Annotated in this window: 60 protein-coding genes and 1 tRNA gene (2 of these 61 only partly in view); 50 read left to right on the top strand and 11 right to left on the bottom strand. The window is 55.9% G+C overall.

Annotated elements, in window-relative coordinates; all coding sequences use genetic code 11:
• From purB to JUF21_RS01680, 16 genes are all read left to right on the top strand, one after another.
• On the top strand, nt 1-676 hold the 3' portion of the coding sequence (gene purB / locus JUF21_RS01755) for an adenylosuccinate lyase (RefSeq protein ID WP_203623370.1). Its footprint begins 626 nt before the window's first position; the window shows 676 of its 1,302 coding nt (coding positions 627-1,302); the start codon falls outside the window, past its left edge; it ends in the stop codon at nt 674-676.
• A 121-nt stretch (nt 677-797) separates the two neighbouring features.
• On the top strand, nt 798-2,105 hold the full coding sequence (locus JUF21_RS01750) for a PolC-type DNA polymerase III (protein ID WP_203662756.1): 1,308 nt from the start codon (nt 798-800) through the stop codon (nt 2,103-2,105).
• 164 nt (nt 2,106-2,269) lie between these two features.
• Complete coding sequence (gene pcrA, locus JUF21_RS01745; protein WP_374706424.1) at nt 2,270-4,528, top strand: DNA helicase PcrA; 2,259 nt, start codon at nt 2,270-2,272, stop codon at nt 4,526-4,528.
• Nucleotides 4,529-4,543: 15 nt separating this feature from the next.
• A complete protein-coding gene (gene ligA / locus JUF21_RS01740; RefSeq protein WP_203623372.1) occupies nt 4,544-6,559 on the top strand; it encodes an NAD-dependent DNA ligase LigA in 2,016 nt (671 codons plus the stop codon).
• A gap of 16 nt (nt 6,560-6,575) precedes the next feature.
• Nucleotides 6,576-7,730 carry a CamS family sex pheromone protein gene (locus JUF21_RS01735; protein WP_203623423.1) on the top strand — a complete coding sequence of 385 codons (1,155 nt, stop codon included), beginning with the start codon at nt 6,576-6,578 and terminating at the stop codon, nt 7,728-7,730.
• A gap of 124 nt (nt 7,731-7,854) precedes the next feature.
• The gene (gene gatC, locus JUF21_RS01730; RefSeq protein WP_203623373.1) at nt 7,855-8,151 is read left to right on the top strand and encodes an Asp-tRNA(Asn)/Glu-tRNA(Gln) amidotransferase subunit GatC; all 297 of its coding nucleotides are present in this window, start codon (nt 7,855-7,857) and stop codon (nt 8,149-8,151) included.
• 3 nt (nt 8,152-8,154) lie between these two features.
• Nucleotides 8,155-9,615 (top strand): Asp-tRNA(Asn)/Glu-tRNA(Gln) amidotransferase subunit GatA, encoded by a 1,461-nt coding sequence (gene gatA / locus JUF21_RS01725; RefSeq protein WP_203662754.1) that lies wholly within the window; start codon nt 8,155-8,157, stop codon nt 9,613-9,615.
• On the top strand, nt 9,612-11,042 hold the full coding sequence (gene gatB, locus JUF21_RS01720; protein WP_203662752.1) for an Asp-tRNA(Asn)/Glu-tRNA(Gln) amidotransferase subunit GatB: 1,431 nt from the start codon (nt 9,612-9,614) through the stop codon (nt 11,040-11,042). The genes gatA and gatB overlap by 4 nt, the downstream gene beginning before the upstream one ends.
• 16 nt (nt 11,043-11,058) lie before the next feature.
• Nucleotides 11,059-12,087, top strand: coding sequence for a diacylglycerol kinase family lipid kinase (locus JUF21_RS01715; RefSeq protein ID WP_125757145.1), 1,029 nt, complete (start codon nt 11,059-11,061; stop codon nt 12,085-12,087).
• A gap of 122 nt (nt 12,088-12,209) precedes the next feature.
• Nucleotides 12,210-13,568, top strand: coding sequence for a 23S rRNA (uracil(1939)-C(5))-methyltransferase RlmD (gene rlmD, locus JUF21_RS01710; RefSeq protein ID WP_203662750.1), 1,359 nt, complete (start codon nt 12,210-12,212; stop codon nt 13,566-13,568).
• 130 nt (nt 13,569-13,698) lie between these two features.
• Nucleotides 13,699-14,463, top strand: a complete 765-nt coding sequence (locus JUF21_RS01705) for a phosphosulfolactate synthase (RefSeq protein WP_203662748.1) — start codon at nt 13,699-13,701, stop codon at nt 14,461-14,463.
• Entirely contained in the window at nt 14,463-15,116 is a 654-nt protein-coding gene (locus JUF21_RS01700; RefSeq protein WP_203662746.1) for a histidine phosphatase family protein, read from the top strand. The genes JUF21_RS01705 and JUF21_RS01700 overlap by 1 nt, the downstream gene beginning before the upstream one ends.
• Nucleotides 15,117-15,217: 101 nt before the next feature.
• Nucleotides 15,218-16,039, top strand: a complete 822-nt coding sequence (locus tag JUF21_RS01695) for a Cof-type HAD-IIB family hydrolase (protein ID WP_203662744.1) — start codon at nt 15,218-15,220, stop codon at nt 16,037-16,039.
• Nucleotides 16,036-16,524, top strand: a complete 489-nt coding sequence (locus JUF21_RS01690; RefSeq protein ID WP_203662742.1) for a GNAT family N-acetyltransferase — start codon at nt 16,036-16,038, stop codon at nt 16,522-16,524. The genes JUF21_RS01695 and JUF21_RS01690 overlap by 4 nt, the downstream gene beginning before the upstream one ends.
• A gap of 19 nt (nt 16,525-16,543) precedes the next feature.
• Complete coding sequence (locus JUF21_RS01685; protein WP_203662740.1) at nt 16,544-17,140, top strand: TetR/AcrR family transcriptional regulator C-terminal domain-containing protein; 597 nt, start codon at nt 16,544-16,546, stop codon at nt 17,138-17,140.
• A 90-nt stretch (nt 17,141-17,230) separates the two neighbouring features.
• Nucleotides 17,231-17,875 carry a nitroreductase family protein gene (locus JUF21_RS01680; RefSeq protein WP_203662738.1) on the top strand — a complete coding sequence of 215 codons (645 nt, stop codon included), beginning with the start codon at nt 17,231-17,233 and terminating at the stop codon, nt 17,873-17,875.
• Between the two features lie 82 nt (nt 17,876-17,957).
• Here the strand turns inward: JUF21_RS01680 and JUF21_RS01675 are convergent, their stop codons facing one another.
• Nucleotides 17,958-18,524, bottom strand: a complete 567-nt coding sequence (locus JUF21_RS01675; protein ID WP_203662736.1) for a hypothetical protein — start codon at nt 18,522-18,524, stop codon at nt 17,958-17,960.
• 87 nt (nt 18,525-18,611) lie between these two features.
• Between JUF21_RS01675 and JUF21_RS01670 the strand changes: the two genes are divergently transcribed.
• The gene (locus tag JUF21_RS01670; protein ID WP_203662734.1) at nt 18,612-19,565 is read left to right on the top strand and encodes an aldo/keto reductase family oxidoreductase; all 954 of its coding nucleotides are present in this window, start codon (nt 18,612-18,614) and stop codon (nt 19,563-19,565) included.
• A 157-nt stretch (nt 19,566-19,722) separates the two neighbouring features.
• Here JUF21_RS01670 and JUF21_RS01665 read toward each other — a convergent pair whose 3' ends face one another.
• The 3 genes from JUF21_RS01665 to JUF21_RS01655 form a co-directional block, all read right to left on the bottom strand.
• Complete coding sequence (locus JUF21_RS01665; protein ID WP_203662766.1) at nt 19,723-20,451, bottom strand: glycosyltransferase; 729 nt, start codon at nt 20,449-20,451, stop codon at nt 19,723-19,725.
• 209 nt (nt 20,452-20,660) lie between these two features.
• Complete coding sequence (locus JUF21_RS01660) at nt 20,661-21,584, bottom strand: SPFH domain-containing protein (RefSeq protein ID WP_056989310.1); 924 nt, start codon at nt 21,582-21,584, stop codon at nt 20,661-20,663.
• A gap of 44 nt (nt 21,585-21,628) precedes the next feature.
• Nucleotides 21,629-21,820 (bottom strand): hypothetical protein, encoded by a 192-nt coding sequence (locus JUF21_RS01655; RefSeq protein WP_125757331.1) that lies wholly within the window; start codon nt 21,818-21,820, stop codon nt 21,629-21,631.
• 185 nt (nt 21,821-22,005) lie between these two features.
• Between JUF21_RS01655 and JUF21_RS01650 the strand changes: the two genes are divergently transcribed.
• Nucleotides 22,006-22,740, top strand: a complete 735-nt coding sequence (locus JUF21_RS01650) for a GH25 family lysozyme (protein ID WP_203662732.1) — start codon at nt 22,006-22,008, stop codon at nt 22,738-22,740.
• A gap of 80 nt (nt 22,741-22,820) precedes the next feature.
• Nucleotides 22,821-23,177, top strand: a complete 357-nt coding sequence (locus JUF21_RS01645) for a YxeA family protein (RefSeq protein WP_203662730.1) — start codon at nt 22,821-22,823, stop codon at nt 23,175-23,177.
• A gap of 63 nt (nt 23,178-23,240) precedes the next feature.
• Here JUF21_RS01645 and JUF21_RS01640 read toward each other — a convergent pair whose 3' ends face one another.
• Entirely contained in the window at nt 23,241-23,618 is a 378-nt protein-coding gene (locus JUF21_RS01640) for a DUF4828 domain-containing protein (RefSeq protein WP_225419396.1), read from the bottom strand.
• A 126-nt stretch (nt 23,619-23,744) separates the two neighbouring features.
• Here JUF21_RS01640 and JUF21_RS01635 point away from each other — a divergent pair, with 126 nt between their 5' ends.
• The 3 genes from JUF21_RS01635 to JUF21_RS01625 all read left to right on the top strand — a co-directional run bounded on the left by JUF21_RS01635 (nt 23,745) and on the right by JUF21_RS01625 (nt 26,536).
• Nucleotides 23,745-24,725 carry a Gfo/Idh/MocA family protein gene (locus JUF21_RS01635; protein WP_203662728.1) on the top strand — a complete coding sequence of 327 codons (981 nt, stop codon included), beginning with the start codon at nt 23,745-23,747 and terminating at the stop codon, nt 24,723-24,725.
• A gap of 8 nt (nt 24,726-24,733) precedes the next feature.
• Entirely contained in the window at nt 24,734-26,029 is a 1,296-nt protein-coding gene (locus JUF21_RS01630) for a DEAD/DEAH box helicase (RefSeq protein ID WP_203662726.1), read from the top strand.
• Between the two features lie 81 nt (nt 26,030-26,110).
• On the top strand, nt 26,111-26,536 hold the full coding sequence (locus tag JUF21_RS01625) for a DUF3284 domain-containing protein (RefSeq protein WP_125757321.1): 426 nt from the start codon (nt 26,111-26,113) through the stop codon (nt 26,534-26,536).
• Nucleotides 26,537-26,622: 86 nt separating this feature from the next.
• Here JUF21_RS01625 and JUF21_RS01620 read toward each other — a convergent pair.
• Nucleotides 26,623-26,696: transfer RNA gene (locus tag JUF21_RS01620), tRNA-Arg, on the bottom strand.
• A gap of 122 nt (nt 26,697-26,818) precedes the next feature.
• Between JUF21_RS01620 and JUF21_RS01615 the strand changes: the two genes are divergently transcribed.
• The 12 genes from JUF21_RS01615 to JUF21_RS01560 all read left to right on the top strand — a co-directional run bounded on the left by JUF21_RS01615 (nt 26,819) and on the right by JUF21_RS01560 (nt 35,730).
• Nucleotides 26,819-27,043, top strand: coding sequence for a hypothetical protein (locus tag JUF21_RS01615; protein ID WP_203662724.1), 225 nt, complete (start codon nt 26,819-26,821; stop codon nt 27,041-27,043).
• Nucleotides 27,044-27,070: 27 nt separating this feature from the next.
• Entirely contained in the window at nt 27,071-27,517 is a 447-nt protein-coding gene (locus JUF21_RS01610; protein ID WP_203662722.1) for a hypothetical protein, read from the top strand.
• A 249-nt stretch (nt 27,518-27,766) separates the two neighbouring features.
• A complete protein-coding gene (locus tag JUF21_RS01605) occupies nt 27,767-28,033 on the top strand; it encodes a GlsB/YeaQ/YmgE family stress response membrane protein (protein WP_125757317.1) in 267 nt (88 codons plus the stop codon).
• A gap of 26 nt (nt 28,034-28,059) precedes the next feature.
• A complete protein-coding gene (amaP, locus tag JUF21_RS01600) occupies nt 28,060-28,599 on the top strand; it encodes an alkaline shock response membrane anchor protein AmaP (protein ID WP_125757315.1) in 540 nt (179 codons plus the stop codon).
• Between the two features lie 16 nt (nt 28,600-28,615).
• On the top strand, nt 28,616-28,816 hold the full coding sequence (locus JUF21_RS01595; protein ID WP_203623390.1) for a hypothetical protein: 201 nt from the start codon (nt 28,616-28,618) through the stop codon (nt 28,814-28,816).
• Nucleotides 28,817-28,822: 6 nt separating this feature from the next.
• Nucleotides 28,823-29,218 carry an Asp23/Gls24 family envelope stress response protein gene (locus JUF21_RS01590; RefSeq protein WP_203662720.1) on the top strand — a complete coding sequence of 132 codons (396 nt, stop codon included), beginning with the start codon at nt 28,823-28,825 and terminating at the stop codon, nt 29,216-29,218.
• A gap of 58 nt (nt 29,219-29,276) precedes the next feature.
• Entirely contained in the window at nt 29,277-29,843 is a 567-nt protein-coding gene (locus JUF21_RS01585; protein WP_239061418.1) for an Asp23/Gls24 family envelope stress response protein, read from the top strand.
• A 202-nt stretch (nt 29,844-30,045) separates the two neighbouring features.
• Nucleotides 30,046-32,379: an ATP-binding cassette domain-containing protein gene (locus JUF21_RS01580; protein ID WP_203662712.1), complete on the top strand. Its 2,334-nt coding sequence runs from the start codon at nt 30,046-30,048 to the stop codon at nt 32,377-32,379.
• Between the two features lie 188 nt (nt 32,380-32,567).
• Nucleotides 32,568-33,008, top strand: coding sequence for a PTS sugar transporter subunit IIA (locus tag JUF21_RS01575; protein ID WP_125757309.1), 441 nt, complete (start codon nt 32,568-32,570; stop codon nt 33,006-33,008).
• A gap of 48 nt (nt 33,009-33,056) precedes the next feature.
• Nucleotides 33,057-33,992, top strand: a complete 936-nt coding sequence (locus JUF21_RS01570) for a LacI family DNA-binding transcriptional regulator (protein WP_203662705.1) — start codon at nt 33,057-33,059, stop codon at nt 33,990-33,992.
• 112 nt (nt 33,993-34,104) lie between these two features.
• Complete coding sequence (locus tag JUF21_RS01565; protein WP_125757305.1) at nt 34,105-34,371, top strand: ACT domain-containing protein; 267 nt, start codon at nt 34,105-34,107, stop codon at nt 34,369-34,371.
• Nucleotides 34,372-34,386: 15 nt separating this feature from the next.
• Complete coding sequence (locus tag JUF21_RS01560; RefSeq protein ID WP_203662762.1) at nt 34,387-35,730, top strand: PFL family protein; 1,344 nt, start codon at nt 34,387-34,389, stop codon at nt 35,728-35,730.
• 56 nt (nt 35,731-35,786) lie between these two features.
• Here the strand turns inward: JUF21_RS01560 and JUF21_RS01555 are convergent, their stop codons facing one another.
• Nucleotides 35,787-37,019, bottom strand: coding sequence for an aminopeptidase (locus JUF21_RS01555; RefSeq protein WP_203662703.1), 1,233 nt, complete (start codon nt 37,017-37,019; stop codon nt 35,787-35,789).
• 345 nt (nt 37,020-37,364) lie between these two features.
• On the opposite strand from JUF21_RS01555, the gene JUF21_RS01550 reads away from it, so the two are divergent.
• The 5 genes from JUF21_RS01550 (at nt 37,365) to JUF21_RS01530 (ending at nt 42,055) form a co-directional block, all read left to right on the top strand.
• Nucleotides 37,365-37,970 carry a TetR/AcrR family transcriptional regulator gene (locus JUF21_RS01550; RefSeq protein WP_125757299.1) on the top strand — a complete coding sequence of 202 codons (606 nt, stop codon included), beginning with the start codon at nt 37,365-37,367 and terminating at the stop codon, nt 37,968-37,970.
• 101 nt (nt 37,971-38,071) lie between these two features.
• Nucleotides 38,072-39,430, top strand: a complete 1,359-nt coding sequence (locus tag JUF21_RS01545) for a DUF2252 domain-containing protein (protein ID WP_203662701.1) — start codon at nt 38,072-38,074, stop codon at nt 39,428-39,430.
• Between the two features lie 112 nt (nt 39,431-39,542).
• Nucleotides 39,543-39,914: a hypothetical protein gene (locus tag JUF21_RS01540; protein WP_203662699.1), complete on the top strand. Its 372-nt coding sequence runs from the start codon at nt 39,543-39,545 to the stop codon at nt 39,912-39,914.
• A gap of 116 nt (nt 39,915-40,030) precedes the next feature.
• Complete coding sequence (locus JUF21_RS01535) at nt 40,031-40,843, top strand: hypothetical protein (protein ID WP_203662697.1); 813 nt, start codon at nt 40,031-40,033, stop codon at nt 40,841-40,843.
• Nucleotides 40,844-41,044: 201 nt separating this feature from the next.
• Nucleotides 41,045-42,055 carry a YihY/virulence factor BrkB family protein gene (locus tag JUF21_RS01530; protein ID WP_374706425.1) on the top strand — a complete coding sequence of 337 codons (1,011 nt, stop codon included), beginning with the start codon at nt 41,045-41,047 and terminating at the stop codon, nt 42,053-42,055.
• A 74-nt stretch (nt 42,056-42,129) separates the two neighbouring features.
• On the opposite strand, the gene JUF21_RS01525 is transcribed toward JUF21_RS01530, so the two are convergent.
• Both JUF21_RS01525 and JUF21_RS01520 read right to left on the bottom strand, forming a co-directional pair.
• The gene (locus JUF21_RS01525) at nt 42,130-42,603 is read right to left on the bottom strand and encodes a glutathione peroxidase (protein ID WP_203662693.1); all 474 of its coding nucleotides are present in this window, start codon (nt 42,601-42,603) and stop codon (nt 42,130-42,132) included.
• Between the two features lie 103 nt (nt 42,604-42,706).
• A complete protein-coding gene (locus tag JUF21_RS01520; protein WP_203662691.1) occupies nt 42,707-43,171 on the bottom strand; it encodes a flavodoxin in 465 nt (154 codons plus the stop codon).
• A 189-nt stretch (nt 43,172-43,360) separates the two neighbouring features.
• Between JUF21_RS01520 and JUF21_RS01515 the strand changes: the two genes are divergently transcribed.
• Complete coding sequence (locus tag JUF21_RS01515; protein WP_203662689.1) at nt 43,361-43,804, top strand: GtrA family protein; 444 nt, start codon at nt 43,361-43,363, stop codon at nt 43,802-43,804.
• Between the two features lie 116 nt (nt 43,805-43,920).
• Here the strand turns inward: JUF21_RS01515 and JUF21_RS01510 are convergent, their stop codons facing one another.
• Complete coding sequence (locus tag JUF21_RS01510; protein WP_203662687.1) at nt 43,921-46,149, bottom strand: GW dipeptide domain-containing protein; 2,229 nt, start codon at nt 46,147-46,149, stop codon at nt 43,921-43,923.
• Between the two features lie 57 nt (nt 46,150-46,206).
• Nucleotides 46,207-46,614: a hypothetical protein gene (locus tag JUF21_RS01505; protein WP_203662678.1), complete on the bottom strand. Its 408-nt coding sequence runs from the start codon at nt 46,612-46,614 to the stop codon at nt 46,207-46,209.
• Between the two features lie 495 nt (nt 46,615-47,109).
• On the opposite strand from JUF21_RS01505, the gene JUF21_RS01500 reads away from it, so the two are divergent.
• From JUF21_RS01500 to JUF21_RS01455, 10 genes are all read left to right on the top strand, one after another.
• On the top strand, nt 47,110-48,045 hold the full coding sequence (locus JUF21_RS01500) for an NAD-dependent epimerase/dehydratase family protein (protein WP_203662676.1): 936 nt from the start codon (nt 47,110-47,112) through the stop codon (nt 48,043-48,045).
• A gap of 19 nt (nt 48,046-48,064) precedes the next feature.
• Nucleotides 48,065-48,859: a type I methionyl aminopeptidase gene (gene map / locus JUF21_RS01495; RefSeq protein WP_203662674.1), complete on the top strand. Its 795-nt coding sequence runs from the start codon at nt 48,065-48,067 to the stop codon at nt 48,857-48,859.
• A 65-nt stretch (nt 48,860-48,924) separates the two neighbouring features.
• Nucleotides 48,925-49,857 carry a glycosyltransferase family 2 protein gene (locus JUF21_RS01490; RefSeq protein ID WP_203662672.1) on the top strand — a complete coding sequence of 311 codons (933 nt, stop codon included), beginning with the start codon at nt 48,925-48,927 and terminating at the stop codon, nt 49,855-49,857.
• Nucleotides 49,858-50,034: 177 nt separating this feature from the next.
• The gene (locus JUF21_RS01485) at nt 50,035-51,117 is read left to right on the top strand and encodes a phosphomevalonate kinase (protein ID WP_203662670.1); all 1,083 of its coding nucleotides are present in this window, start codon (nt 50,035-50,037) and stop codon (nt 51,115-51,117) included.
• A 111-nt stretch (nt 51,118-51,228) separates the two neighbouring features.
• Nucleotides 51,229-52,629, top strand: coding sequence for a sugar transferase (locus JUF21_RS01480; RefSeq protein WP_203662668.1), 1,401 nt, complete (start codon nt 51,229-51,231; stop codon nt 52,627-52,629).
• 39 nt (nt 52,630-52,668) lie between these two features.
• Complete coding sequence (locus JUF21_RS01475) at nt 52,669-53,331, top strand: YveK family protein (protein ID WP_203662660.1); 663 nt, start codon at nt 52,669-52,671, stop codon at nt 53,329-53,331.
• Between the two features lie 25 nt (nt 53,332-53,356).
• The gene (locus JUF21_RS01470; protein ID WP_203662658.1) at nt 53,357-53,995 is read left to right on the top strand and encodes a hypothetical protein; all 639 of its coding nucleotides are present in this window, start codon (nt 53,357-53,359) and stop codon (nt 53,993-53,995) included.
• Between the two features lie 29 nt (nt 53,996-54,024).
• Nucleotides 54,025-54,915, top strand: a complete 891-nt coding sequence (locus tag JUF21_RS01465; RefSeq protein ID WP_203662656.1) for a phosphorylcholine transferase LicD — start codon at nt 54,025-54,027, stop codon at nt 54,913-54,915.
• An 18-nt stretch (nt 54,916-54,933) separates the two neighbouring features.
• On the top strand, nt 54,934-55,878 hold the full coding sequence (locus tag JUF21_RS01460; RefSeq protein WP_203662654.1) for a glycosyltransferase: 945 nt from the start codon (nt 54,934-54,936) through the stop codon (nt 55,876-55,878).
• Between the two features lie 16 nt (nt 55,879-55,894).
• Nucleotides 55,895-56,641 carry the 5' portion of a glycosyltransferase family 2 protein gene (locus JUF21_RS01455; RefSeq protein WP_203662652.1) on the top strand. 225 nt of this gene lie beyond the right edge of the window, so only the first 747 of its 972 coding nucleotides appear in the window; its start codon is at nt 55,895-55,897; the stop codon falls past the right edge of the window.

The following is a 56,641-nucleotide window of genomic DNA, read 5'->3' as shown; positions in this document are numbered from 1 at the left end:
TTCGACGCAGGTGCTGCCGCGTGATCTGCACGCCCACTACATTCAGACCCTGGGCCTGATTGCAACATCGATCGAGCGGTTTGCCCTGGAGATTCGCCACCTGCAGCGCACCGAGGTGCACGAGGTCGAGGAACACTTCAATCCCGGCCAAAAGGGGAGCTCGGCCATGCCGCACAAGCGCAACCCGATCAGCTCCGAAAATGTCACCGGGCTGGCCCGCATCATTCGCGGCTACGCGACTCCCGCACTGGAAGACGTCCCGCTGTGGCACGAGCGCGACATTTCGCACAGCTCGGCAGAGCGTATCATGCTGCCCGACGCCACAGGCTTATTGGATTACATCCTGCACCGCTTCACTGGAATCGTCCAAAATCTCGATGTGTTCCCGGAGACGATGAAGGCAAACATGCAAAAGACGCATGGCCTGATCTTCAGCCAGCGCGTCATGCTCAAGCTGATTGAAACGGGCATGAGCCGGGAAGCGGCATACGATCTGGTGCAGCCCAAGACCGCGCAGGCCTGGGATGAGCACCGCGACTTCCGTCAGCTGCTTGAGGCCGACCCGAAAGTCACCGATCGGTTGGATCAGGCGGCGCTGGACGATGCCTTTGACTATCACTACCATCTGCGCCATGTGGATGAGATTTTTGATCGGATCGGCCTGGGCGAGGCCTAAAAGCCGCGCCTATGGTTCGGCAACCGGGCCGTCAGCCTTGTGCTGGCGGTTTTTGCGTGCCGTGAGCGGTTGCAAAGCAGCGCGATTTTCGGTAGGCTGAAGCCGAATGGAGTGGGACAACATGGACGTCGAGGAAGTTAAACAATTAGTGCAAAAACCGCTGGACGAGGACCTGTGGCCCAAGCAGCTGACTGCCGCTGTCCGGCTGTTGGCTGCGTTTGCCGGCGGCGACCCTGAGCAGATCACCAGCGCACTAGGTGAAGATGGTGATCTGACGATGCACCTGCAGGGGCTGTGGCCGCGGGCGATTGCTCAGGGCATACCGCTGCCGCTGGTGGCCCAAGTGATCCAGCCCCAGGGACCCAAGCCTGGCCAGGCGGCAGACCGCCTGCTGCGCGGGGTTTTGAACAGCTACGTTTTAACGCTACGGGATTTGACGCAGTTGCCCAAGGAGCTGTACCCGGGCTGGCGCGAGATCCGGCAGATTCAAAATCAACTGCTGATGCTGCAGGCCATCTTGCACCAGTGGCGGCTGGAGGAAGACGGCGCGCCGGTGCGTGTCACCCTTTACGGCCCAGTGGCCGGCGGGACCCTTAAGGCAGCCGGCCTCGCTGGTGTCAAAGTCACTCAGGCCAAGTTGGCCAAGCCATGGCTTCACGGCTTTTTGGGCAGCTTGCCGATGCCGGCGATCGTGGCGGGTCGCCGCAGCCAGGGCGGCCGCGCCGGAAGCGGCCAGCAGCAGGAAGTCCTGGCCCGGGCGAAAAATCTGCGGCGCCGGCAGTTTCCGCGCACCCCCTCGGCGGCGCTGAACCGCGGCGAGCGCGAGGTCCTCTACGGAAAAACGGCGGTGAGCGACTTTACGGCGTTTGACCTGGAATTTTCCAGTGGCAACGCGCGTGAAGGCATGTTCATCACGGAAATTGGCGCGGTCAAGGTCAAGGCCAACCACATTGTCGACACCTTCAACGTGTTCGTCCAGGTGCCGGCGCGGCGCCACCTGAATACCTATTCGCAGCGCGTCACCGGCATTCATGAGGAGACCTTGAAGCAGTACGGCTTGCCGGCCAACGAGGCGATTCGCCAGTTCATTGATTTCATCGGCGAGGACAGCCTGCTGGGTTTTTCGGTGCACGGCGGCGATTTGCCGGTGCTGCGCCGCCAGTTCAACCTGTACCCGCAGCCGTATCGGTTGATCGACGTCGCGCTTTTGGCTAAGCAGGCCGGCCCGATGCCGGGCAACCCGGAAGTCAGTCTGACGACCTACCGCCACTACCTGGGGCTGAGTTTGCTCGCGCATGGGGCGCTGTATGACGCGGTGACCACGTATGCGCTGTATGCGTACCTTCAAGAGGACGCGCGCGATCCCGAGGCATTAGTCAAGGAGTTCGACCGGGTGTTTGAAGCGACCAGTTTGAAGCAGAAAAAGTGAGGCGCTAGGCGCCGAGCCTAAATTTTAACCGGGCCGGGGTCTCACTGCGCCTGCGCCCATAAAAGCCCAGCGTGAAGCCGTTTTCGCGCGGTGCGGCCGCTGTTTTGGCAGCGGCTTTTTTGGTACAATGGGAAAAGCAAAGATAAAGCAGGAAGGACGATATCATGGCGAATGCACTTCTGCAAGGCATGAACGATAAACAATCCGAGGCGGTGCTGGCCACTGAGGGCCCACTACTGATCATGGCCGGGGCGGGCTCCGGCAAGACGCGCGTGTTGACGCACCGCGTCGCCTACCTGATCGAGGAGAAGGGCATTAACCCTTGGCGCATCCTGGCCATCACCTTTACCAACAAGGCCGCCCGCGAAATGAAGGAGCGAATCGGCCGGATGCTCGACCCGGAGCTGGCCCGCGACGTTTGGGTCTCGACCTTCCACGCACTGTGCGTGCGCATCCTGCGCCGCGACATCGAAAAACTGGGCATGAACCGCGCGTTCACCATTGCCGACCCGGCCGAGCAAAAGACGCTGGTCAAGCACATCCTGGCCGACTTAAACATCGACCCGAAGCGCTACGACCCCAAGGCCCTGCTATCGGCGATCTCCAACGCCAAAAACGACCTGAAAACACCCGAGCAGTACGCCAAGACCGCTGGAACGCCATTTGAGCAAACCACGGCGATGGTGTACGCCGAGTACCAAAAGCGCATGCGGTCGGACCAGGCGCTGGACTTTGACGACCTGATCATGCAGACCATCATCTTGTTTCAGAAAGATCCGGAAACGCTGAAGTTCTACCAAAATAAGTTCCAGTACATTCACGTCGACGAATATCAGGACACCAACGAGGCCCAGTACCAGCTGGTCCACATGCTGGCGGATGGCTACCGTAACCTGTGCGTGGTCGGGGATGCCGACCAGAGCATTTACGGCTGGCGCGGCGCGAACATGCAAAACATCCTGGACTTTAAAAAGGACTACCCGGATGCGCAGGTCGTGCTGCTCGAGCAGAACTACCGCTCGACCAAAACCATCTTGCAGGCGGCAAACGCCGTGATCAAGAACAACAAAAAGCGTCAGGTGAAGACCTTGTGGACCGAAAATCAAACCGGCGACAAGATCACCTACTACCGGGCCCAAAGCGAACTCGACGAGGCCTATTTTGTCATCAAGACCATCGAGCAGGACATCCGCTCCGGCAAGCGCAAGTACGGCGACTTCGCGGTGCTGTACCGCACAAACGCGCAATCACGGGCAATTGAAGAGGCCTTCGTCAAAAGCAACATCCCGTACAAAATGGTCGGCGGCCACAAGTTCTACGACCGCAAGGAAATTCGCGACGCCTTGGCCTATTTTCGGCTGGTGATCAACCCGGATGACGACATGAGCTTCAACCGGATCGTCAACGAGCCCAAGCGCGGCATTGGCGACACGTCGATGGACAAGCTTCAGGCCTTCGCCACTCAAAACGGCTGGTCGCTGCTGGAAGCGGCGCAAAATGCCGAGCTTTCTGATGTGTCGGGCAAGGCCCGCGGGGCGCTGGCCAAGTTTGGCGCGACCATCAAGCAGATCCAGGCCAAAAAGGACAAGGGCACCGTCACCGACCTGATGCAGGCAATTTTGGACGACACCGGTTACCTGCCAACGCTGAAAAACGCCGGCACCGTCGAGGCCGACACGCGCATCGAGAACCTGCAGGAGCTGCTTTCTGTTACGCAGCAGTTCGATGAACGCTACGAACCCGAGGACGAAAACTCTGACATTTTTGTTGACTTCATCGCCGATCTGGCCTTGGTTTCGGATCAAGACGAGGTCGAAGAAGACGCGCAGGAAGTCACCCTGATGACGCTGCACGCCGCCAAGGGCCTGGAATTTCCAGTCGTGTTCATGGTGGGCATGGAGGAAGGCCTTTTCCCGCTTTCCCGCTCCGCCATGGACGAAAAGGAAATGGAAGAAGAGCGCCGGCTGGCCTATGTCGGCATCACGCGGGCCAAGTCGAAGCTGTATCTGAGCAATGCGTATGCCCGGATGCTGTATGGCCAGCGCCAAAACAATCCGGCAAGTCGCTTCATCGAAGAAATCGACCCTGAGCTGCTCGAAACGGTCGGGCAGCAGGCCCCGAAGTCGAGTTATCCGTTCGACCGCGAGGCCAACCGCACAGCGCGGGCCGTGACGCCAACTTACTCGCGGCACCCGCAGGGCACGCGGGCCAAGGTGGTGGACAACGCGGCGGCGCCGACCAGCACCGCCGGCAAGGTCACCTGGACCGTTGGCGACAAGGCGGCGCACCGCAAGTGGGGTGTTGGCACCATCGTCAAAGTCTCTGGCAAGGGCGATGACCAGGAGCTGGACATTGCCTTTCCGGAAATGGGGGTCAAGCGGCTGCTGGCCGCGTTTGCCCCGATCACCAAACACGTGGACTAGACAGGAGGCAGCAAGATGGCAGAGCAGGACGTTTCGGCAATGACGCACAGCGACGCAGCGACGGCCATTCAACCGCTGGTCGATCAGCTCAACCAGTGGCGCCGCGAGTACTACGACCAGGACGCACCAACGGTCGATGACCATGAATACGACATGGCGTATCAGCGGCTGCTGGCAATTGAGGCCCAGTACCCGGATTTGGTGCTGCCGGATTCGCCCAGCCAGGCGGTCGGCGGCAGCGTCGACACCGACTTTGCCAAGGTGCCGCACCCGATTCCCATGCTGTCGATGGGGGATGTCTTTTCCCTGGAAGAGCTGCAGGATTGGGCCGAGCGGCTCGAAGGCGGCGTGGAAGAACAGGTCGACTACAACGTCGAGCTGAAAATCGACGGGCTGTCGCTGTCCTTGGTGTACGAAAACGGCAAGCTGGTGCAGGGCTCCACGCGCGGCGACGGCAATGTCGGCGAGGACGTCACGGCTAACGTGATGACCATTAAGGACATTCCGCATGAGCTGAAACAGCCCCTGAACATTGAGGTGCGCGGCGAGTGCTACATGCCTAAAAATGCTTTTGCCAAGCTGAACGCCGCGCGCGAGGCGCAAGGGCTGGCCACGTTTGCCAACCCGCGCAACGCAGCGGCGGGCAGTTTGCGCCAGCTCGACCCCAAGGTGACCAAGGCGCGCGAACTGGCGACGTTCATTTACACCCTGATCGATCCAGAGCGCTTCAACATCCAAACGCAGCACGACGCGATCGCCTTCATGCAGGACTTGGGTTTCGTCACCAATCCCAGCTCCATCACGACCGGCGACCTCAAGCAAATGGACAGCTACATTGCCACTCAAACCGCGGACCGCGACGCCTTGGCTTACGGCATCGACGGCATCGTGGTCAAGGTCAACAGCCTGCCGCTTCAACAGGAGCTGGGCAACACCGTCAAGGTGCCGCGCTGGGAGATCGCGTACAAGTTTCCGCCTGAGCAGGCGGAAACAGTGGTGCGAGACATTGACTGGACGATTGGCCGCACCGGCGTGGTGACGCCGACGGCCGTGATGGATCCGGTGGCCTTGGCGGGCACCACGGTGGCGCGGGCCACGCTCCACAACGCAGACCTGATCGCCGAAAAGGACATTCGCATCGGCGACACCGTGCTGCTGCACAAGGCCGGCGACATCATTCCCGAGGTTTCGGCGGTGGTGCTGAGCAAAAGGCCGGCGGATTCTGTGCCGGCAGCGATCCCGACGGCGTGCCCGTCTTGCGGCCAAACGCTGGTGCACGTCGACGGCGAAGTCGCGCTGCGGTGCATCAACCCGATGTGCCCGGCGCAGGTCCAAGAGCAACTGACCCATTTTGCCAGCCGCCTGGCGATGAACATTGACGGCCTTGGCCCGAAAATCATTGCCCAGCTGCAGGCCAAAGGGCTGGTCAAGGACGTCGCCGATTTGTACCACCTGACGGCAGATGACCTCAGCACGTTGGACAAGTTCAAGGAAAAGTCGATTAATAATTTGTTAAAGGCCATCGACAACAGTCGGCAGAACTCTGTGGAACGCCTACTATTTGGCTTAGGCATTCGCCACGTCGGCGCCAAGGCCGCGCGGCTTTTGGCGGCGCATTTTGGCGATATCGACGCGCTGATGGCCGCCGACGAGGCAACCATTGCCGACGTGGAAAACATCGGTCCGACCATTGCCGCGAGCGTTGTGCAGTATTTTAAGCGCGACACGGCCCGGGCGTTGATCGAGGACTTTCGGCAGGCCGACGTCAATTTGACCTTTAAGGGCGGCGCGCCGGTGGCCACGGATTCATTTTTCTCTGGCAAAACTGTCGTGATCACCGGCTCGTTTGCGGCCTTCACCCGGCCGGCGCTGACGGCCAAGCTTCAGGCGCTAGGCGCCAAGGTCACGGGTTCCGTGTCCAAGCGGACTGATCTGGTGGTTGCCGGCGAGAAGGCGGGCTCAAAGCTCACCAAGGCGCAGACTCTGAACGTGCCAGTGATGGATGAACAGGAATTACAGACGAAACTATAAGTGAGGCATTTTGTTGATGAAGAAAATTCTGACCGCGGCGCTGCTGGCGACCGCCGTCCTGCTTGCCGCGTGCGGCAACCTGAACTTCAATTCGGGCAGCGGGGCAAGCGGGGCTAGCGGCAGCAGCACGAGCAAATACACGACCACCGGCACCTCGGATTCCGGCACCTACGAAGGGGTCATCAAGGGCGGTCGTTATCAGACCTCCAGTGCCCGCGGTCTTCAGCTGACGCAGAATCAGCAGGACGGCAACGCCTTTAACATCAAGAGCATGGAAGCGGGGCTGCAGGAAATTTCCAAGAAGCAGTTTTCGACCTCCAAGTACCTGTTTGAAGAAGGCCAACTGCTTTCCACGGCGACGGCCAAAAAGTGGCTGGGCCACCGCTCTGATCAAGACGCCGAGGGCCTAAACCCGAAGAGCAACAAGGAAACTGATCCCGACAAGCGGGTCCCAACGTACCTGCAAACGATTTTGGAGCAGGATTACATGACCCAAAGCGGTTCGTCAATGAGTCTGGGCGGCGTGGCCATCGGCTTGGGGATGAACGAGTACGACTACTACGAAAAAGAGCAGTACGGCGCTACCTACACCACCCACATCACGGATGCGGCCATGACGCAGCAGGGCCGGCGCATGGCGCAGGAAGTGGTCGCGCGCGTGCGGCGAATGAAGGGCGTGGCCAACGATACGCCAATCGTGATCGGGTTGTACAAGCTGGCGGCGCGCGATTCGCTGGTCGGCGGCACCTACTTTGATTATGTGGTTTCCACTTCTGGCACCTCGCTTCAGTCCTGGAAGCCGGTCAACCAGCAAAATGAGGTCCTGCCGACGATCGACAACAAGAAGCCGATCAACCAAACGGTCGCGGATGACTTTAACAACTTCCAAAGCAACGTTGAGAACTTCTTCCCGACCTTGGCCGGCGTCACCGCGCAGGCGCACTACGAGGACAACCAGCTCGCCGGGCTCAACGTCACCATCAACACGCAGTTCTACGGTCTGACCGAGATTCAAAGCTTTACCCAGTACGTCAGCGCCATGGCCTCCAAGTACCTGCCAAGTGGCGTGCAGGTCCAGATCACTGTCCAGTCCACGCAGGGCATGCAGGCCTTCTTGGCCCGCGCCAGCGGTGCCAAGGACTTTACCACGCACGTGTTCGACAGTTACTGACTCTCACGTCCGGGCAACCGGGCGTTTTTTGGTAAAAAACTGGCGGCGGCGCGCAGGCGAGTCAGGTTCGTATGGTAAACTAAGATGATTAAATCCCTAAGCAAAAGCGAAGAAGGTAGAGAACATGATTTCAAAAGACAGTGTGGCGCACGTTGCCGGCTTGGCGAAGTTGGCCTTTTCGGAAGACGAGCTGCAGCAGTACACGGCCCAACTCGATGAGATCTTGAATATGGTCGCCCAACTGGAAACCGTCGATACCACCGACGTGCCGGTGACGACGCAAAGTATTCACCTTGAAAATGTGATGCGCGAGGACGTCGCCGTCAATGACACCGACGTTCAGGACCTGCTGGCCAACGTGCCGACTAAGAAGGGCACGCTGATCCAGGTACCATCGATCATCGATAAGGAGGACGACTAAGCCGTGAGTTACGATAATCTGGACATCACCAAGCTGCACGACCAGCTTCAATCTGGCAAAATCACCGCGGCCGCTTTGACCGCGCAGACCTTTGCCGACATCAAGCGAGTCGACCCCGAGATCGACGCCTTTTTGACGTTGAACGAAGCAGCGGCCAAAAAAGCCGCTGCGGCGCAAGACAACGCCGGGATCGCGGCAGATAAGCCATTTGCCGGCGTGCCGGTCGGCATCAAAGACAACATTGTCACCAAGGGTCTGAAGACCACTGCGGCCTCCAAGATTCTGAACAACTTCGTGCCGGTTTACGACGCCACCGTGGTTGAAAAACTGCAGACGGCAGGTGCCATCATCGCCGGCAAGCTGAACCTCGACGAATTTGCGATGGGCTCATCAACGGAAAACTCCGCCTTCAAGACCACCAAAAACGCGTGGGACCAGACCAAGGTGCCAGGCGGCTCGTCAGGCGGCTCTGCCGCCGCTGTTGCCTCAGGTCAGCTGCCGATGGCGCTGGGCACCGACACCGGCGGCTCCATTCGCCAGCCGGCGGCCTTTAACGGCATTGTTGGCCTGAAGCCGACGTACGGCCGGGTCTCCCGCTGGGGCGTGATTGCCTTTGCGTCCAGTCTGGACGTTGTTGGGTCTTTGACCCACACGGTGCGCGACGCGGCTTTGACCCTGAACGTGATTGCCGGTCATGACGAGAAGGACGCCACCACTGCTGATCTGGCTGTGCCGGATTACACGGCAAAACTGGGCCAGTCGATTCACGGGATGAAGATCGCCCTGCCTGAGGAATACCTGGGCGAAGGCGTCGATCCGGCCGTGGCTGAGCAGATCAAGCAGGCCGCCGAGCAGTTCCGCGCCCTGGGGGCGACGGTCGAGACGGTTTCTTTGCCGCACACCAAGTATGCGGTGCCGGCCTATTACATCATCGCCAGCTCCGAGGCTTCCTCGAACCTGCAGCGCTTTGATGGGATTCGCTACGGTTTCCGGGCTAAGGACGTCAAGAACCTGGAAGACGTTTACGTGCGCTCGCGCTCCGAGGGCTTTGGCCCCGAGGTCAAGCGGCGCATTATGCTGGGGACCTTTAGTCTGTCCGCCGGCTTTTACGACGCCTACTTCAAGAAGGCCGCGCAGTTGCGCACGTTGATTGCTCAGGACTTTGACAAGGTGTTTGAAGATTACGACTTCATCATCGGTCCGACCACGCCGACCACGGCGTTCAAGATTGGCGCCAAGGTCACCGACCCGCTCACGATGTACATGAACGACATCCTGACCATTCCGGTCAATTTGGCGGGGCTGCCAGCACTGTCGATCCCAGCTGGGTTGGTTGACGGCATGCCCGTTGGCCTGCAGCTGATCGGCAAGCAGTTCGATGAGCAGACCTTGCTTCAGGCGGCCGACGCGTTTGAAAGCGCGACCGGCTACCAGGATGCGATCCCGGGAGGTGCGAACGAATGAATTTTGAAACCACAATCGGGCTTGAAGTCCACGTTGAGCTGAAAACCAAGTCCAAAATGTACTCACCGACGCCGGTGTCATACGGTGCCGAACCGAACGTCAACACCAACGTAATCGACTGGGGTTTTCCAGGCACGCTGCCGACGATCAACCGCGGGGCGTATTCCTACGGCATCATGGTTGCGCTCGCGCTGCACGCGGACATCACCCGCCACACGCATTTTGACCGCAAGAACTATTTCTACCCGGATAACCCGAAGGCCTACCAGATCACGCAAAGCGAGACGCCACTGGGCACCAACGGCTACGTTGAGATTGAAGTGGACGGCAAGAAGAAAAAAATTGGCATCCACGAGTTGCATGTCGAAGAAGACGCCGGGAAAAACTCGCATGAAGACGACGGGTATTCTTACGTCGATTTGAACCGGCAAGGGACGCCTTTGGTCGAGATTGTGTCCGAACCGGACATCGCCTCGCCTGAAGAGGCCTACCAGTACCTCGAGCAGCTGCGCCAAATCGTGCAGTTCACCGGGGCTTCAGACGTCAAAATGGAGGAAGGCTCGATGCGGGTGGACACCAATTTGTCCGTGCGCCCGATTGGCCAGGACGGTTTTGGAACCAAGACCGAAATCAAAAACCTGAACTCCTTCAACCATGTCCGCGACGGCCTGGCCTACGAGCAAAAGCGCCAGATCCAGCTGCTGATGGCAGGCGGCGAGGTGCGTCAGGAGACGCGGCGCTGGGATCCGGCCAAGAAGGAAACCATTCTGATGCGAGTCAAGGAAGGCGCGGACGATTACCGCTACTTCCCAGAACCTGACCTGCCGCCAGTGTTTGTGTCCCAGCAGTGGATCGATGAGGTCCAGGCCAAGCTGCCAGAGGCGCCGGCCAAGCGCCGGGCACGCTACGTCACAGACTGGGGCATCCCAGAATACGACGCCGGCGTGTTGACGTTGACCATGGAAATGGCCAACTTCTTTGAGGCGACGGTGGCCGCCGGGGCCGATCCCAAGCAGGCGTCAAACTGGCTGATGGGCGAGGTGTCCGGTTACTTAAACGCCGAGCACATGGAGCTCAAGGATGTTGCGCTGACCCCGGCCCACCTGGCTGGCATGATCAACCTGATCGATGACGGCACCATTTCCAGCAAGATCGCCAAGAAGGTCTTTCAGGAAATTATCAAGGAAGACGTCGATCCCAAGGCCTGGGTCGAGGAAAAGGGCATGGTTCAACTGTCTGATCCAGCCAAGCTCACCCCGATCGTCAATGACATCTTGGACAACAATGCCCAAAGCATTGATGACTTCAAGAACGGCAAGTCGCGCGCCATCGGCTTTTTGGTCGGGCAGATCATGAAGCAGACCCACGGCAAGGCCAATCCGAAGGTCGTCAACAGCATTTTGATGACGGAAATTAAAAAACGGTAATTAGGAGGTGATCGCGATGCGCCCACGCGCACGTTTGATCTATAACCCGACTTCGGGCAATGAAGGCATGCGGCGGTACGTCGCGGACATCTTAGACGTGATGGAGCAGGCGGGCTACGAGGCCTCAGCCTTCCAGACCACGGCTGAACCCTTTTCGGCGAAAAAAGAGGCCAGCCGGGCCACCGAGGCCGGGTTTGCGCTAATTGTGGGGGCAGGCGGCGACGGGACCATCAACGAGGTCGTCAACGGCATTGCGCCGCACAAGCACCGCCCCAAGTTGGCCATCATTCCTGCCGGCACCACCAACGACTACGCCCGCGCCTTGCGCATTCCGCGCGAAGACCCGGTCGCGGCGGCCAAGGTCATTCTTAAGGGCCAGACCCTGCGAATGGACATCGGTCAAGCCAATAACCATTACTTCATGAACATTGCCGCCGGCGGCCTGCTGACCGAGCTGACCTACCAGGTGCCATCGGAGTTTAAGTCCATTTTTGGGTACTTCGCGTATGTGGTGAAGGCGGCAGAGATGCTGCCGGCGATTCAGTCGGTGCCGATGCACCTGGAGTACGATGACGGGGTGTACGACGGCCCGGCCTCCATGTTCCTGCTGGCGATGACCAACAGTGTCGGCGGCTTTGAGCAGATCGTGCCGGATTCCAGCATGGGGGATGGCAAGTTCTCGCTGATTGTCGTGAAAACCGGTAACTTCGGCGACATGCTTGTGCTGATCGCCAAGGTCTTAAACGGCGGGCGCCACGTTGATGATTCCAACATCATCTACACCAAGACGTCCAAGCTGGTTGCGACGCGGTCTGACGGCGGCGAGATGAAGATCAACCTCGACGGCGACTACGGCGGCTCGGCCCCGATGACGTTCTTGAACCTCAAGCAGCACATCGAAATGTTTGCCAACGTCGACGAGATTCCCAAGAAGAACCTTGACATTGATCTGGTGCGCCAGCAGGGCTACCTGGAAGAAGTGGAGCACATTTCCCATCAGGACTTGAACGGCGACGGGCAGATCTCCGGCGAGGATAAAAAGTAGCAACAGACGGGCTCTGGTCAGTGAACACTGGCCGGAGCCTGTTTTGCGGCTTGCCAACCGGTCTGGTACAGTGAGTGGAGTCATTTTTCGCGTTGCCGCGCTGCGGCGAAAGGAGGCCCATGGTGGCGAAAACCCCAGTGGTCAAGAACCAAGAACTTGAAGTTGAAATTGAAGATCTGACGTACCAAGGCATGGGGGTGGCCAAGATCGATGGCTATCCGCTGTTCATCGAAGACACGCTGCCAGGCGAAAAAGCGCTGGTGCACGTGCTCAAGACGGAAAAGCAGTACGGTTTTGCCAAGCTCAAGAAGCTTGAGCAGACCTCGCCTGACCGCGCCCTAGCCGTGGATCACACTTACACGCAAACCGGCATTGCGCCGCTGCAGCACCTGGCGTACCCGGCGCAGCTGAAATTCAAGCAGCACCAGATCCAAGAGCTGTTCAAAAAGCAGGACCTCCACATTCCGGTCCGGCCCACGCTTGGTATGGACAACCCAACCGGGTATCGCAACAAGGCGCAGATTCCGGTCCGCCAGGTCAACGGCCAGGCGACCACCGGCTTTTTCAAGCGCCGCAGCCATGAAATGGTGCCGCTGGAAGACTTTTACATTCAAGACCCGAAGATTGACGCTGCGGTGATCGTGGTGCGCGATCTGCTGCGTAAATACCACTTGACCGGGTACGATGAGCAGGCCAACTCTGGGCTGGTTCGGCACATCATGGTGCGCCGCGGTTATTACTCCAAGGACATGATGATCGTGCTGGTGGTCACGTCTTGGGCGGTGCCGCACCAAGACGACATCGTTGCCGGCATCCAGGCGGCGCTGCCGGAAGTGTCCAGCATCATGCTGAACCTCAACGACAAGCGCACCAACGTGATTCTGGGCAAGAAGACACGGCTTTTGGCGGGACATTCTTATCTGACCGACCAGCTGCTGGGCAATACCTTCCACATTTCGCCGCTGTCCTTCTACCAGGTCAACCCGCTGCAAACCGAGGTCCTGTACTCACAGGCCATCGAGGCGGCCGGTCTCACCGGCAAGGAAACCGTGATCGATGCGTATTCTGGTATCGGGACGATTTCCTTGGCCATGGCCAAGCACGCGAAGCAGGTTTACGGTGTGGAAATCGTGCCCGAGGCCGTGGCTGACGCGCGCGATAACGCGAAGCTCAACGGCATCACCAATGTGACCTTCACCGTTGGCAAGGCCGAAGACGCCATGCAGCAGTGGCAACAAGAAGAACTACCAGTCGACGTGTTGATGGTGGACCCGCCGCGCAAGGGGCTGGCCAAGGAATTTATCGCCGCGGTGGGTGTGCTGCTGCCGCCCAAGCTGGTGTACGTGTCCTGCAACCCCGCCACGCTGGCCCGCGACATCAAGGCGCTTGAGGCCTTTGGCTACCACGCGGCGCAAACTCAGCCGGTCGACATGTTTCCCCAGACGACCAGCATTGAAAGTGTCACAGCGCTGACCCGTTAATTCAATTAAAATCACAGGAAGGCTGCCGGCGGGCGGCCTTTTTGCATGAGAAGTTTCACACGATTGTCACATATTGCTTTCAGTAAACTGGTAAAATAGGAGTCATTAAAACTTGGAGGCAATTTGATTAATGAAGGCCTACGCATTTTTGAAGAACACACCAAAAACCACGACCCCGCGCGGCAAGACAATGATGCTGGACAAGGGACTCGGGCTGAACGAAACCGAGGATCTGCTGGCCACGGCCGGCGATTACCTGGATTACGCCAAGTTCGGCTGGGGCACAGCGGCCACGATGGACCGTGAGCTGATTCAGCAGAAGACGGCCAAGTATCGCGATGCCGGCGTGATTCCGTACCCCGGCGGCACGCTGCTGGAAGTCGCGTTGATGAACGGGCAATTTAACGACTTCTTGAAAGAGACGCAGGCGCTGGGGTTTGGCGGCGTTGAGGTCAGTGACGGCTCAACCACAATCGCGGGCAGCACGCGCAAGCAGGTGATTCAGCAGGCCAAAGACGCCGGCCTATTTGTCATTTCCGAGGTGGGCAAAAAAGATCCGACGCTGGATCATGAGCTGTCCATCCACGAGCGGCTGATGCAGATCCAAGCTGACCTGCAAAGCGGCGCCAACTACGTCATCATCGAGGCTCGCGAGGCCGGCAAGAACATCGGTATTTACGACGCAGACGGGAACATCATTGAAGACGAGCTGCAAGAATTAGCTAAAGGCGGCACCGATCAGTTGATTTTTGAGGCGCCACTGAAGAGCCAGCAGGTCGCGCTGATCCGCCAGTTCGGCGTTGGCATTAACCTTGGCAACATCGCCAGCAATGAAGTCACCGCGCTTGAAACACTGCGGCGCGGGCTGCGCGGCGACACCGTGGGTCAGCTGTAATGAAGCGACTGTTCATCGTCCGCCACGGCCGGACGCAGTGGAACGTCGAAAAGCGGCTTCAAGGCGCCAGTGGGGATAGCCCAGTGTTGCAGGATGATTTGACCCCGTACGAGAAGCTGGCCGCATACTTGGATCAGTACCGCTTTGCGGCCGCTTACACGAGTCCGCTGCCGCGAGCGGTGACCTCCGGCAAGCTGATCCTGACGCGCATGCCGCACAATGCCGGCCTGAAGCTGCAGCCAGTGGCCGGTTTGACCGAGATCGGGTTTGGCCAGTGGGAAGGCAAGAAGCGGGCAGAATTAGTCCACAATCACCTGGCTTTGTTTCAGAAGCTGTCCCGGCGCGAAAACGATCCGGGTTTGACCGCACTGGGGGTCGAGGACTTCAACGCGGCAGGTGAACGGTTTGCACAGGCGCTCAAGACCATTGCCGCGGTTCTGCCGGCTGATGCGAACGCCTTGATCGTCACCCACGGCGGCATTGCCCAGCTGGGGATGCGGCACTTGACCGGCAATGACCATTTGCTGGGGCTGAAGAACCTGTCCACCTCACTGGTGGGCGTGGTGGGCAATCAGTATTACGTGGATGTCTACAATCAAACCGCGTACCTGCCGCATGTTGATCTGGATGAGGGCAATGTGTCGATTCTTTAAAACCGCAATGAGTCGCCTGCAGTGCAGGCGGCTTTTTCTTGGCTGCTGGCTAATTGGAAACTGCGATATAATTGACCTATGTTTAACCAAAGGGGACCGCTATGACAATCAAACTGATCGCGACGGATATTGATGACACCTTACTGAATTCCGACAGGCAGCTGACTGCGCACACGATTGACGTGTTGAAACGTGCTTCCGCACAGGGTATCAAGGTGGTGCTGTGCACCGGGCGGCCGGTGCAGGCAGTCCAGCCGCTGCTGGATCAGCTTGGGCTGAGCGGGCCAGATGAGTACGCCATCACCTTCAACGGGGCGGTGACGGTGTCGCTTGCCGGCGAGCAGTTCAGCAACTTTGACTTGGGCCGCAGCGACTTTGCGGCACTGGATCAGTTCGCCAAGGCCCATCAGCTGACTTACAACCTGCGAGACGCCCGAGGCGCCGTCATCACTCCAGACGATAACATCAGTTTTTACGCGGTGCGGCAGGCGTACGACAGCCAGGTGGGCATCACGCGCCTGACGCCGGCGCAGGTCCCGGCAGATTTTCGCTACGTGAAGGGCATGCTGACGGCGCCCAAGGCGGTGCTTGACGCAATCGAACCAAGCGCCCGGGCGGCCTTTGGCGACGCATACTACGTGGTGCGGTCGACGCCATTTTTCCTGGAAGTCATGAATCCAAAGGCCAATAAGGGGAGCGGACTGGCGGCGCTGGCAAAGCGGCTGGGACTGGCTGTTGCCGAGGTGATGGCGTGCGGCGATGAGGCCAACGACTTGCCAATGCTGAAGTGGGCCGGGTGCGCGATCGGCATGGCCAACGGCATTGACGCGGTGAAGCAGGCGGCCACTCATGTGACGCGCGATAATGACCACGACGGGGTGGCCGCGGCGGTCGAAAAATACGCACTGGAGGCTCGGTCATGAGCATAACCTTTCAGCCGGCCCGGCCTGCGGACCTGACTGCCATCATGGTAATTGAACACGCCGGCTTCACGCCCGCCGAGGCGGCCAGTCAGGCCAGCATGGCGGCGCGCATTGCCGCCTACCCGGAAACTTTCATCACGGCGCATCAGGCGGGGCGGTTAGTCGGCTATGTGGTCGGCCCGGCGATTCAGCAGCGTCACTTAACGGACGACTTGTTTGAAATCGCGCAGCCCAATTCAAAGACGGCGCCTTACCTGGCCATCCTAAGCCTGGCGGTGGCCCCGGAAGTGCAGGGCCAAGGCATTGGGTCCGCGCTGCTGGCGGCCCTGTCTGACCTGGGCAAACGGCAACACCGGCGCGGGCTTACGTTGACCTGCCTGGCCAAACTTGTGCCGTTTTACACGCGCAATGGGTTTGTCAGCGATGGTCAGTCGGCTTCAACTCATGCTGGTGAAGTGTGGTTCGACATGGTGAAACAGCTCTAAAGGCGTGGGGGAAGACACAATGAAAAATGAAGCAATCTCGCTAGCGACGAAGCGGCGGTTTTCGGCGGCGTTAAAGGCGGCACTGCGCACACGGCCGTTTGAGGACATCACGGTGCAACAGCTGCTCACTGCCACCGGCATGGCGCGGCCGACTTTTTATTATCATTTTGATGATCTGTTCGGGCTCTTGCAATGGACCTTTGCCAACGAGGCGCTGAGCTTGTTGCAGAAGGATTCGGATTACACCCACTGGGAGGAAGACGTTTACCAGCTGCTGGTTTATTTGGCTAACAACGCTGATTTGTACGCCAACTTCTACGCCAATATCACGTTGGAGCAGATTCAGGCGATTTTCTGTACGCCGATGCTGAAAATCCTGAATGGCTACATTCAGGCCGTGATCACGGCGCGGCAGCTGACGGTGAGTCCCGCGACTCAGCAGTTTGTCGCCGAGTTTTTTGTGGGCGGATTTGTTAGTGTGCTCGTGCGCTGGCTAAAGGCCGGTCTGCCAGAGTCGCCGGCAGCGCTGCGGCAGCAGCTGCACGAGACGATGGATCAGATCATTGTCCAAGTACTCGAAAAGGCGAACAAAACCGGTAATTTGTCAGATGTCTAACAAACGGCAGTGATTGAACATTCTTTAATGCGAATGCATTGCTTACAATAAAGATGTAAGCGAATTCATGAACAGAAAGGATGAGCGTTTATGGCTTTTGTGAATAATGATTTTGGTGACGTGTTGTTGCACCGCGAATCAGTGCGGGACTTTGATCCGAGTGTCAAGATTCCTCGCGAAGAGCTTCAGCAGATGATTTCTGAAGCAATCACAGCGCCGTCCGCCTGCAACCTGCAGGCCTGGCACTTTGTGATCGTCGACGACGAGGCTGGCAAGGACAAGCTTCGGTCCTACTTTATGAAGTTTAACAAGCCGCAACTGGATTCCTGCAGCGCCATGATCCAAATCTTCGGCGACACCTTGGCCTTCAAGGCCTACCGTGATTTGTGGAACAAGGCTTGTGAAGACGGCCGCATCACCCCGGAAAAGCGGGATGAGGTGCTCAACACCTTCTTGCCGCTTTACGAAAAGGCGCCAAAGTCCATGCTGGTCAACGATTCAACTGTTGACAGCACGATTGCCGCCACGCAGCTGATGCTGATCGCCCGGGCACACGGCTATGAGTCCAACCCCATTGGCGGCTATGACACCACCAAGGCGGCCAAGGTCTTCGGTCTCGACCCGGAGCGCTATGTGCCAGTCATGGCCATTGCGCTGGGCAAGCCGGCCAAGAACGGCAAGGACGAGATGAAGTCTGCTCGGTACCCAGCATCTCAGGTTATCGAGTTCGCCTAATCTAAAAATCGACAATACCTCCGCTTGGTTAGCTCGCTGCTAACTTGGCGGAGGCATTTTTGATCGCGCTAGCTCGCGGCAGTCAGTCGACGATCGGCGGCAAGTCCGGGATCAGCATGCGGTAAAGACTAAGCGCCTTGGTTTGCGGCAGGGCAGGCTCGGTGGTCGCCGTTTGCAGGGCAAACCGCAGCAGCGCCGCACCTAGCCAGCCGCTGATGAACGTGCGGTCTTGCGCCGGGTAGTCGCGCGTGATCAGCACCCGCTGCACGGCGCCAATCATCAGGTCCTGGGCGAGGTCCTGCGCGCTCGCCCAGATGATCAGCTGCCACAGCGGCCGCTCTTCCAGCAGCGCGGACACGATCAGCGCGGAGCCGCTTTGAAAGTCCTTGATGGTGCTTTGATCGACGCGGTGTTCGAAGGCGCCGATTTGTTTGAGCAGCTCGACGGCCAAAATGTCCTTGAGATCCTGGTGGTGGCGGTAAAACGTGGCGCGCGACACCCCGGCCAAGCGGCAAAACTCACCGACCTTGAGACTGGAAAAGGGGACGCCTTGGTCGTGCAGCCGCTGCAGGGCCGAAAGCATTTTGACTTGCGAGTGCCGGCTGCGGGCGTCGATTTGCATCCCGCCGGCGAGTTGGATTTTTGCCATGATGTCACCTCGTTTAGGCTATTGTACCAGAACCCAGCTTGACGGCGGCAGGGCACTGTGGTTAAACCGAGGTGAGGTGATTGTGACATGAAAACGGTAAAACTTGGTAACACGAACTGGACGGCGTCAAACGTCGCGCTGGGCATCATGCGCATGGACGCGTTGACCCCAGCAGAGGCCGCCTCCAGTCTGAACGCGGCAGTAGACGCGGGCATCAACTTTATTGATTCGGCTGACATTTACGGGCAAGGGGCGTCGGAAAAGGTCTTTGGCGCAGCACTGAAACAGTCTGGTCTCCGGCGAGACCAGCTGTTCATTCAGTCCAAGGGCGGCATCATTGTCGACCCGGCACGCTCACACGGCAGCCTGGTGTTCGGCAAACGCTACGACTTCTCCAAGCAGCACCTAATCGATGCCGTGGACGGCGAGCTGTCGCGGATGGGCATCGACTACCTGGATGCCTTCTTGCTGCACCGGCCGGACCCGTTGATGGAACCGGAAGAGGTCGCCGCGGCCTTTGACGAGTTGCAGCAGGCCGGCAAGGTGCGACACTTCGGGGTGTCTAACTTTGACCCGCAGCAGTTTGCATTTCTGCAGGAAAATATCAGCCAGCCGCTGCTGATTAACCAGGTTCAGTTCTCTGTCATGCACACCGGCATGGTCAACGCCGGCATGCATGTGAACATGGAAGATCCGCGCTCGGTCAATCGCGACGGCGGGCTGCTGGCCTTTTCGCGGCGCAAGCACGTTACCCTGCAGGCCTGGTCGCCATTCCAGTACGGGATGTTTGCCGGGGTCTACATCGACAACGCCAAGTTCCCGGAGCTGAACGCCAAGCTCGCTGAGCTGGCGGCCAAGTACCACGTCTCGAAAAATGGGATCGCGGTGGCGTGGATCCTGCGCATGCCGGTGCCGTTCCAGGTCATTTTGGGCACCATGAATCCGGCGCACATCAAGGACTCGGCCGCCGGCTCCGACGTGACGTTAACACGCCAGGAGTGGTACGACGTGTACTTTGCGGCAGGCAACGACCTACCTTAATGCGCAACTGTCTAAGAAAGTAAGTCAAAATTGCCTAGTCGCGTTCCATAAAGCAACGCCCAAGCGCACAAACGCCCCTGCACCGCGATTTTAAACCAATCGTGGCGCAGGGGCGCTTGTGTTTTGGGCTAAACCCGCTTTATGTCTCAGCCTCTTTTTAGCCCAGCGTGCGGCCGAGCTGGCGGATGCGGGCGAACACGGCGTCTTCCTGGCGCCTGGCCGCCCAGCCGGCCGTGTGAATTGTGCTGTTGGGCCGGTTCTCCTTGGTGTACAAAATCGCTGGCAGATAGGCGTAAGGGCCGGGCGTCGCGGCGACAAAACTGGCGGTGAACAGGTAGTCCTCGGCAATCGGCAGGGTTTCGTCGAAGTGCAGGTTCGCCGCGTGAATCGCCGCCGTGCGAAACGCCTTGTTCCAGACGTAGCCGCCGACTTCAGTGCCGTGGTGGGAGACCTGGTCGAACATTTCGCGCTGGGTCAGCAGCACTTCCTGTGCTTGCCGCGGTGGGGCCCCGCGGAACCACCGGTAGCCAACTGCCACGGCGGCAATCCCGGGGGTCATCGCGCGTGCCATGACCGCCGCAAAGGTCGGCGCGATGCGGTCATCACCGTCGACAAAGGCCACCGCACTAGTCGTCGCGCGGGCGAGGCCGAAGTTGCGGGCGACCGACACGCCGCGGTGCTCGGCAAACGCCTCGTGGTGAAAATTGGGGATGCCGCGGACAAAGGCGGCGCCGCGCTCAGCAGTCCCGTCGGTGGAGCCGTCGTCCACCAGCCACAGGGTAAAGTCGGCGGTTTGGTGCGTCAAATCGGCCAGCAGCGGCTCAAAGTAGGCGCCGAGCTGGTAAGTCGGGATCACGATTGTCAATGATTCAGCCATGTTACTCACCTCCACGGATAATTATCCGCGAGGCCGGGCGGAAGACAAATAATTGGCTTGGGCTCGGGGATCAAAATTGGCTAGTCGCGTTCCATAAAGCAACGCCCAAGCGCACAAACGCCCCTGCACCGCGATTTTGAAAAACAAATCACGGTGCAGGGACGCTTGTACTTTGGGCTAAAACCGCTTTATGTCTCAGCCTCTTGCGGAACGTTCAGTTAGTTTTCGACGTGCTTGGCACTGGCCAGAACCTTGCCAACGGCTGGGATCTGGCCCAGTGAATCGATGGCGGTACTTGGCATGACCACAGTGTTGGAAGACCCGTTGGCCAATGCTTCCAAGGCCTCGACGTTCTTGTACGTCAGGTACAGGTCGCCGTTGTTCTTGAGCCCTTCGTTGATCGAATTGATCTGGTCGCGTACGGCTTCGGCAATCAGGCGCTGAGACTCAGCTTTACCTTGGGCTTCCAGAATCTGGGTCTGTTTGTTGGCTTCGGCTTGGAGAATGTCAGATTGCTTTTCCCCTTCGGCCTTGGCGATGGCAGCCTGCTTCAAGCCTTCCGCCTCCATGATGTTGGCTTCCTTTTCACGCGAAGCCCGCAGCAGCTTGTTCATGGATTCCTGAATGGTCTTATCGACCTGGATCGAGTCGATGTTGACGCGGTCCACGTTCAGGCCGTAGCCGGCAGTCGTTGTGGCGATCTGCTGGAACAGTGTCTGGTTGATGGTTTCCGTGCCGTTCAGGACATCGTTCAGGTCCATGTTCCCGATGATGCCACGCAGGTTGGCGCGAGTATCCTGGACCATGGACAGCACAGAGTCCTTGTTTTGATAAACGTAGGCGTTAACGTCAGTGATGTGGTACTTCAGGGTTTCTGAAATGCGCACCACAACGTTATCCTTGGTGATGACTTCCTGTTCATCGACCTTCAACGGAATCTGCTTCATGTTGACGATCTCGGTGATGCGGTAGATGAACGGCGGCACCACATGGAAGCCTGGCTGCAGCGTCTGGACGTACTTCCCCAGCCGCTCCACGATGCCGACTTCCCCGGTATGAATAATGGCCATACTGGAGAACAAGATAATTAGTAGAAAAATGGCAACGATGATCACGATTGCCCAAATGATAATTCCGAACATGTTAACTCCTCCTTTGATTGCCGCGAGCGCGGCGCTCAGCTGTGCTAATACTGCAGTTGCCGTTTGGCCAGGCGAACCCCCAAGCCCAGCGCTGAAGCTTCTGCCACTACCACCAGATCACCAGTGGTGGCGGCGTCGAGCAGCCAGTAGTGATAATGAATGCCAAACAAGACGACCTCGCCATTGCCTTCATGGGTGAGGGTGAAAGTCGTGCCAATCAAGCGCTCGTCTAGCATGCTCTGCCTCCTTGCAACTGACCACATCATAGTCTGTTTGGCCAAGGTAAAATCAGTCTTGGGGCTGATTTTACCGGCAACAGTCCAGGTGCAATAACGATCAACACCTTTCATTCTACAGTAAATCTGACGGCTTGCCAGCAAATCGGTATAATAGGGTTAATTTGCGGAAAGGAGCCCTCGGTATGGCAAGACGCAGGCGTAAGCGGCCCATTTACTCAAATACCTACATCAAGCGCCGCCGGATCTGGACGGCGGTGGGGGCCTTAGTGCTCATCCTGGCACTGGTCCTGGGCGGCTGGCTGTGGACTCAGCGCAAAACCGGCGTGGCCAAGTATCCGGTGCGCGGCGTCGCCTTGTCCCAAAGCGACGGCAGTGCCGACTTTCAGGCCCTGCAAAGCTCCGGGCTGGCCTTTGTCTATATGAAAAGCACGCAAGGGGCGAGCTTTTTTGACGACAGTTTTGCCACCAACTACCAGCAGGCAAGCGGCAGCGGCTTGGCCGTCGGCGTGTATCACTATTTCTCCTTTGACAGCGACCCGGCGGCCCAGGCGGATTATTTTGCCGCCAAGGTCGGAAAAAATGTAGGTACGCTGCCGATTGGCCTGCACATCGCCTACTACGGGGATTACGCGACCCGCCCGCCCAAGCCGGTGGTGCTGCGGGCTAAGGTCCAGGCGTTTGTCGTGGAGTTGCGCCGCTACACGACCCGCCCGCTCGTGTTCATCGGCAGTCCTGCGGTGCTTGGCGACCTCAAAGGGATCGACAGCAGCGCCAAGCGGTGGGTGATCAGCGCGCGCCGGCCGCGCTTTGCCGGCGCCGCGTTTTGGCAGGACGGCAAGCTTGAGGCTGCCGGCGACAGTTACTCGGCTGTGGCCTTTCTGGGCACGAAATCGGCGCTGAAGAAGCTGGCGAACTAACAAAATCGTCACCAAACTGTTAGCTGAATCGATGGTTGGCCGGCTTTCGGCAAGCGATACTAGCAGTGAGGTGAGACAAGATGAAAAAATTGTTGGTCGGGTTGATCGTCGTGGTCGCCTTGGCATTTGGCGGCTACAAGCTCGTGGCAGTGCTATCGTACGGCGGCACTTCGTACTACACCAAGGTCACGACGGGCGGCGAGCAGATCACAGAGAAAAGTGATCAGGGCCGCAGTTATACGGATTACCGGTATCGCCTGACCGGGTACGACAAAACCGGGCACAGCCGCTTGCTCGACTTTAACGCCAACAAGGCGCGGCCCCTGAAGCGCGGCGCTTACCTCAAGTTGGTCTACAACGCCAATAAGGGCGTCACCAGCTGGCAGGCCGTGGACCAGGGCTTAGTGCCAGAGCCGGCCCTCAGCCGCCTTAACTAGCTAACTTACCAGAAAAGGCCGTGCACTTCAGACGAAGTGCACGGCCTTTCGCATGCGCGGTGGTTATTCTGAGTCGGTTGGCGCGGCCGGGGTGATGATGTTGTAGGTCGTGTCCTCGGCCTCGTCGTACACCTTAGTTGGACCAGTGGGACCGCTAGTGATGATCAGTTGGTAGCCGTAGTGGTCCAGAAAGGTCAGCCGGTCAGTGGAAATGCCGGTCACCGTGCCGGGCAGCACGCGACCGTCAATTTTGATGGCGAGGTCCTTGGACACGACGATTTGGTGAGTCTTGTTCGTCAGCTCGTCCAGAAAGGCATAGCGGCCTGTGTACTGCTGCGCCAAGGTCTCCATGGGCGTTGGGGCCGTCTGCCCGCGATGGTGATGCCGGTGCGGCACACTGTTTTTTAATCCGCTGATGAGATTGTGCACGAATGATGGCATCTCTTGACCCCCGTTTATGATACCCTCATCATAGCATGCAGTTGTTACGCTGACGTATCAGAATCAAATCGGTCTGTTACAATATCTTTAAAAGCATTTGTTAATAATGAGAAAGGTGGGAGGACTTTGAAATTAGGAATTATCGGCACCAACGGCATCACGGTTCAGTTCGTGCAGGCGGCCGAGGCGACGGGACAGTTCACGCTCACCGCGGTGTATTCGCGCCGCGAAGAAACGGCCCAGCGCTTCATTGCGGAAACACACGAGGCGGCCATTTACACGGACCTGGACGCGTTTTTTGCCAGCGCCATCGACGTTGTGTACATTGCCAGTCCGAACGGCTTGCACGCCGGCCAGGCGATTCAGGCGCTAAATGCCGGCAAGCACGCCATCGTGGAAAAACCGATGGTGACCGATCGCAGTCAGCTGGCCGCTTTGGAAGAGGCGCAGGCCGCGCATCCGGACTTGCTGGTTTTTGAGGCGGCGCGGCACGTCTATGATCCTAACTTCCAAGTGATCGCCGATTACGTCAAGGATCACAAGGGTGCGCTGAACGGCGCGACGCTGGTGAATGCCAAGTACTCCTCGCGTTACGATGCCTACCTGGCTGGGGATGATCCTAACATCTTCTCCCCACGCTTTGGCGGGGGCGCACTGATGGACCTTGGCGTTTACTCTGTGTACGCGGCCATTGGCTGGTTTGGCCTGCCCAGTGAGGTGGTATACCTGCCTAATGTGCTGTCCAGCGGGGTCGACTGCAGCGGGGTGGCGAGTCTGTCCTACGATTTTGGCAACGTCACCTTGCTGATTGGAAAAAACTATATCACTCAGGCCCCAAGCGAAATCTATTTTGGCAAAACCACCTTGAGTTTTGGCGCGACCGGGGTGCTCGACCACGCGCACACCTTTGGCGCCGATGTGCAAGACTTGGCCAAGCCGCAAGTCGACAATCCCTTGGCCTATGAGGCAGACTTCTTTGGCCGCGCCATCGAGACCGGCGACCATGCGGCCTGTGCCAAGGCGTTTAACTTGGCCAAGCAGGTGCACACGGTGATGGGCCGCTTGCGTGCGACGACAGACATTCACTTCGGGACAGACCCGGAATAGGAGACAACATGCCAATAGCTTCGATGTTTCAACCCCTGTGGGACGCTTCCGGCTTCAAGGCCGAAACGCCAATTCAGGAACAAGTTTATCAGCCGCTCAAGGACGGACGGTCACTGGTCGGATTAGCCCCGACTGGCTCGGGCAAAACGCTGGCCTTTGCGCTGCCGCTGCTCGAGCAGACCACGCCAGGCGCCGGGTTGCAGCTGCTGGTGGTCAGCCCGTCCCAAGAGCTGGCGATTCAGACCCGTGACGTGCTTCGGCCCTACACCCAGGCGGCCGGCCTGCACCTAGTCGGGGTGACCGGCTCGGCGAATGTGAAGCGCCAGCTCGAACAGCTCAAGGAGAAGCCCGAGGTGATCATTGCCACGGCCGGGCGGCTGCTGGAGCTCGTGCAATCCCGGCGCCTCAAGCTGGCCACGCTTAAGACCATCGTCATCGACGAGGCGGATGAAATGCTGCGCGAGCCGGGCCTCAGTCAGGTCCGTGAGCTGGCCCAGGCCGCGCCGGAAGACGTCCAGCTGACCTTTTTCAGCGCGACGGAAAGTCCGCTGTTCAAGGACCTGGCCAAAGAGTTCGGCCAGGAAGTGGAAATCATTGACGTGCGCGATATCGACCACACCCAAGGCGCGGTCATGCATTATTTTGTGCAAACCGACAACGCCCACCGCGAGGTCTGGCTGCGGCACCTGGCGCACCTGGACAAGTTTCAGGCCCTGGTGTTCTTCAATCAAAATGCGGTGATGATGAAAGTTGCGCGCACACTCAGCCACCAAAGCGTCAAATTCGCGGTGTTGAACCGCACCGACCGCTCGACGACGCGCGCCAACGCCTTGAACGCGTTTCGCAAGGGTAAGGTGACGTTGCTGCTGGTCACGGACTTGGCCGGACGCGGGCTTGACATTCCGCACCTGCCGGCCGTGATCAACTACCAGACGCCAACCCGCGCGGAGGCCTACATTCACCGCGCCGGCCGGACTGGCCGCATGGGCGCCAAGGGGATGGTGGTGACGCTGGGCGACGACCACGACCTGCGCGATTTGCGCAAGTTGGTGCCGCAGTACGACATCGTGCGCGGCTACCTGAACGACGGCAAAATGTCCACGGAAGCGCCGAAGGAAGAAGCAGCGACGCCGAAACTTGCCAAGGCGCCGCGGACTGCACCCATCGTGCCAGCGGCTCAGGCGCCCGCGCCGGTGGCTTCAGGCCAGCCGGTTGAAGCGGTCAAGGCCGCACCGGCGAGGAAGAAACACCACAAGAATCGGCTGCGGGATCGCAAGAACAAGGGCAAGCGGCGAAAAGCTTAGCCCCCTTGCGTCAGCGCTGCCATTAGCTGATAATAGTGGTATAGACAACGCGATGTGCGCGAATATTCGGAGGCCTTTTTAATGAAAGTAACCAGTACTGTTGATGCACCCGTGTCATTTTTCTATCAAAAACTGATTGATTCGGTGCTGTACGACATTAAGCACGAAACCGGGCAAGACTTGACGTTTGCCCAGCTGGCGGGTTTTGAATACAAGAAGTCGGTTGGCGCGCGCGGCACGATTCGGATCAAAATCTCGAAGCTGGTGCAAAATCAAACTTACGCCTTCGATACGATTGCCGGCGGTGATACTTATCACACGCGCTACGATCTGGCCGGCACAGAGGACGACAAGACCGATGTCGTCTATCACGAAAACGCCGAGTATGCCGATGACATCAAGAAAACCAACAACACGATCATGATGATCCTGATCGGCTGGAGCAAGAAGCGCCGCATGAAGAAAATGTGGGACTCGGTTGCCGCGTCGTATCAAGACGGTGAATAACAAAATGGGGCTCGCTCAGGCGGGTCTTTTTAATTACATCAAAAAAGACCAGAAATTAGATTTCTGGTCTCGCTTTAGTTCGGTGCTGCGCTCTATCGGAATCGAACCGATGATCTTCTGCTTAGGAGGCAGTTGCTCTATCCTGCTGAGCTAAGAGCGCGAATACGATAATTCTGCGCTAAAGCTGAATTGCTGTCAACTGGCCGGGGGGCACTGGATTCGGCCAAAGGCGCCTGGCCGGCGTGGTACAATGGCCAAAATAAACCGAAAGGGGGTCATCTGGTGATCTATCTGCAAACAGTTGGCGCCACGCTGGTGATTTTGCTCGCATCGGCCATGATTTTGTCCTGGCTCAACGCGCGGACCATTCAGCACATTGTCAATGTGACGGGCAAGTCGAACGCACAGTTGTGGGAGATGTTGCCAGGGCTGTGGGTTCACGAAACGGCGCACGCGCTGGTGGGCCGCCTGTTTGGGCTACATATTCAGGAGTTTTCCGTGCACTAAAGCGCAGATCGGCGCGCGGCCGGGCACGTGACGTTCAGTTTCAACAAACACTCCTTGTGGCAGCGCCTGGGGTTGTTTTTTGCCGGCGGCGCGCCAATCTGGACGTTCGGCGCAGTGGTTCTGGTCATTGGCAAGCGGGCGTTTTGGCCGGGGCAGCCGCTAGCGCTGGTCGGGCTGGGCACGATGATGCCGGCCTGGCCTTGGGTCGGCGCATGGCTGCTGCTCACGCTGCTCCTGAGTTTCGGAGCCAGCCTGTCGAGCGCCGATCTGCGCACCATGATGCGCGGGCTGCCGGTGTTTGCGGTGCTGCTGCTGGCGGCAGCTGGACTGGTGAGGCTTGTGGCCCCCGCTGGCCTTTTGACTTGGGTGAGCCTGAATGTGCTGGCGGGCTGGGTCGCCGGTTTGCTGGTGCTGGTTGCACTGGGGATGAACGTGCTCAGTCACCTGGTGTGGCGCTGGTCGTCTCAAATATAAGTGATAGTTGATTATTTTAATAATCATATTCATTGCGCAAGGCCGATATATTCAGTTACGCTTATATTAGGCAGGGGAGAGCCCTGCCACAACGTATCCCCGAGGAGCCGGAAGAATCGCTTTTCCGGTGCTAATGCGACCGCGCTCGTCCTAGGCAACGCGGGCGGCCGCTCTCGATTGTTGACATTGGATGGTGCAGTGCCAGAGTGGTGCGGCCATCTCGACAATCCACTGAAGGGAGTGGGAACTATGTTACATCTGATCTGGGTCCTCATTATTGGGGCAGTGATTGGTGCAATCGGTTCGATGATCGTCGGCCGCGATCTGCCAGGTGGGTGGATCGGGAATATCATCGGCGGGCTCGTTGGGGCCTGGGTGGGCGGCAGCCTGCTCGGCAACTGGGGGCCGAATGTCGCCGGGATGGCCGTGATTCCGGCAATCATCGGTGCAATTGTGGTCGTGCTCATCGTTTCGCTGCTGATCGGCACCCTCGGCAAGAAGCGTGACCGCGCCTGACCGCGGCGGCTGAAGGAGGGAAAACGATGCGACCACTGACCAAAGCAGGCCTCGGCCTGGTGGCCATCATCGGGCTCGTCCAGGCGCTAGCCGTCATGGCGTTGACCTGGCCGCTCGCTGGGGTTCGCACCTGGCTTTTGCTGTACTGGCAGCCGGCGCACTGGGTCCTGTTCGGCCTGGCTGCGTTTGTCGGCCTCGCGTTTTTGATCATGCTGCTGGTTGCCGTGCTGAGGCCGTCAACGACGACTAAGCTGGTGCTGGCCAATGACCGCGGCGACTTGTCTGTGTCCAAGCAGGCGGTCGAAAATGCGGTGGCGAAGGCTGTCGCCGCCGCACATCCGGTCAAAGGCGTCACTGTCGATGCCACAATGCACAAGACGCAGGTCAAGCAGGCGACCATTGATGCGTACAGCCTTGAGCCCACCAACTTGAAGACGCAAGTTGAAGGCATTGAGGCGACCGCGCAAGGCAAGCTTGAGCGGCTGCTTGGCGTTCCGGTGAAGAAGATCAAGGTCAACCTTCACCCTGGCACGAAGGCCCCAGGCAATGCCGCCCGGGTGCTGTAGTGAGAAAGGAGACGCCATGCCAAAATACCTGACAGGCGCGCTGATTGGCGGCGGCATTGCCCTCGCCTGGCTGCGCTTCGGTTTTCTGGGAATGTTGTTTGTCGCGCTGATGGCGACCGGCGGCTGGGCCGTTGAAAAGTACCTTTGGCCTCGCCGCGCGTATCTGATGGCCTTTTTCCAAAATGGGGCGGTGAACCGCCGGCGGGAGGTGAGGTGATTGCCAATGCAAACTGTAACCGAGCCTGCCAGCACCACGGCGGCGACCAGCTCCAAACTGACCTTTGAACCCTACGTCCTGGAGAAGATTGCCGGCATCTGCGCGCAGCAGATCCCGGGAATTCTCGCCATGGATGGCAATGTCGTTGACAAAATGGCCGAAAGTCTGGGCCGCGATGAGAAAATTACCAAGGGCATTAAGGCCGAGGTGGGCGAGCACCAGGTCGCCATCGACATGACGGCGTTGCTCGAATTCGACGCTGACGCCAAGGCCGTGCACGAGGCGCTGATCACGGCGGTGCAAGCTGCTGCGCTGCGCATGACCGGCCTGCAGCTGGTCGAGCTCAACTTGCACGTCGCGGATGTTTTGACCAGAAGTGAGTGGCAGAAGCACCAGGCTTGACTTTACCCGACCACTGTTGACAGGCCGCTTGATTCGGCCGCTGCCAAAGGAGGCCAAGATGACTAACGAAGACATGAAGAAGAACTTGAACCGCTTAGATAAAAGCACAACGGATCTGTACGGCAATCAGGGTCTGCAGGACGCTAAGAAGCCGGAAATGGCAAGTGGGCACCACGACCCTGATGCCGCCGACCATGAGGAAAACCGCGCCCAAGCGCTGAAGAAGGAGTTGCGGTTTGACGATGCGGTCATCCAAAAAATTGCCGGCATCACCGCCGGCGACGTGGACGGTTTGCTACGCCTGGAAGGCGGCATGTTCCATGACATGACCGACTTTTTGCGCAAGGATGCCGACCCGAAAGCTGGTGTTGCCGTGAATGTGGACGACAACCAGAAGGTCAAGGTGGAACTGGACGCGACGATGCGCTACGGCGAAGACGCGCCCAAGGTGTTTGACCAGGCCACCGACGAAATTGTCAAGAACGTGAAGCAAATGACCGGCATGGATGTGACCGAAGTGAAAATGACGGTCAAGGATATGCTGACGGATGATGAAATCGCGGCCGAAAAGGCCAAAGCAAGCAAGGACGACAAGGATTTGGACCGCGATATGCAGCCGGCCTAAATCGCGTTTGCCACCACCCGAGCCGCGCAGCCCCCTGCGCGGCTTTTTCAATTTTTAAAAAGAATCGGGCTTGCGACGGACGCCAAAGATGTGACGAACCGTCATAATAATCTGGAGGTAATCGACGCTGCGGCGAAAAAAGGTGACGCACCCCTTGCCAAACGCGTATGCTTAGAACCATCAAGGGCTAGGAGGCAAAATTGTGCTCGAACTCAAACACATTAAAAAGTACTACCACGTCGGTGACACCCTGACCAAGGCGCAAGATGACGTGTCCGTTGCGTTTCGTAAGCAGGAATTCGTCGCCATTCTTGGCCCCAGCGGCTCAGGGAAGACGACGATGCTCAACATCATCGGCGGGCTTGACCGCTACGACTCCGGTGATCTGCTGATCAAGGGCCGCTCGACCAAGGATTTCAAGGACTCAGACTGGGACGCTTACCGGAATAACTCGGTCGGCTTTATTTTTCAGTCCTACAATCTGATCACCCACCTGTCGATCATGGAAAACGTCGAAATGGGGATGACCCTGTCCGGCGTGCCGGCGGCGGAGAAGAAGAAGCGGGCCGAAGACGCACTGATCCGGGTTGGCCTCAAGGACCACATGCACAAGCAGCCCAGTCAGCTGTCTGGTGGCCAGATGCAGCGCGTGGCGATCGCCCGCGCCATCGCTAACGACCCGGAGATTCTGCTGGCCGATGAGCCGACGGGGGCATTGGACTCGGAGACCTCTGAGGAGATCATGCAGCTGATCCAGGACCTATCGCGCGAGCGCCTGGTCATCATGGTCACGCATAACCCGGACCTGGCCAAGAAGTACGCCGACCGCGTGATCAACTTCGCCGACGGGAAAATCATGCATGATTCGCACCCGCATGTCGAGGCGGAAAAAGCCGAGGCCTTTCAGCTCAAGCGCACCAAGATGAGCTACCTGACCGCGCTCAAGCTGTCCTGGACCAACATTCGCACCAAAAAGGGCCGCACATTCCTGACGGTGTTTGCCTCCAGCATCGGGATCATCGGCATCGCGGTGGTGCTGGCGTTATCCAACGGCTTCCAAAAGCAGATCGATAAGACGCAAAGCGAGGCGATGGCTTCTATGCCGGTGACGATCTCGCAAACCGGCACGGATACCAACTCGCTGATGACCGGCACGGACACCAAGACTTTTTCTAAGTCGAAGCAGGTGACGGTTGAAAAGAGTGCGGCGGACAAGGCCCAGCACACCAATAAGCTGAGTCAGTCCTACCTGGACTACCTGGACAAAATGCCGACGGCCGACGCACGCAATATTGCCGTTTCTTACGGCACGGGCATGAACCTGATTCGCCAGGCTGACGGCAAGTACAAGGCCGTCAGCTTTTCGACGGCCAACCCCGACAGCAGCAGTGCGGATTACGGTTCGATGATGGCCGCGTCCACCGGCGTCGGCGGCGCGGTTTACCCAGTGCGCCGCACCAGCTCGGGCAAGACCTTCCTGCAGACCTATTACAAGGTCCTCGCCGGGCGCTACCCAACCAAGGCGACAGACATTGTGCTGGTGGTCGACAAGAAGAACAACGTCAACATCAACGCGCTGAAGAACCTCGGCCTCACGGTCAAGGAAGGGCAGAAGTTTAACTACGACGACCTGATTGGTACCACGGTCAAGCTGGTCACCAACGACCACTACTACATGAAGCTGCCGACGGGAACCTACCTGCCCAACCAGGATCTGAGCAGTGCCGCAACGGCGCCGTCGACGAAGACCCTGACCATTCGCGGCATTGTTCGTGTGAAGTCCAAGAATTCCGATGGGCTGCTGTCATCAGGCATCGCTTACAGTTCCGCTTTGACCAAGCAGGTCCTGAATGACAACAAGGACTCGGCGATCGTTGCAGCTCAAAAGGCGAGCCAGGCCAACGTCATGACCGGCCAGCCGATGGATCAAGCGACGCGCGCGGGGATGCTGACGACTTTGGGCGGCACCAGCACGCCCATCTCCATCCAGATTTATCCGACCACCTTCAAGCTCAAGGACAAGGTGCTCAGCTACCTGGACCAGTGGAACAAGCACCACAAGCGAGCTGATAAGGTGATTTACACCGACCTGGCCGGCACCGTATCCGACATGACCGGTGGCCTGATGGATGCGATCACGTATGTACTGGTCGCCTTCGCTGGGATCTCGCTGGTCACTTCCATGATCATGATTGCCATCTTGACTTACACCTCAGTCATTGAGCGCACCAAGGAAATCGGGGTGCTCAAGGCCCTGGGCGCGCGGAAGAAGGACATCACGCGCGTGTTTGACGCCGAGACCTTCATTCTGGGCATCGGCGCCGGCTTGTTCGGCATCGTGGTCGCTTGGGCGCTGACCTTCCCAATCAATGTGGTGTTGGAAAATGTCACCGGCTTGGCAGGCGTTGCCGTGCTCAATCCAGTCCACGCCATCGTGCTGGTCATCATTTCCACCGTCTTGACTCTGCTGGGCGGCCATGTGCCGGCCCGCATGGCGGCCAAGAAGGATGCGGCGATCGCGCTGCGCTCCGAGTAATCGGCTGGCCTCAACCAATGAACCGCCCGCAGTTGCAGGCGGTTTTTTGCTGGCTTGAAAAATTTTTTCAACTTTTTTCGTGAAAGCGCTTGACCTGAAACCCGTCCCACAATTTACAGTGACCTTGTTGATAGAAACAGCGATTCGATCCGCGGCGAAGCGCATGGCAATCATAGGAGGTCGTCATCATGTTTGACACATTATTTCGTAAAACTGCCTTAGTGAACCTGGAGTTGGCGGATCAGTCGGAGCTTGGCGCGCTGGCCGAGGCAGCCAAGCAGGCGGCCAAGGCCTTCAAGCTGGACGAGACTGCGCTGCACGCCAGCATGTTGGCCAGCGAGGCGCAAGGCGCGCAATTCGCCGGGGAGCAGGCCGTGATCGTGTACGCGTCAAGTGATACTTTAAAGGCGCCGCGGACGCTGCTGGTGACGCTGGCCAAGCCGGTGGCATGGGGCTCAGGTGAGGGTGCTCATGCGGTGTCCCAGCTGGTCATTTTGGCCATGCCAGGCGATCACAGCGATGAGGAAAAGCAGGCGGTGCTGACACGCATTCGCCGCAAGCTGGATGCCGGTGTGCCAAGCGCGGCTAAACAGGTCGAGCAATTCGCCCGCACACTGCTGGCTGAATAAGGCGCATCGCCGCAACGCTTCTGCTACACTAAGAGGCGGAGGATCATCATGACAAACATTCACGACATTGCGCGCATCAGCGGCTACTCGGTTTCGACCGTTTCCCGGGTGCTGAACCATCGAAAATATGTCTCAGACGCTGTCCGGGCTAAGGTCCAGGCGGTGATCGACGAGCTGGATTACGCGCCCAGCGAAGTTGCCCGCGACCTGAGCCGCGGCAAGACCATGAAAATCGGGGTCGTCTTGCCGATCTTCGTGCACCCGTACTACACGGCGCTCATGCAAAGCATCACGGAGGCCGCCTTTGCGCAAGGCTATCAGGTGACCCTGCTGCCGTCTAATTACCAGCCCAAGCTGGAAAAACAATTCCTGGAGCAGTTCCGTCGCCGCTCCTTTGACGGTCTGATTTTCACCTCGCACGAAAGCCCGCTGGCCGACTTGGCCAAGTACCAGCAGTTCGGCCCGGTGGTGGTGTGCGAGGACCCAGGTGCCGTTGACATCGCCGCGGCCTTCACCGACCGCAAGGACAGCTACCGCCAGGCGTTTGAATGGATTCGCGCCCGCGGCTATCAGCACGTCAGTCTGATGCTGCCGCGTGAGCCCAAGCTGTCTGCAACCTCGCGCACCATGGTCGAGGCCTACACCGCCGTGTTTGGCACGCCGCCGGATCCGACGCGCAACTGGGTGGGCTCGATGACCAACGAGGACGGCAAGGCCGCCGGGGCGTTTTTTGCCAAGCTGCAGCCGGACTTCGTGTTCTCAAACGGCGACGACATCGCCGCCGGGGTGCTGGAGTACTACGTGGAACACGGCCTGCAGCCACCGGCGATGATGGGTCAGGAGAACGAAACCGCCGGCCGCTTGATGGGCATTTCGACCATCGATCACCACCTTGACGCCGTCGGCCAGGCCGCGCTGGCTTTGGCGACTGGGGCCAAGCATGGCCGTGTCGAGATTACGTCGCAGTTTATTGCCAGAGGTTAAGCCAACAGTGGCCCGCTTGTTGCGGGCCACTTTTTGCAACCACTGAAAAACCCGCCAGGCGCGCTTTCGGTATGCTAAACTAAGAGCAACTTAACACTCAGGAGGCGGTTTCATGCAAGTCATCATCACGGTCATCGGGACGGATAAGGTGGGCATCATCGCGGCCGTCACAACCAAGCTGGCGGCCCTGGACGTCAATATTTTGGACGTGTCGCAGACCATCATGCGCGGGGCGTTCACCATGATGCTTCTGGCGCAGCTGCCGGCTGAGGCGGACTTCACGGCCGTTAAAACGCAGCTGCAGGACTTGGGCGCAGACATTGGTGTCGAGGTCAAAATCGCGCGGCAGGAGATTTTTGACGCGATGCACAAGCTGTAACCCAGGAGGCGCATGATGGAAAGCAATCAGATCAAAGAAACCATCGAAATGATCAGCGAGGAGAACCTCGACATTCGCACCATCACCATGGGCATCTCACTGCTGGACTGCATCACGGGCGACACCAGCACCACTGCTGCGCGGATCTACGATAAGATCACCGCCAAGGCCGCTAACCTCGTAGCGGTGGCGGACGCGATCGAAAATGAATTCGGGATCCCGATTGTCAATAAGCGCATCAGTGTCACCCCGGTGGCGCTGCTGGCCGGCAGCGACCCCAAGCCCAATTTTCCCGCCATTGCGCAGGCGATGGACCAAGCGGCCAAGGCGGTGCAAGTCGACCTGATCGGCGGCTACTCTGCGACCGTGCAGGCGGGCTGCACACCAGCCGACGTCGCGTTGATCAACAGCTTACCCGAGGCGCTTGCCACCACCGAGCGCGTCTGCGCCTCGGTGAACGTCGGGGCGACTCGCAGTGGCCTCAACATGGACGCCGTGAAGCTGATGGGCCAGGTCGTCAAGGACGTATCGACGATCGATCCGGTCAACGCGATGAAGCTGGTGATTTTTGCCAATGCGGTGGAGGACAATCCGTTCATGGCGGGCGCGTTTTGGGGCGTGTCGGAAGGCGACGTGGCCATCAACACCGGCGTCTCCGGTCCCGGGGTGGTCCAGCGCGCGCTGGCGGACCAGCCGCACGCGACGTTTGAGCAGGTCTGCGAGCAGATCAAGCAAACCGCCTTCAAGGTCTCGCGGATGGGCCAGTTTGTGGGCAAGGTCGCGGCCGAGCGGCTGGGGGTTCCCTTCAACATTGTCGACTTGTCGCTGGCCCCGACCCCGGCGCGCAATGATTCTGTGGCGCAGATTCTGGAGACGCTGGGCCTGAGTCATGTCGGCACGCCGGGTACCACCGCGGCGCTGGCGCTGCTCAACGACGCCGTCAAAAAAGGCGGCATCATGGCCGCGGAAAAAGTGGGCGGGCTCTCAGGGGCCTTCATTCCGGTGTCTGAGGACGCGAACATGATCGCCGCCGCGGCGGCCGGCCAGATCACCATCGAAAAGCTCGAGGCGATGACGGCGGTATGCTCGGTTGGCCTGGACATGATCGCGATTCCGGGCAAGACGCCTGCCACTACCATCAGCGGCATGATCGCCGACGAGGCGGCCATCGGCATCGTGAACAATAAGACCACCGCGGTGCGCGTGATTCCGGTGCCGGGGAAGGACGTCGGTGAGACCATCGAATTCGGCGGGCTGTTCGGCCGCGCGCCAATCATGGCTGTCAATGACGGGGACGCCAGCGTGTTCGTCAACCGCGGCGGCCAGATTCCCGCCCCGATCCACAGCTTCAAGAACTAAAAAAATCAGCAGTCCTCTTCGCAAAGGCTGCTGATTTTGTTTTGATTAGCGTTAAGTCAGGCCCAATCGCCATTGCGGAAAATTGGAACCACGGTGCCGTCCTTCTTGATACCATCGATGGCCATCTGCGCCGAGCCCATCATGAAATCGACATGGGTGTCGGCAACGTTCAGGCCGCGGGCGGTCAGCTCAGCCGGCGTCAGCTTGGTGCCGCCTTCAAGCGAGAACGAGTAGGCCATGCCCAGCGCCATGTGATCTGACGCGTTTTCGTCGTACAGCGTGCTGAAGAAAATCAGGCCTGACTGGCTGATCGGCGACGGGTCGGGCACCAGCGAGATCTCGCCCAACGAGCGCGCGCCCGGAATGGCCAGCAGGTGCTGCAGGACCGCATCGCCTTGGCCGGCATGGGCCGATACGACCTGGCCATTTTTGAAGGTGAAGTGCATGTCCTGCAAAATGCTGCCGGAATAAGACAACGGCTTGGTGGACGCCACTGTGCCGTCAATGCGGCGGTTGTCCGGGGCAGTGAAGACTTCTTCGGTCGGCATGTTCGCGGTGAAGACTTCGCCCTTGGCGTTTTCCCCGCTGCCGCCATTCCAGATATGGCCGGTCGGCAGGCCGACGGTGAGGTCCGTGCCCGGCGCCTGGTAGTGCAAGGCGTCGAACTGCTCGGCGTTCAGCCAGTCGGCTTTCTCGCGCAGCCGGGCCTCATGCTTGGCCCACGCAGCTTCCGGGTCTGTTTCGTAGATACGGACCGTTTTGAAAATGGCATCCCACAGCTTGTCGGTCGCCGTTTCCGGGTCCTCGTCGGGGAAGACCTTGGCCGCCCACTTCGGCGACGCGGCGCCGATGATGGTCCAGGCAATTTGGTTGCCGGAAATTGCCGCACTCAGGGCCGCGTAGCTTTTCTGGAAGCCGCTTTGGTAGGCGGCCACGCGTGCCGGATCCACGCCGGCCAGGTTGTCCGGGTCGCTGGAGGTCACAGTGATCCGCTTGGCCGCGTGGTTCAGCCAGTAGTCGAACATGACCTTGGTCTGCGGGGCTTGCTGCTTCAGCCGGTCGTCGGCGAGGTGAAACATGTCTTGGCGCTTTTGAAAATCGTCTTGCCACCAGACCTGCACCTCAGCCGCGCCGCGCGCGTAGGCTGTTTCAATGATGCGGTGGGCCAGCGGCCGCTGGTCGGTCGCGACTTGCAAGTAGACCGTGTCGCCGGGTTTCACTCCCACGCCGGTATCCACCGCAAGTGCCGCGTACTTGTCGAGCAGTTGATCAAAATTCGGTAGTGTCATGCCGTTATCCTCCTTTGGTTTGCTCTTATTTTAGCCGCTTGCAGAGGCAGGCTCAATCAGTTTCGGATTTCTTATCTTCAAGCGGGTCGGTATAGATGATTATACAACACCCATCACTTTGCCATAATGGTCCCAGATAACGCCCGAATAACAATTGTTCACCCAGGCAACGGAGCGTTAGAGGCGGTGGTACTCAAGGGATACAGGCGGCCTGCTTTATTAGAAAAATTGTTAGATAATCATTGTCTTTATACCCCAATCTGTTAAAATAACCAGGTAAGTGTAAGCGTTTTGTGTAGGGGGTTTATGGTTTAACAGAGCTTTCAGGATTTAGGGGGAACTTTAATGGCAAGGAAAAAAACAATCACGCACGACCAGATTTTGAACGCGGCGTATGCGCTGGTGGTCGAAGAGGGCTTTAAGCACTTCACCGCGCGCAACATCGCCAAGCGCATGGGTTGCTCTACGCAGCCGATTTACTTGGAATTTACCAACATGGCGGACCTCAAGCAGGCGGTCCTGGACGAGATCAAAGAGACCTTGCAGACCAAAATGAGCCGCCGCTTCACCACCGATCCCATCGTCGACCTTGGGCTGGCGTACATCAATTTTGCGCTGGACAACCCGGCTCTGTACCGGGCGGTCTTCATCGAGGACCACTTCGGCGTCGAGGACATGCGGGAATTTGCGTTCACGACCGCCATCGAACGGCTGGACCAGTACGCGCCGGCTGAGCAGATCAGCGAGGAGCAGCGCCGCAACACGATTTCCGGCTTATGGATCGTGGCAACTGGGATCGCGAACTTAATGGCGCCGGACTTCATCGAAATCTCGCGCGAGCAGATGATTGAGATCTTGCAGGCCGTGATTCATGACTTCATCATCAACAAGCGCTTCGCCAAGGATTCGGTGAAAATGGACCTGCGCGAGGCGCTGAAAAAGGCTGAATAGAACTAGCTGACCTGAAAGAAAGTCGTATCGGCTTTCTTTTTTTATGCGCTTGCACAAGTGGATTGCTTGCGCTAAGTTGAAAGCGGAAAGTGGGTGCTTGCATGCGTGCAGAAATGATCGAGGAACTTAAGAAGCTTCAGCGGCAGACTAATATCACGAACATCACGGCCTTGCACGATCTGGGTAAGGCGCAGCGGGAGACAGTGCCGCTGGCTGCGCTGGGTAAGCGGCCAATCATCAAGCGCGACCCGGTCGCCTTCATCGATGCCATCGAAGCCAACTTGATTCAGGAACTGCTACCGCAGCGCCACCAGAAGATGGGGGCCAATCCGGCGGCCTTTTTTCGCGGGACGGCGGAGCTGATGGCCTATGACCTCAGCCACGAGCCGCAGTCGCACTTGCGCGTTTTGACCGACGGGGATGCCCACCTGCAAAACTTCGGCTTCTACGCGTCGCCCGAGCGCAACATGCTGTTTGACCTTAACGACTTCGATGAGGCGGCGCCCAACTCGTTTGAATTTGACGTGAAGCGGCTGACGACCTCGATCTACCTGTTTGCCGGTCAGGAGCACTTCGGCGAGACTGACGTCGACCAGCTGGTCAAGGAGGTCGCGCGCACTTACCGCAAGACCTTGAAGAAGGCGTTCAAAACCGGTGCGCTCGAACGCTTCTATGCTAGCACGGCGGTGGCCAATCTGGTGGCTGAGCTGCCCGACGAGGAGGACGCGCAGTTCGTGCGCGATGTGGTCAAAAAGGCGGCCAATCGCGACAACGAATCCGTCGTCAAAAAATTCACCGAGCTGCACGGCACCCACCTGCGGTTCAAGGATGATCCGCCGCGCACGGTCCACCTGGAACAAGGTCAGGAAATCGGGATGATGCACGGCTTCTTGCAGTACCAGCAGACAACCCGCGCAGACGTCGCACTGCTTTTGGGGCAGTACCACATCACCGACATCATTCGGCACTCCGTCGGCATCGGGAGCTTCGGCACCAGCAGCTACCTCATGCTTTTGACCGGTCTGGGCGGCTCGCACCTGGTCCTGCAGGTCAAAGAGGCGCTGCCAAGGCGGCGGGATCTGCTGCCATCGCGGCTGGAGGTCACGCTGAATCAGGAAGTCAGCGAAGGTCAACGCATTATTTCGTCCACGCAGATCCTGCAAAAAGCCTCGGACCCGTTTCTGGGCTGGTTCACCGCGTTTGGCAAAAGCTTTTACGTGCGTCAGTTCCGCGACATGAAGGGGTCGATCGACGTCGCTTCGCTGTCATGGACGCAGTACCAGGCATACTGCCGCCTGTGCGGGTACCTGCTGGCAATGGCGCACGCCCAAAGTCCGATGGCCGCAGTCGCTGCCGGGTACATGAACAAGGATTTTGACGCGGCGATCCAGCACTGGGCCAAGGACTACCTGCATCAGGTCACAGCCGATTACGCGGCCTTCATCGAAAAATACGACTGATTTTGCTGAGCGGCGCCGAGAACTTTTCGGCGCCTTTTGCGTGAGTCGAATTCGTTGACTCGCCGGCGGTTCCTTTCTACGCTTAACCCACCAGGAAAGGTGGGGAAAAGTCATGGCGCAAACGCTGAGCGAGCTGGTCTTGGACATGGCCGCCGAAAAGCCTGTGATCACACTGACGGCGCCCGAACTGATCGCGCTGCTGTTCAGTTTTTCCGATGCGTGGCAGCCGCTTGCCGGCAGTGTCCTTGGGGGGCCGAAAGACCCGCTGACGCAAGAAGTTTTTGCCGCGCAGGTTGGCCAGCTGCTGCGGCGAGCAAGCATGGGGCTCGCCCTGCACATGCAGCCGCGCCACTTCATCTACGCCGCTTATTTTGACGTGCCGGTACAAGCCGTGCAGCAGTTTTTCCTGCACACGGCCCAGTATGAGTTCATTTTGGCTAGGCCCGACTTGCTGCGGCTGACCCTCATCGGCTACCTCAGTTGAAATGCAGCGTCTGCGCGATTCTAACGATTATGTCATGCGGCTTCATAAATGAACCACTAGGCGGCCACTTCGGGTATAATAACACCGTAAGCAGGTTACCTTGGAGGCGATTAGTTATGAAGAAAACTATTTTACTGATTCCTTTGACGCTGCTGGTCCTGGGGACTGCGGCGTGCGGGAATTCATCCAGCGCCAATGATTCTTCCAGCAGCAAAGCCAGCTCCAGCAAGGTCGAGAAAAAAGCCACGAAGAAGAACAGTAAGACGAAAGCGGCACCGGCCGCCAAGCAGACGGCTTCCAGTGCCTCAAGCAGTGCCACCTCTGACCGCTATACCACCATGAAGCAGGCGGTTCAGGCCAAGATGCCAGGGGCCAAGTTTCCGAGCAACTACACGGCGGCTGCGGGCAAGAACCTGAACGTTCAGGCGATCGGTAACAGCGCCAACTACGGCCTGTACCTGAGTGAAGGCAGTTCCCTGCCGTTCAACGACCCGAGCCTAGACGGCCTGATTGCACCAGTTGCGATCAAAAAGGTGACATACGCGACGCCGGCCGCCGCTGAGGCACAAATCAACTATCGACCGGTCGAGCAGGGTTTGCCCACTGTCAGCGTCGGCGACAACCTAATGGCGACGGAAGAAGGCGCGGCGGGCTCGACCTACCTGACCTGGGCTGAGGGCCACTGGTCCGTGTCGCTGCAGTCAGCGACCATCAACGGGGAACAACCGCTGCCGCTGGCTAACCAGGTCACCAGTCTGCTGAGCAAGGAAATGCTGCCGGTTCCGGCTGGTCATGGCGCTATCAGTTTGACCACCACCAGTACCAACACGCGGCAAAACAGCGTGACCTGGCGTGAAGGCAACGCGCTGTACACCGTGTCCAGCACCGATCCCATCAAAGCGCTGCAGACGGCGATCGATTTGAAATAAACAATGTCATACCGACGCTGGCCTGAGTTTGTTGCCAGCGTTGCCTAAGCCTGGTGTGCCGATTTGGCCGCCGGGCTTTTTCATTGGGCTTGCGCTGCCAGGTTTCTGCCTATCGCACCGGCCACTTTGGTATAATTAACAAGAGATATAAAGAAGCGGTTATGGAAGGAGGGAAAAGTGATGAGCAGCGGCCCCAAAGCGGTGATCAACCGCGGCAAGCGGCGCAAAACCAGACTCACAGAGGCGCAGAAACAGGCCGTGCACGCCGGGCAGGTGCCGCTCGCCAGCATTCGTGTTTCCCGCGGCATCAAGCTGCGCGAAGCCATCAAGCTGATGGTCGACCGCGTGATGGACGCGCAAATTGGCGTGATGTCGGCGGCCTTGGCGTATTACACGCTGCTGTCACTTTTTCCAATCTTCATTGTGGTGGGGAACCTGCTGCCGTTTTTTGGCTTCAGCTATTTTCAGATTCAGGGCTATTTGACCCAGGTGATTCCCACCGACGTGATGAATTTTATTAATCCTGTCATCAAAAACCTGATTGCGACGTCTTCAGGCTCCGTGCTGTCGGCCGCCGGGCTCGTGACCCTGTGGACCGCGGGACTGGCCATCAACGGTCTGAAAACCGGATTTAACCGCGCCTACGACGTCAAGCCGCGGCAGAACTACCTGGTGCAGCGGTTGCTGTCCATGCTGATGCTGTTTATGCTGGTGCTGATGCTCGGCGGCGTCATGGTCGCGTACACCTTTGGTCGGCAGTTTCTCGAGTGGCTGGTGCCGGCGCTGCACCTGTCGACGGCGTGGCTGGAGACCTTTAACACCTGGCGCTGGCCGGTGACCTTGACGGCGCTGTTTGTGATCATTTTCGTCATCGACTTCTTCCTCCCCAACGCGCGGATCAAATTCTGGACCATTTTGCCTGGTGGCACGCTGACCGTGGTCGGCTGGCTGGCGCTTGGGCAGGGGTTCTCCTGGTACATGCGGCACTTTGGCACCCGCATCTCGACGTACGGTACGTTGTCGACGGTGATCGTGCTTCTGCTGTGGCTGGATGTCATGGCCATGCTGTGGCTAATCGGCGTGGTGGTTAACGCCATCATCGCCGAGTACTACGGCGGCCACCCCAAAAGCAGTCGAGGGAAGGTCCACGATTTCGTCCGGAAAAACCGCGACGAGCTGGTCGCGCGACGGACTGACAGTCTGTTCAAGTAAGCGGTGGCCACATAAAAAACGTCAATCTCAGCGCGCCCATGGGTGCTTCACTTCCTGAGATTGACGTTTTTGCATTACAGCAGTTTTTCGATGGCCGGGACCATGGCCTCCGGCTTCGTCTTCGGGGCGAAGCGTTCAACCACATTGCCGTCGCGGTCGACCAAAAATTTGGTGAAGTTCCATTTGATTTTTTTGGAACCTAAGGCGCCTGGCGCTTGTTCGGTCAAGTAGCCGAACAGCGGCTGGGCGTCTTCGCCGTTGACTGGCCCGACTTCGTGCATCGGGAAGGTCACGCCGTAAGTGGTGCGGCAGGCTTGCGCGGCCGCCTTGCCGTCGCCAATTTCCTGGTGGAACTGATCAGACGGGAAGCCGAGAATGACCAACCCCTTGTCCTCGTAGTCTTTGTAAATCTCTTCCAGCTGGCCGAACTGCGGGGCAAACCCGCACTTGGTGGCGGTGTTGACGATGACCATCGGGTGGCCCCGATACTTGCTTAATGGATACTTGGTACCGTCTTCCAAGGTAAGAGTGTAATCATAGATACTCATTAACGGCGCCTCCTTTACTGCGATCATTGTACTGCGAAAAATAGATAGAGTACAAGTTAATTAGAGCCAAGTAAAGTTAAATATCACGGTTTGCGCAGGTTGTTCAGGCGTTCAATTCTTGCGCTTTTTCGACTAACTGCTTGGTGAACTTTTCTAACGTTTTGATGTCATCATCCTCCGGGGAAAGGTCGATTTTTACGTTCTCTGCTCCCTTGGTGGCCCCAGCCTGGGCAAAGGCCTTGTCGAAATCGTCGACAGCGGTCGCAAAGTCGTCGTAGAAATGGTCGCCGCTGCCACAACAGCCATAAACTTTACCTTTGAGGTCAGTTGCTTTGAGGTCATCATAAAAGTCTAAAGATTCGTCGGGCAGGATCCCAACATCTCCGTCAGAGTAGGTGTAGGTGGCGGTGACGCAAATGTCTGCATCTTTGAAGTCTTCGGCCATGGCCTGGCTGACTTCAGTGGTATCGACGGTGTAACCGTATTTTTCGAGCTCCTCGCTGACGATGTCAGCGATTTCTTCATTGTTACCAGTTAGGCTGGCGTAAACGATTTTTGCAGTTGGCATGTTGTTTGTCCCTTCAGTTGATGGTTCATTTTTTCAACGGTTTCCATTTTAACAGAGAAGGGCGATTTAGCAAAAGCGTCTGATTACCCGTTTGAAAGTATAAGTTTGGGCGACGACTGGGGAATCGCCAGTGGTTCGCTGGCTTGCTTTGTGTCATGATGGGACTATTGAATTTAGGAGGGCAGCGGCATGCGTCTGTATCGCAAATTTCGTCAATATCTTGAAGCTAAACATCTTTGGGACGTCTTTACCTATTTGTTTTTTGGCGGTCTCGCCACTGTTGTTAACATTGTTTCCTTCGCTGTTGCTTACCGAAATATGGGTTTTTCCTGGCCAATCTCCAACACGATTTCCTGGGTTTTGTCAGTACTTTTTGCCTTTGTCACCAACAAACTCTGGGTTTTTCATACCCAAACGACCAATCGTCTGGGGTTACTCTGGGAATTTGTGAAATTCCTTGTTGCCCGGATTTTCTCATACGGACTCGACATGTTCACAATGTGGCTGATCATTGATGTAATGAGCGGAAATGACCTAATCGCTAAGCTGATTACCCAAGTGTTGGTGGTCGTGGTCAATTATGTGTTCAGTAAGCTGTTCATTTTTACCTCACCGAGGCGTGATCGCCAGTGACGTATTGCCAACTGAGGCAGGTTATCAAGCCTATTTTTAGTTCAGCCACAAACGCGCATGACACTCGGAAATGAGTGCCATGCGCGTTTGTGGTTTATTCAGATGAAAAGGTGGAGCTAGTTGAGCTTCACGCCGCGAGCATCGATCCAAAGAATACGCCCGTTGGCCAGCCGAATCTGGTAAAAATCATTGCCAGACTTACTGCTGCGAGTGGTGATTGCTTCAGTCAGAACCTGAACAACTTGGTTGTTGAAGCTAAGGGCGTTGTGGTTCTCAAGCACAGACATTGCGTCAGTGTAGTACGGGGCAGAGTAGAGCCCATCAGATCGGCCACTTTGACGGATGTGACCCTGCTTGTTGATGGTCGTGGTTTTGGTTATTTTATCGTAAGTGATCGGGGTAAGGGCGCGTTTGTCGATCCATTTGACGCCGCCGTCTGGTAAGGTCACCTTCGCGTAGGTGCCTTGTTTGGTGGTGGCTTCAGCGGTTACCACAACCCCGCGACCATTGTACTGCTTAGCATCAGTGTTTTGCTTGACGCTGTCCGCATTACTGCCGTAAGGATGGTTGTAAAGCCCATCGGCACGATTGGTCTGCCAAATCACAGCTGTGTAATTTACGGTCTTCTGGTGGGTTGGCTGCTCCAACCCAGTGGTATTGACGCCGCGAGCATCGATCCAGTAGAGACGCCCGTCGCTCAGCTTAATTTGGTAGAAGTGATTGCCCGCTGAGACACTGCGGTCAGTCGTTGCTTCAGCCTTCACCTGAACCGTTTGGCCATTAAATGCAGGGGCATTGTGATTTTCATCGATGCTGAGGTAATCTGTGTTCCATGGCGCTGAATAAAGGCCATCCGAACGGCCTGCTTGATTGATCCGGCCTTGGAGATTAAGGGCCTGTTTACTTGTGATGTGGTTCACTGCGATCAGCTTTACACCATCAGCATCGATCCAGTGGATGTTCCCATTGCGAAGACGCAGCTTATAGAACGTGTTGTGACCGCCAGCACGATTGGTAGTCTCTTTGGCGAGGATTTGGACACCTTGGTCGTTGAATAGCTTTGCGTTGCTGTTTGGCGTCACGGTAGCGGCATTCGTGTTGTAAGGGGCTGAGTACAGCCCATCGGCCCGGCCGGCTTGTTCAATCCGTCCCACTTGATTCAACTGGCTGGAAGAGGTCACTTTGTCGTACGTGTCAGTTGTGATGCCCTTCTTATCGATCCATTCAACCTGACCATTGTTTAGTGTTACTCGAACATAGGTGCCTGTCGGAGTCGTCGTTTCTTGAGACACGGACACAGTCTGGCCATTGAATCGCGGTGCATTGCTGTTCTCAAAAATGTTCGAGAGCTTCGTGTAGTAGGGGCCATCTGGGTATAGTCCATCACTTCGCCCAGCCTGTGCAATCTTGGCTTTGTAGTTAACATTCTTAGTGTTTGATTCCTGATAGAATGAGTGAACTTTGATGGCACGTGAATCGGTCCAGTAAGTCTTCCCATTGAAAAAGCGAATCTGATAAAAAGTATTTCCAGCTGATGCACTGCGGCTGGTGGTGGCTTCTTGCAAGATTTGCACAGTCTGGCCATTGAATAATTTGGCGTTATGGTTTTCGATCGTGGTCATTGAATCTGTGTTATACGGCGCCGAATAGAAACCGTCCTGGCGAATGCTCTGGTCGACCGTGCCGGGCAGATTGATGGCTCTTGTACTGGTGACTTTGTCATAGCCGTGAGGAGCAGGGGCCACTGTCGAGCCAGTAAAGAGACCTGTGTAATCGATTGAAGCGTCAAGAGTTGAGCTGTAACCAGCGATCTTCGCCTGCGATGAAAACTGCCAAGCCCCGTAAGTCGTGTTTAATAAATTATTGGCCCTCGGCTGGTACGGATACTGAGCGATCCATGTCCGCGCCTGGCCGACAGTGCCAATTGCATCGTTTGACCAGGAGTAATATTTACCAGTGTATAACACGTGGTTTGTGTATCCTCTGCTGCTTAGGGTGCTCCAGAAGGTGTTGAGGGCTGAGCCAACATTGCCACCGACATCAGCAGACTCAAGGTCAGCAACAACTGGGCTGCCTTTAGGAACACCCAGTTTGTTCAAGACTGCCGCAAAGTAATTTGCCTCAGCGGCTGCAGTCGTTGTACTTGAGAAATGGACATAATGGTAGGCCGCAATTTTCATACCAGCGTTTTGAGCTTGTGTTAGCTGGGTGCTAGCATCCGGATTAGTGTAGGTCGTGCCTTCAGAGGCTTTGACGATGACGGCTTTCACGCCACTAGCTTTGAGTGTATTGTAGTTGGCTTGCGTCATCGTGTTTTGATAGGAAGAAACATCAACCGTATCCACACGCGGGAAGGCAGCTTGGCCAATCGTAAAGCTGTCGATCTGTGGTGTTGCGGCCAGCTAAACTATATTCTGACTGCGGCCGGTGGCAGAATAATCTGCCTCGGCTTCTTTTTTAGCAAAAGCAAGCCAAGCGGCAGCGCCGTTTTCTGGAATAGTCATCGGCATCCGCAGGTAGTGAACTTTAGCGGTCGAACCAGATTCGTTGATATCTGCCTTAGTGAACGTGTTGTTGCCCCCGTCGCCAAGTGTGCCCTGCTCGATTGACGCCTGACTGTGGTGGTTGCTGGCGGTGAAGTCGTATCCTGCTGCATCGCCTGTGGTCGTCTTAACTGGCGTTGCTTGAACTGAAACCTGGCTATCAGCGTGCACTGGTTGAGCCAGCACCTGTGGCGCAAGGAATATCGCTGAAACGGCGACCGGAACGCTGATTAACCACAGTTTGGTAAATGCTTTAGATGAATTCATAATTTTCTCCCCCGAAACTGTTGTTGAGCCCCTTAGACTTCGTTGTTATGTAACAATCCTCTATCAGATAAGATACCACAGTTATGTTTCATCTTTGTAATGTTTCTTCTGCAACGAAGAGGTATCGTGCACTTTGTTGTGAGTTAGTAAAATAATCCCGCTTTGATTATTCACAACCTTCTCAGTTTTGGAGCTGAACTCTGAGATTTTGACGTGTGGTTTGACGCTTTCAATTGTCAATAAGTCGCGATTAGTCTCTTTTTGTGGGAAAATGAACTTCATCAAAATGAAAAGTGTTTGTAATAGAGCCAGAGTGTTAGCCGTAATCAATCATGTCACTTCAGTCCCACTAAAATGCTGCCCACTGCGAGACCCATTAGGTGGTTCCAAGCGTTGATCCAGCGACGGCTCGCAATGGCCATAATCGCTTGCAGCGTTAGTGTGTTAGAATTTACACTGGTAGGACTTGATTGTTCTATAGAGGAGGAAAGCTTAATGGCCAAATATCTGATCACGGGCGGAGCAGGTTTTATTGGTTCAAACCTGACTGAGCGACTGCTTAAGGAAGATGATGCGTCAATTACTATCGTGGATGATCTCTCAATGGGAGACACGGCCAATATTCCCGCCTCTGAACGGGTGACGTTTATTCAGCATTCCATCACCGATCATGAGTTCGTGAGTCAGCTGGTGAGAGATAAGCAATTCGACTATTATGTCCTGCTGGCCGCGATTGCTAGCGTCGCCGATTCGGTTGAGCGCCCGTATGCGACGCATCAGGTCAATCAGGAAGCCAACTTAAATATCATTGAGACTCTCAGGAGTGAGAAGCTACCGTTCAAGAAGCTTTTCTTCTCCAGCAGTGCGGCTGTCTACGGTCAGTTGCCTGAGATGCCTAAGCGAGAAGATCAGGCGGTTCAGCCGCTAACACAGTACGCGGTCGACAAGTACGCGACTGAGCGCGCAATTATCAACTACGGTCGCCTTTATGACATGCCGATGGTTTGCGCCCGCTTCTTTAATGTTTATGGCCCCAAACAAAATCCAGCCTCGCCATACAGCGGCGTGCTTTCAATCATGTTGGATTGTCTGACCCAAGACAAACCATTTTCATTCTTTGGGGATGGTTCGCAAACCCGTGACTTTGTTTTCGTCGGCGATGTCGTTAATGCAATCTATGGCTTGTTGCACACAGCGGAGGCACGCAATGATGTGTATAATATTGCTAACGGCCGGCAGACGAGTCTGATGTCTGTGGCCAACCAGCTTGAGACATTGACAGGGAAAAAGTTACAGGCCAGCTTCAAGCCGGCACGGTCAGGCGATATCCACGATTCATACGCGGACGCCTCGAAAATCAACGCATTAGGATTCATGACGCACACGCCGCTCGAGGAAGGGTTGGCTAAGTACGTCGCATCAGTCAAATAACTAAGGAGATGCAAGTTTTTTGATCACATTAAAGTCTGATCGTGAAATCGAAGGCATGGCTAAGTCTGGAGAAATTCTGGCAGGCATGCACCATGCGGTAAAGAAAATTATCAAGCCTGGTGTATCAAGCTGGGAAATTGAGAAGGTGGGCCGCGAATACATTGAGTCCCACGGGGCTATTCCGGCTGAGCTGGGGTTTGAGGGCTACAAGTATGCAACCTGCGTGGCAATCAATGACGAAGTCGCACACTCAGTTCCTCGGAAGGGTCTTTATCTTAAGGAAGGCGACATCGTCACCGTCGACACGGTCGTCAACTGGCAGGGATATATGTCTGATTCAGCATGGACCTATGCTGTGGGTAAAATTTCGCCTGAGCGTCAAAAATTAATGGATGTCACCAAAAAAGCGTTGTACCTTGGCATTGATCAGGCCGTCGTTGGTAATCGACTCGGTGATATCGGTTACGCAATTCAGCACTACACAGAGGACGAAATGGGTTACGGCGACGTGCGTGAGTTGATCGGTCATGGCATTCAGCCGACGATGCACGAAGCTCCCAACGTGCCTCACTACGGCGAACCCGGCCATGGCCTGCGTTTAAAGGCGGGGATGACCATCACGATTGAGCCGATGATTACGACCGGCACATGGAAAATCAAGGCCAAGCAAGTGCCTCATGATGACTGGGAGTACTATGTCACGGCCGACGGCTCTGACTGCGCCCAGTACGAGCACACACTGGTCATTACAGATGATGGGCCAAAGATTCTCACCAGTGAGGATCATGAAGCGGATGCTAAATACATGTTGTGATTAACTGGCCAAGCTGGCGCGAGTCAGTTTGGCTTTTTTGTGTCTTGATCGGTGGAGGTAGATTGATGTTATCAGTTGTCGTGCCATGCTATAACGAGCAGGAGAGCATTCCACTCTTTTACCAAGCGGTTGAGAAGCTGCGCCCAGAGATGGGTCAGGAACTCGAGTATGTCTTCGTCAATGACGGCTCAAATGACGAAACGCTTAGCGAATTACGAGCGTTAGCAGGCAAGGATTCCAGCGTTCATTATCTGTCTTTTTCGCGAAATTTTGGGAAAGAAGCAGCGCTTTATGCAGGGCTTCAGTCTGCGACGGGCGATTTAGTGACGGTGATGGATGCGGACTTGCAAGACCCACCCGAATTACTACCGAAAATGATCCATATGATTCAGACACAAGACATTGACTGCGTCGGGACGCGTCGAGCGGACCGGGCAGGCGAGCCGAGGCTGAGAAGCTTTTTTGCCCGTCAGTTTTATCGGCTGATCAACCGGATCTCCTCAACGCAAATGGTCGATGGCGCACGCGATTTTCGCTTAATGACCCGCCAGATGGTTAATGCGATTTTGCAGCTCTCAGAATATAATCGATTTTCTAAGGGGCTGTTCAGCTGGGTTGGCTTTAACACGAAATATATCTCCTACCCAAATCGCGAGCGCGTTGCCGGGCAGACTTCCTGGAGCTTTTGGAAGCTGTTTAACTATTCATTGGACGGTATTGTGAACTTTTCCGATGCGCCTTTGAACATTGCCTCTTTTGTTGGTGCGGCAAGTTGTTTTGGCTCAGCCATCGCGATGATTTTCATTGTGGTCCGAGCACTTCTATTCCACAATTCCGCCGCTGGTTGGCCCTCACTAGTCTGCATTATCTTATTCCTTGGCGGTTTACAACTGCTTTGTCTAGGTATAATTGGCAAATATATTGGCAAGATTTTTCTGGAGACAAAGAAAAGGCCTGTTTATATCGTTAAAGAAACTGATAAAACTGCCAATGATTGAATCAGTCACATTGAGTTCCTCCGCTGTCAGAATTCATTCGAGGACCGAAAGGTAAACGGGTGAAGTTTTAGAAAGTATTACAGTTAAGTGCCATCAGCGCCGCATTCAGTTCAGTCATTTATAATAGCTTTCGTCGAGTTGTGAAAAAGTCATAAGTAGAGTAGGAAGGTTTCGTTGATGCTAGTTACAGCCCAAGCGCCAGGAAAATTATATATTGCGGGCGAGTACGCGGTGGTGGAAACAGGATACCCAGCGATCATCGTTGCGTTAAATCAGTTTGTCACAGTGACTGTTGAGGAAATGCCTGATTATGGCAGCATTGTCTCTAAGCAGTATCAAGAAAATTCGCTACTGTGGCAACGGCACGGCGACGAAATGGTCTTTGACGATCGCGACAATCCGTTTCATTACATCCTAAGTGCAATCAAATTAACAGAGGAATATGCCCGTGAGCAGGGGAAGCCGCTAGCACTTTACAAGTTGTTTGTTGACTCTGATCTTGACTCTGATAGCGGTAAAAAGTACGGCTTAGGGAGCTCTGCCGCTGTGACAGTGGCGACAGTGAAGGCTTTGAACCAGTTTTATCAGTTACACATGACTTCCGATCAGCTTTATAAATTGGCTGCAATCGCGCATCTGGATGTTCAAGGCAATGGGTCGTTAGGCGACATTGCAGCCTCGGTGTACGGGGGCTGGATTGCTTACCGCTCTTTTGACAAATCCTGGCTTGCCGCCGAACGGCGGATTCACTCACTGACTGAACTGCTTCACATGCAGTGGCCACAGCTTTCAATTGAGCTGCTCCATGCGCCGGCTGAATTGGGCCTAATGATTGGTTGGACTGGGTCACCTGCTTCAACTTCGCGTCTGGTTGATAAAATCACGATTGCGAAAGCTAAACAGCGTAGCCGATACAAGCATTTTCTGGCGCAAAGCGAAAAAGTTCTTGAAAAGATGATCAATTGTTTTCGTACTACCGACCTCGCAGGCATTCAAGAGGGCGTCCGGGAAAATCGGCGGTTATTAAATGAGCTGGCTAGTTTTTCGGAGGTTCAGATTGAGACCCCATTGCTCAATCAACTGTGCGAGTTAGCGGAAGCGCATGGCGGTGCGGCTAAGTCATCTGGGGCTGGTGGCGGTGATTGCGGCATTGTTTTGATTGATGCTGAGCAACACGCAAGGCAAATTTCTGAAAGCTGGTCTCAGGCCGGAATTGAACAGTTAAAGTTTGAGGTTCACGAGCTGTTGCCGGTGCGGTAACAGCTTGCTTTTTAGTTAAGAACCTGTGTGGGACTAAGGCCTGTGGTATACTTTTTCATGGTATGTTTTGGCGTTTAGTCAGACGAATCTAGTTTGGAGAGGGTTGTGCTTATGAAGTCGGTCAAACAATGGAGTGGCCTTAAACGATTGGGAGTTGTGATCGTTGACTTGCTATTGTTTCATGTTAGTATCTTACTGTCATACTACTTTCGGTTTGGCATTACGATTCCACAGGTGAACCTGTATTCTTATCAGCATTCCGCCATATGGCTCTCGATCGTGTTTCTCATCGTTAATTATCTGCTTGGCGTGTATGTTTACTATAATCGACGAGTTAGCGACATCGTCTTTCTGACAGTTTTGGGTCAGACCATCGCAATTGCCGCGCTCATGGTCATCACTTTTATCGGTCGCCTGTTTGCTTTTCCCAGATCTGTGCTCCTTTTATCCCTGATTATTAGTATCCTTATTCTTGCGGTTTGGCGAACCATCGTTTATTACCTTTACATCGCGTTTACGCCTGATGAGCATGTCGCGGTTATCTCCTACGAAGATGAGCTGCCCGCAATTATTCAGAATTTTAGTTCGTCCAAGAATAACAAGCATCGTGTCCGCTATGTGATCACTGACCATTTTTTGGACAATGTCAAAGCCATTATTGATAAAGTAGACATTTTCTACATCACCGATACCATTAGCGATGAGGAGCGCCGAGCAATTGTCGACTATGTCATCAAAAATGAAAAGCACCTGATGTTGCCTTCGACTTTTGACAACTTGTTGATGCTGCGGCCAAACCTGATGAACTTTGAGGACGAGAGCGTGATGGGTATCAGTGATTTTCGTCTCTCACCTGAGAATGCTGCTCTTAAGCGGCTTTTCGATATTCTTGTTGCCCTTGTACTGTTGGTTGTGGCCTCACCTTTTATGTTGATTACTGCAATTCTAGTTAAACTTACTTCGCCAGGGCCAATCATATATAAACAGACGCGAATCACCTTGAATCAGCGTGAGTTCAAGATTTACAAGTTTAGGACCATGTCTGCCACTGCTGAGGCTAAATCTGGTCCAGTACTGGCTCAGGCAAATGATTCCCGAATCACGCCTGTCGGCAAGTACCTACGAAAGCTCCGCCTCGATGAGCTACCACAGATTTTCAATGTTTTAAAAGGCGACATGTCGATCGTTGGTCCACGGCCGGAACGCCCATACTTCGTGAATCAATTTAACAAGCAGGAGCCACATTACTATTTACGGCATAATGTACGCGCTGGCATTACCGGATACGCTCAGGTATACGGAAAATATGCCTCCAACTATCGTAGCAAGCTGAAATTCGACCTTTTGTACATCAAATGCTATAGCCTGACGCTTGATTTCAAAATCTTGCTTCAAACAATCAAGATCTTGTTCGACAAGGTTTCGTCTCAAGGCTTGGATGAAGATGAGAAACCAAGTATGAAGAAACTGCAGGAGATTGTATCCGAGAATGACATTGAACATATGAGCTAGTCTCAGGCACAAAGAATAGACCACACGGAGGTTTTCTAAATGCAAGAAGTGAGTTTGGGATCAGTGCTAAAGGTTATCTATAAGCGTTTGTGGCTAATTATTATCATCACAGTGCTTGCAACAGGTGCGATGGGTTGGCTTAAGCTGTCTCGCAGCAGTGCCCAGTATGAGGCGACCGGCGAAGTCGTTTTGGTTCCGGAAAAAGGAACCAATAGTGATCCTTCGGCGCAAAACGCATACGCCAATCAGCTGATGGCGACCAGCCAGGACCTGGTTCAAAGTTCTGAGGTGCTGTCTTCGGTTTCGACCAGCCTGAACCGTCAGGGAATTTCAATGCCAGTCGGTAGTTTGTCTTCCGGACTCACCATTACTAACAATGCCAACTCTATGCTGTTGCAACTGAAGTTTAAAAGCCCGAACCAATCAGTTGCGATGTCAGGGCTAAAAACTATCATGACAGAATTCCAAAAAGTGGCCCCGAAGTATTTGCCCGTTTCGAAGGTAGCAATCGTCAAAGGCGATTTGCCCGTTTCACAAAGCAGCTCTCTGCGGTCACTTATTCAATATATGATTGTTGGTTTTGTGCTTGGCGGTGTCCTTTCACTGATTATTGTCTTCGTTCTGGAATATTCTCGGCACGTGGTCCGCGACCCTAACTACTTACAAAAAAAGTATGGTGTCAAGACGATTCAGATTCTGTAATTCATTAATTCCGTGAGGTGCGAGTATGGCAAAGACTAGCGATTTTCCTAGTAAGTACAGTATTGATAATTTGGTTGGCAGCCAGTCAATCAGCGCGTTGAATTCAAAACTGCACGTGATGCAGCAAGAAAAAGGCAAAACTGCCATTTTAATCGTTTCTCCAACTGAATTTGATGGGAAAACAAACGTGGCTACGAGTTTGGCAATCGATGCAGCCAGGGGGGGACGTCGGGTTCTACTGATTGCGGCTAACCCATATGACCAATCTAATTATTTTAGAGTTGATAACGATTATGGCCTAAGTGATTTGGTCGAAGAAGAAGACTACCAGGCTTGGATCGACAAGTCTGTGAAGTCGACTACTGAGGACAACTTATCGATGATCACAGTAGGCACTGCCTCTCCAACAGATTTTGATGCCAATGGGTTGGTGATGCCGTTAAGTGAAACTCTATCAGTCCTTGCAAAACACTACGATTTAATTCTCGTCGATGGGCCCGCAATGTTCGAGGGCAACTTAGGCATTAAACTGAGTAGCGCTGTCAAAAACGTAGTGATCGTTTTGCGACAGAATCATAGCAAAATGCAGGCTGCTGATAAAATGCTTGCTGATTTCCGGCAGACTGGCGTTCAGGTGCTTGGAACTGTCGCTCTGGCGGAATGATCATTTTTGGATAGAAGGGTGCGGTTCAAGTGGTGAAAATTCCAAATTTAGCTGAGGCAACACCGAATCAGATTCGGGCACTTCAACTGAAGGAATTAGAAATTTTGAAGTATGTTTCAACATTGTGCGAGCAACATCAGTTAACTTACTATCTGTGCGGTGGCACCTGTATTGGTGCGGTTCGGCATCATGGCTTCATTCCGTGGGATGATGATGTCGATATTTTTATGCTCCGAGAAGATTATGAACGGCTATATCACAATTGGAATCAGTACTCCGTTGATCCCAAGTATCAGATTTGCCGGTCCGACGCGACGCATAACTACCATCACGCGGCCATGACGGTCAACGACAGCACCACGACGTTTATTAATTTCCGCACTCAAAATGAGGACGTCAATCAAGGCATTGCCATTGATATCATTCCAATTGACCACCTGGCACCAACTCCAATGGGGCGTTTTAACCAGCGACTCAATGCAATATTGTTTTCAATTTTTGTGAATCAGAGGCTTCCCGATCACCAGGGCAAGTTATTGCGCTTTTTGACTGCGATTCCTTTGGAACTGGTGAGGTCAAAGAAGGCTCGTTATCGCATCTGGCACCGCGCAGAGCAGAAGATGACTGTTGCCCAGCCTAACAGTACTGCTTTGGTTGAGTTAGCCAGTGGGTTAAAGGGGCTGTTTCGACCATTTGATCCGCAGTGGTTTGCCTCAACTGTCAAGATGCCGTTTGAGGATACGCAGATGCCAGTGATGGTTGGCTATGATCAGTACCTGACCCTGGTCTTCCATGATTACATGAAAGTCCCGCCGAAGGCCCAGCAGCTGGCAAAGCATCACACGGCAATGATTGATACGGAAACCCCATACACCGTCTATCGTGGTAAAGCCTATCTGGTCCCAGCAGACAAACAGTAAAAAGGAGTAGTCGAGCCTTTGGAAGATTTAAAAACCGTCACGGTCCTACTTTCGACGTATAATGGCGAGCATTATCTTAAGCAATTGCTGGATTCACTCTTAGTTCAAAAGGGTGTCCGGGTGGATATCATTGTGCGCGATGATGGCTCTACGGATCATACTCGACAAATACTGAGCGATTACAAAGGCCAGTCTGGTATCCAGGTTTACCTCGGTGAGAATATTGGGTGGCGGGACAGTTTCATGACCTTATTGGCTTCGGTTGCCAAAGAAGCGTCGAGTGATTACTATGCTTTTGCTGATCAGGACGACATTTACGCGTCGGACAAGTTTCTGGCTGCCGTCACTAAACTTGCGCCGCACGAATCTCAGCCTGCCCTGTATCACAGCAATGTGACGTTGGCCGATGGCGATGGTCACGCGATTGGCGATCGCTACCCCCGAAACTTTCAGCCTACCGGACATCTGCCTGAGGCCTTTTTTGATGTGACTTGGCTGGGGACAACTATGGTATTCAATCGCCGTCTGATGGCTTTACTCGCGGAGCATGTGCCAATCGACAACATTGTTCATGATGCCTATGTAATGAACGTTGCACAATTTTTGGGGACAGTCGTTTACGACCCCACGCCGCACATGCTGTACCGCCGGCATGATAGCGCGGTAACAGGTTTTGGGGGCAAGAGTGATTCGCAGAAAATCAAGGCACCTTCGTTATTAGACCGTTATCGTCGGTACAAGCACAATCCGGTGATTCATCCGTTTTCTAAACGTGCGCATGAGCTCCTTGTTGGGTATAGTGATCAGCTGTTGCCAGATCAGCGGCGTTTTTTGACCGCGGTGGCAACCTATCGAACCAATTTTCGAGCACGACTGGATCTATTATTCAACCCTGGCATCCGTGCTTCCAAGCTGCGCCCCACTTTGCAGATCAGGTACCGTGTGCTGGCGAATACACTTTAAAGCGGGAGTCTATGAGATGACTGAACCTACGATTACGATTTGTTTGTCGGCTTACAATGGCGAGAGGTTTCTGGCTGAACAGCTAGCGTCCTTTCAGGCTCAAACCTATCAAAATTGGCAATTGTTGATTCACGACGACGGCTCAACGGACCACACGGTTGAAATCGTGCGGAAATATGCGCAGTCAGACTCACGAATCCACTTGGCGGACCTTGGGGGGCATCTGGGCATTAAGCGGGCGTTTATCGCACTATTAAAAGAACAAGACACTGACTTTTACGCATTTAGCGATCAAGATGATGTCTGGGAACCGGAGAAACTTACAACGTTGGTCGATGCACTTGCTTCAGAAAATAGCGAGAAGCCTCTGCTTGCGTACTCTCGGTTTAGCGAAATCGATTCAGGGGGCCGCCCGTTGCCAGAAGATGACCGACACCCAATCTACAGCACGGCGTTCAAGGATTTTTTGATGATCAATACGGTGACTGGATGTACTGTTCTGCTGAACCGTTCCTTAAGAAATAAATTGCTTGCGCCTAGTGTGGCAGTTAACTACAGTCTGATGACAATGCACGATGCCTGGGCCGCCTTGGTTGCTAGTGCGTTTGGTAACGTGATTTTTGTCGATCAGCCGCTTGTTCGTTACCGGCAGCATGGCGATAATGTGCTGGGCGCGCCAGGAACAGCCAACCTGCTTGTTCGCATTGCGCGGCTACTGAAATTCCGTGAAGCCAAGATTGTTGGTGGCAACGTTCGCCAGACT

Source organism: Lacticaseibacillus sp. 53-4, assembly GCF_016861805.1.
In the GTDB taxonomy this organism is placed as follows: Bacteria; Bacillota; Bacilli; order Lactobacillales; family Lactobacillaceae; genus Lacticaseibacillus.
The sequence above is the reverse complement of the archived record's forward strand: the minus strand, read 5'-3'. Positions and strand labels throughout refer to the sequence as shown.

Excerpts from the sequence above, each read along its gene's own strand:
- JUF21_RS01750 (WP_203662756.1), top strand. The coding sequence starts at position 798 with ATGGACGTCGAGGAAGTTAAACAATTAGTGCAAAAACCGCTGGACGAG.
- pcrA (WP_374706424.1), top strand. The coding sequence starts at position 2,270 with ATGGCGAATGCACTTCTGCAAGGCATGAACGATAAACAATCCGAGGCG.
- ligA (WP_203623372.1), top strand. The coding sequence starts at position 4,544 with ATGGCAGAGCAGGACGTTTCGGCAATGACGCACAGCGACGCAGCGACG.
- JUF21_RS01735 (WP_203623423.1), top strand. The coding sequence starts at position 6,576 with ATGAAGAAAATTCTGACCGCGGCGCTGCTGGCGACCGCCGTCCTGCTT.
- gatC (WP_203623373.1), top strand. The coding sequence starts at position 7,855 with ATGATTTCAAAAGACAGTGTGGCGCACGTTGCCGGCTTGGCGAAGTTG.
- gatB (WP_203662752.1), top strand. The coding sequence starts at position 9,612 with ATGAATTTTGAAACCACAATCGGGCTTGAAGTCCACGTTGAGCTGAAA.
- JUF21_RS01715 (WP_125757145.1), top strand. The coding sequence starts at position 11,059 with ATGCGCCCACGCGCACGTTTGATCTATAACCCGACTTCGGGCAATGAA.
- JUF21_RS01705 (WP_203662748.1), top strand. The coding sequence starts at position 13,699 with ATGAAGGCCTACGCATTTTTGAAGAACACACCAAAAACCACGACCCCG.
- JUF21_RS01700 (WP_203662746.1), top strand. The coding sequence starts at position 14,463 with ATGAAGCGACTGTTCATCGTCCGCCACGGCCGGACGCAGTGGAACGTC.
- JUF21_RS01695 (WP_203662744.1), top strand. The coding sequence starts at position 15,218 with ATGACAATCAAACTGATCGCGACGGATATTGATGACACCTTACTGAAT.
- JUF21_RS01690 (WP_203662742.1), top strand. The coding sequence starts at position 16,036 with ATGAGCATAACCTTTCAGCCGGCCCGGCCTGCGGACCTGACTGCCATC.
- JUF21_RS01685 (WP_203662740.1), top strand. The coding sequence starts at position 16,544 with ATGAAAAATGAAGCAATCTCGCTAGCGACGAAGCGGCGGTTTTCGGCG.
- JUF21_RS01680 (WP_203662738.1), top strand. The coding sequence starts at position 17,231 with ATGGCTTTTGTGAATAATGATTTTGGTGACGTGTTGTTGCACCGCGAA.
- JUF21_RS01675 (WP_203662736.1), bottom strand. The coding sequence starts at position 18,524 with ATGGCAAAAATCCAACTCGCCGGCGGGATGCAAATCGACGCCCGCAGC.
- JUF21_RS01670 (WP_203662734.1), top strand. The coding sequence starts at position 18,612 with ATGAAAACGGTAAAACTTGGTAACACGAACTGGACGGCGTCAAACGTC.
- JUF21_RS01660 (WP_056989310.1), bottom strand. The coding sequence starts at position 21,584 with ATGTTCGGAATTATCATTTGGGCAATCGTGATCATCGTTGCCATTTTT.
- JUF21_RS01655 (WP_125757331.1), bottom strand. The coding sequence starts at position 21,820 with ATGCTAGACGAGCGCTTGATTGGCACGACTTTCACCCTCACCCATGAA.
- JUF21_RS01650 (WP_203662732.1), top strand. The coding sequence starts at position 22,006 with ATGGCAAGACGCAGGCGTAAGCGGCCCATTTACTCAAATACCTACATC.
- JUF21_RS01645 (WP_203662730.1), top strand. The coding sequence starts at position 22,821 with ATGAAAAAATTGTTGGTCGGGTTGATCGTCGTGGTCGCCTTGGCATTT.
- JUF21_RS01640 (WP_225419396.1), bottom strand. The coding sequence starts at position 23,618 with ATGCCATCATTCGTGCACAATCTCATCAGCGGATTAAAAAACAGTGTG.
- JUF21_RS01630 (WP_203662726.1), top strand. The coding sequence starts at position 24,734 with ATGCCAATAGCTTCGATGTTTCAACCCCTGTGGGACGCTTCCGGCTTC.
- JUF21_RS01625 (WP_125757321.1), top strand. The coding sequence starts at position 26,111 with ATGAAAGTAACCAGTACTGTTGATGCACCCGTGTCATTTTTCTATCAA.
- JUF21_RS01605 (WP_125757317.1), top strand. The coding sequence starts at position 27,767 with ATGTTACATCTGATCTGGGTCCTCATTATTGGGGCAGTGATTGGTGCA.
- amaP (WP_125757315.1), top strand. The coding sequence starts at position 28,060 with ATGCGACCACTGACCAAAGCAGGCCTCGGCCTGGTGGCCATCATCGGG.
- JUF21_RS01595 (WP_203623390.1), top strand. The coding sequence starts at position 28,616 with ATGCCAAAATACCTGACAGGCGCGCTGATTGGCGGCGGCATTGCCCTC.
- JUF21_RS01590 (WP_203662720.1), top strand. The coding sequence starts at position 28,823 with ATGCAAACTGTAACCGAGCCTGCCAGCACCACGGCGGCGACCAGCTCC.
- JUF21_RS01585 (WP_239061418.1), top strand. The coding sequence starts at position 29,277 with ATGACTAACGAAGACATGAAGAAGAACTTGAACCGCTTAGATAAAAGC.
- JUF21_RS01575 (WP_125757309.1), top strand. The coding sequence starts at position 32,568 with ATGTTTGACACATTATTTCGTAAAACTGCCTTAGTGAACCTGGAGTTG.
- JUF21_RS01570 (WP_203662705.1), top strand. The coding sequence starts at position 33,057 with ATGACAAACATTCACGACATTGCGCGCATCAGCGGCTACTCGGTTTCG.
- JUF21_RS01565 (WP_125757305.1), top strand. The coding sequence starts at position 34,105 with ATGCAAGTCATCATCACGGTCATCGGGACGGATAAGGTGGGCATCATC.
- JUF21_RS01560 (WP_203662762.1), top strand. The coding sequence starts at position 34,387 with ATGGAAAGCAATCAGATCAAAGAAACCATCGAAATGATCAGCGAGGAG.
- JUF21_RS01555 (WP_203662703.1), bottom strand. The coding sequence starts at position 37,019 with ATGACACTACCGAATTTTGATCAACTGCTCGACAAGTACGCGGCACTT.
- JUF21_RS01550 (WP_125757299.1), top strand. The coding sequence starts at position 37,365 with ATGGCAAGGAAAAAAACAATCACGCACGACCAGATTTTGAACGCGGCG.
- JUF21_RS01545 (WP_203662701.1), top strand. The coding sequence starts at position 38,072 with ATGCGTGCAGAAATGATCGAGGAACTTAAGAAGCTTCAGCGGCAGACT.
- JUF21_RS01540 (WP_203662699.1), top strand. The coding sequence starts at position 39,543 with ATGGCGCAAACGCTGAGCGAGCTGGTCTTGGACATGGCCGCCGAAAAG.
- JUF21_RS01535 (WP_203662697.1), top strand. The coding sequence starts at position 40,031 with ATGAAGAAAACTATTTTACTGATTCCTTTGACGCTGCTGGTCCTGGGG.
- JUF21_RS01525 (WP_203662693.1), bottom strand. The coding sequence starts at position 42,603 with ATGAGTATCTATGATTACACTCTTACCTTGGAAGACGGTACCAAGTAT.
- JUF21_RS01520 (WP_203662691.1), bottom strand. The coding sequence starts at position 43,171 with ATGCCAACTGCAAAAATCGTTTACGCCAGCCTAACTGGTAACAATGAA.
- JUF21_RS01515 (WP_203662689.1), top strand. The coding sequence starts at position 43,361 with ATGCGTCTGTATCGCAAATTTCGTCAATATCTTGAAGCTAAACATCTT.
- JUF21_RS01505 (WP_203662678.1), bottom strand. The coding sequence starts at position 46,614 with ATGAATTCATCTAAAGCATTTACCAAACTGTGGTTAATCAGCGTTCCG.
- JUF21_RS01500 (WP_203662676.1), top strand. The coding sequence starts at position 47,110 with ATGGCCAAATATCTGATCACGGGCGGAGCAGGTTTTATTGGTTCAAAC.
- JUF21_RS01490 (WP_203662672.1), top strand. The coding sequence starts at position 48,925 with ATGTTATCAGTTGTCGTGCCATGCTATAACGAGCAGGAGAGCATTCCA.
- JUF21_RS01485 (WP_203662670.1), top strand. The coding sequence starts at position 50,035 with ATGCTAGTTACAGCCCAAGCGCCAGGAAAATTATATATTGCGGGCGAG.
- JUF21_RS01480 (WP_203662668.1), top strand. The coding sequence starts at position 51,229 with ATGAAGTCGGTCAAACAATGGAGTGGCCTTAAACGATTGGGAGTTGTG.
- JUF21_RS01475 (WP_203662660.1), top strand. The coding sequence starts at position 52,669 with ATGCAAGAAGTGAGTTTGGGATCAGTGCTAAAGGTTATCTATAAGCGT.
- JUF21_RS01470 (WP_203662658.1), top strand. The coding sequence starts at position 53,357 with ATGGCAAAGACTAGCGATTTTCCTAGTAAGTACAGTATTGATAATTTG.